Annotated in this window: 51 protein-coding genes; 20 read left to right on the top strand and 31 right to left on the bottom strand. The window is 51.1% G+C overall.

From position 1 onward, the window contains the following. Positions 1-441: 441 nt before the first annotated feature. The 6 genes from BOO20_RS12795 to BOO20_RS11120 all read right to left on the bottom strand — a co-directional run bounded on the left by BOO20_RS12795 (position 442) and on the right by BOO20_RS11120 (position 9,457). Entirely contained in the window at positions 442-696 is a 255-nt protein-coding gene (locus tag BOO20_RS12795; RefSeq protein ID WP_144277168.1) for a hypothetical protein, read from the bottom strand. Positions 697-1,021: 325 nt separating this feature from the next. Continuing rightward, a complete protein-coding gene (locus BOO20_RS11140) occupies positions 1,022-1,819 on the bottom strand; it encodes a cytochrome c biogenesis protein (RefSeq protein ID WP_076792735.1) in 798 nt (265 codons plus the stop codon). Beyond that, a complete protein-coding gene (locus BOO20_RS11135) occupies positions 1,819-3,054 on the bottom strand; it encodes a cytochrome c biogenesis protein ResB (protein WP_076792734.1) in 1,236 nt (411 codons plus the stop codon). The genes BOO20_RS11140 and BOO20_RS11135 overlap by 1 nt, the downstream gene beginning before the upstream one ends. 310 nt (positions 3,055-3,364) lie before the next feature. Next, entirely contained in the window at positions 3,365-4,003 is a 639-nt protein-coding gene (locus BOO20_RS11130; RefSeq protein ID WP_076792732.1) for an alpha/beta hydrolase, read from the bottom strand. A 75-nt stretch (positions 4,004-4,078) separates the two neighbouring features. Next, the gene (gene treS / locus BOO20_RS11125) at positions 4,079-7,381 is read right to left on the bottom strand and encodes a maltose alpha-D-glucosyltransferase (protein ID WP_076792731.1); all 3,303 of its coding nucleotides are present in this window, start codon (positions 7,379-7,381) and stop codon (positions 4,079-4,081) included. Between the two features lie 63 nt (positions 7,382-7,444). Next, positions 7,445-9,457: an alpha-1,4-glucan--maltose-1-phosphate maltosyltransferase gene (locus BOO20_RS11120; RefSeq protein ID WP_076792746.1), complete on the bottom strand. Its 2,013-nt coding sequence runs from the start codon at positions 9,455-9,457 to the stop codon at positions 7,445-7,447. A 384-nt stretch (positions 9,458-9,841) separates the two neighbouring features. On the opposite strand from BOO20_RS11120, the gene prfB reads away from it, so the two are divergent. From prfB to BOO20_RS11105, 3 genes are all read left to right on the top strand, one after another. Then, a protein-coding gene (prfB, locus tag BOO20_RS11115) for a peptide chain release factor 2 (protein ID WP_198935456.1) occupies positions 9,842-10,937 on the top strand; the annotation gives its coding sequence in 2 pieces (ribosomal slippage) (positions 9,842-9,910 and positions 9,912-10,937; 1,095 coding nt in all). A 34-nt stretch (positions 10,938-10,971) separates the two neighbouring features. After that, on the top strand, positions 10,972-11,814 hold the full coding sequence (locus tag BOO20_RS11110) for a metallophosphoesterase (protein ID WP_076792728.1): 843 nt from the start codon (positions 10,972-10,974) through the stop codon (positions 11,812-11,814). A 23-nt stretch (positions 11,815-11,837) separates the two neighbouring features. Further along, positions 11,838-12,683, top strand: a complete 846-nt coding sequence (locus tag BOO20_RS11105) for a M23 family metallopeptidase (RefSeq protein WP_076792726.1) — start codon at positions 11,838-11,840, stop codon at positions 12,681-12,683. Positions 12,684-12,736: 53 nt separating this feature from the next. Here the strand turns inward: BOO20_RS11105 and BOO20_RS11100 are convergent, their stop codons facing one another. Next, positions 12,737-13,561 (bottom strand): FkbM family methyltransferase, encoded by an 825-nt coding sequence (locus tag BOO20_RS11100; protein ID WP_083694668.1) that lies wholly within the window; start codon positions 13,559-13,561, stop codon positions 12,737-12,739. A gap of 654 nt (positions 13,562-14,215) precedes the next feature. On the opposite strand from BOO20_RS11100, the gene BOO20_RS11090 reads away from it, so the two are divergent. From BOO20_RS11090 to BOO20_RS11080, 3 genes are all read left to right on the top strand, one after another. Next, the gene (locus BOO20_RS11090; RefSeq protein ID WP_076792723.1) at positions 14,216-14,512 is read left to right on the top strand and encodes a hypothetical protein; all 297 of its coding nucleotides are present in this window, start codon (positions 14,216-14,218) and stop codon (positions 14,510-14,512) included. Between the two features lie 204 nt (positions 14,513-14,716). Next, a complete protein-coding gene (locus BOO20_RS11085; RefSeq protein WP_076792722.1) occupies positions 14,717-15,760 on the top strand; it encodes a radical SAM protein in 1,044 nt (347 codons plus the stop codon). 60 nt (positions 15,761-15,820) lie between these two features. After that, positions 15,821-16,669 (top strand): deaminase, encoded by an 849-nt coding sequence (locus BOO20_RS11080; RefSeq protein ID WP_076792720.1) that lies wholly within the window; start codon positions 15,821-15,823, stop codon positions 16,667-16,669. 19 nt (positions 16,670-16,688) lie between these two features. Here the strand turns inward: BOO20_RS11080 and hsdR are convergent, their stop codons facing one another. From hsdR to BOO20_RS11030, 11 genes are all read right to left on the bottom strand, one after another. Continuing rightward, entirely contained in the window at positions 16,689-19,007 is a 2,319-nt protein-coding gene (gene hsdR, locus BOO20_RS11075) for an EcoAI/FtnUII family type I restriction enzme subunit R (protein WP_076792719.1), read from the bottom strand. Positions 19,008-19,122: 115 nt separating this feature from the next. Further along, positions 19,123-19,422 carry a type II toxin-antitoxin system RelE/ParE family toxin gene (locus BOO20_RS11070; RefSeq protein WP_076792717.1) on the bottom strand — a complete coding sequence of 100 codons (300 nt, stop codon included), beginning with the start codon at positions 19,420-19,422 and terminating at the stop codon, positions 19,123-19,125. Further along, complete coding sequence (locus BOO20_RS11065) at positions 19,419-19,688, bottom strand: YlcI/YnfO family protein (protein WP_076792715.1); 270 nt, start codon at positions 19,686-19,688, stop codon at positions 19,419-19,421. The genes BOO20_RS11070 and BOO20_RS11065 overlap by 4 nt, the downstream gene beginning before the upstream one ends. 234 nt (positions 19,689-19,922) lie before the next feature. After that, a complete protein-coding gene (locus tag BOO20_RS12995) occupies positions 19,923-20,159 on the bottom strand; it encodes a hypothetical protein (RefSeq protein ID WP_198935455.1) in 237 nt (78 codons plus the stop codon). Positions 20,160-20,180: 21 nt separating this feature from the next. Beyond that, positions 20,181-20,273: a DUF4411 family protein gene (locus BOO20_RS13180; RefSeq protein WP_233120973.1), complete on the bottom strand. Its 93-nt coding sequence runs from the start codon at positions 20,271-20,273 to the stop codon at positions 20,181-20,183. After that, positions 20,260-21,408 (bottom strand): ImmA/IrrE family metallo-endopeptidase, encoded by a 1,149-nt coding sequence (locus tag BOO20_RS11055; protein ID WP_076792713.1) that lies wholly within the window; start codon positions 21,406-21,408, stop codon positions 20,260-20,262. Before BOO20_RS11055 ends, BOO20_RS13180 begins: the two co-directional genes overlap by 14 nt. 251 nt (positions 21,409-21,659) lie before the next feature. Further along, complete coding sequence (locus BOO20_RS11050) at positions 21,660-22,778, bottom strand: restriction endonuclease subunit S (RefSeq protein WP_198935454.1); 1,119 nt, start codon at positions 22,776-22,778, stop codon at positions 21,660-21,662. Beyond that, the gene (locus tag BOO20_RS11045; RefSeq protein WP_076792712.1) at positions 22,775-24,229 is read right to left on the bottom strand and encodes a type I restriction-modification system subunit M; all 1,455 of its coding nucleotides are present in this window, start codon (positions 24,227-24,229) and stop codon (positions 22,775-22,777) included. Before BOO20_RS11045 ends, BOO20_RS11050 begins: the two co-directional genes overlap by 4 nt. A 296-nt stretch (positions 24,230-24,525) precedes the next feature. Next, complete coding sequence (locus BOO20_RS11040) at positions 24,526-25,332, bottom strand: endonuclease (protein WP_076792710.1); 807 nt, start codon at positions 25,330-25,332, stop codon at positions 24,526-24,528. A gap of 18 nt (positions 25,333-25,350) precedes the next feature. Continuing rightward, positions 25,351-26,676, bottom strand: a complete 1,326-nt coding sequence (locus tag BOO20_RS11035) for a DNA methyltransferase (protein WP_083694666.1) — start codon at positions 26,674-26,676, stop codon at positions 25,351-25,353. A 159-nt stretch (positions 26,677-26,835) separates the two neighbouring features. After that, entirely contained in the window at positions 26,836-27,945 is a 1,110-nt protein-coding gene (locus tag BOO20_RS11030) for a UDP-N-acetyl glucosamine 2-epimerase (protein ID WP_076792709.1), read from the bottom strand. Positions 27,946-28,004: 59 nt separating this feature from the next. Here BOO20_RS11030 and BOO20_RS11025 point away from each other — a divergent pair, with 59 nt between their 5' ends. Beyond that, positions 28,005-28,958 carry an OstA-like protein gene (locus BOO20_RS11025; RefSeq protein WP_076792707.1) on the top strand — a complete coding sequence of 318 codons (954 nt, stop codon included), beginning with the start codon at positions 28,005-28,007 and terminating at the stop codon, positions 28,956-28,958. A gap of 33 nt (positions 28,959-28,991) precedes the next feature. Here BOO20_RS11025 and BOO20_RS11020 read toward each other — a convergent pair whose 3' ends face one another. Beyond that, a complete protein-coding gene (locus BOO20_RS11020) occupies positions 28,992-29,249 on the bottom strand; it encodes an FmdB family zinc ribbon protein (protein WP_076792706.1) in 258 nt (85 codons plus the stop codon). A gap of 159 nt (positions 29,250-29,408) precedes the next feature. Here BOO20_RS11020 and recO point away from each other — a divergent pair, with 159 nt between their 5' ends. Together recO and hemL are read left to right on the top strand one after the other, a co-directional pair. Beyond that, positions 29,409-30,194: a DNA repair protein RecO gene (gene recO, locus BOO20_RS11015; RefSeq protein WP_076792740.1), complete on the top strand. Its 786-nt coding sequence runs from the start codon at positions 29,409-29,411 to the stop codon at positions 30,192-30,194. 119 nt (positions 30,195-30,313) lie between these two features. Continuing rightward, positions 30,314-31,609 carry a glutamate-1-semialdehyde 2,1-aminomutase gene (gene hemL / locus BOO20_RS11010; protein WP_006365711.1) on the top strand — a complete coding sequence of 432 codons (1,296 nt, stop codon included), beginning with the start codon at positions 30,314-30,316 and terminating at the stop codon, positions 31,607-31,609. A gap of 99 nt (positions 31,610-31,708) precedes the next feature. Here the strand turns inward: hemL and BOO20_RS11005 are convergent, their stop codons facing one another. The 4 genes from BOO20_RS11005 to BOO20_RS10990 all read right to left on the bottom strand — a co-directional run bounded on the left by BOO20_RS11005 (position 31,709) and on the right by BOO20_RS10990 (position 33,449). Next, positions 31,709-32,044 (bottom strand): DUF190 domain-containing protein, encoded by a 336-nt coding sequence (locus BOO20_RS11005; RefSeq protein ID WP_076792704.1) that lies wholly within the window; start codon positions 32,042-32,044, stop codon positions 31,709-31,711. An 11-nt stretch (positions 32,045-32,055) separates the two neighbouring features. Continuing rightward, positions 32,056-32,439: a fluoride efflux transporter CrcB gene (gene crcB / locus BOO20_RS11000; protein WP_076792703.1), complete on the bottom strand. Its 384-nt coding sequence runs from the start codon at positions 32,437-32,439 to the stop codon at positions 32,056-32,058. Positions 32,440-32,517: 78 nt separating this feature from the next. Next, positions 32,518-32,745 (bottom strand): hypothetical protein, encoded by a 228-nt coding sequence (locus tag BOO20_RS10995; protein ID WP_006365714.1) that lies wholly within the window; start codon positions 32,743-32,745, stop codon positions 32,518-32,520. Between the two features lie 83 nt (positions 32,746-32,828). Continuing rightward, positions 32,829-33,449, bottom strand: a complete 621-nt coding sequence (locus BOO20_RS10990; RefSeq protein WP_076792701.1) for a heme-binding protein — start codon at positions 33,447-33,449, stop codon at positions 32,829-32,831. 190 nt (positions 33,450-33,639) lie between these two features. On the opposite strand from BOO20_RS10990, the gene ruvX reads away from it, so the two are divergent. The 5 genes from ruvX (at position 33,640) to BOO20_RS10965 (ending at position 38,152) form a co-directional block, all read left to right on the top strand. Next, positions 33,640-34,071 carry a Holliday junction resolvase RuvX gene (gene ruvX, locus BOO20_RS10985; RefSeq protein WP_076792699.1) on the top strand — a complete coding sequence of 144 codons (432 nt, stop codon included), beginning with the start codon at positions 33,640-33,642 and terminating at the stop codon, positions 34,069-34,071. A 123-nt stretch (positions 34,072-34,194) separates the two neighbouring features. Then, positions 34,195-34,776, top strand: coding sequence for an orotate phosphoribosyltransferase (pyrE, locus tag BOO20_RS10980; RefSeq protein WP_076792698.1), 582 nt, complete (start codon positions 34,195-34,197; stop codon positions 34,774-34,776). A gap of 4 nt (positions 34,777-34,780) precedes the next feature. After that, a complete protein-coding gene (locus tag BOO20_RS10975) occupies positions 34,781-35,650 on the top strand; it encodes a prephenate dehydrogenase (RefSeq protein ID WP_076792696.1) in 870 nt (289 codons plus the stop codon). Continuing rightward, complete coding sequence (locus BOO20_RS10970; protein WP_076792694.1) at positions 35,647-36,504, top strand: NAD(+)/NADH kinase; 858 nt, start codon at positions 35,647-35,649, stop codon at positions 36,502-36,504. Before BOO20_RS10975 ends, BOO20_RS10970 begins: the two co-directional genes overlap by 4 nt. A 190-nt stretch (positions 36,505-36,694) precedes the next feature. Beyond that, positions 36,695-38,152 carry a hypothetical protein gene (locus BOO20_RS10965; protein WP_076792693.1) on the top strand — a complete coding sequence of 486 codons (1,458 nt, stop codon included), beginning with the start codon at positions 36,695-36,697 and terminating at the stop codon, positions 38,150-38,152. Positions 38,153-38,305: 153 nt separating this feature from the next. On the opposite strand, the gene BOO20_RS10960 is transcribed toward BOO20_RS10965, so the two are convergent. After that, on the bottom strand, positions 38,306-38,869 hold the full coding sequence (locus tag BOO20_RS10960; RefSeq protein WP_006365724.1) for an HAD family hydrolase: 564 nt from the start codon (positions 38,867-38,869) through the stop codon (positions 38,306-38,308). Between the two features lie 36 nt (positions 38,870-38,905). Further along, on the bottom strand, positions 38,906-39,736 hold the full coding sequence (kdsA, locus tag BOO20_RS10955) for a 3-deoxy-8-phosphooctulonate synthase (protein WP_076792691.1): 831 nt from the start codon (positions 39,734-39,736) through the stop codon (positions 38,906-38,908). Between the two features lie 121 nt (positions 39,737-39,857). Between kdsA and BOO20_RS10950 the strand changes: the two genes are divergently transcribed. From BOO20_RS10950 to BOO20_RS10940, 3 genes are read left to right on the top strand one after another with little or no spacing between them, the layout of a single operon-like run. After that, the gene (locus tag BOO20_RS10950) at positions 39,858-41,183 is read left to right on the top strand and encodes an AAA family ATPase (RefSeq protein ID WP_076792689.1); all 1,326 of its coding nucleotides are present in this window, start codon (positions 39,858-39,860) and stop codon (positions 41,181-41,183) included. Positions 41,184-41,238: 55 nt separating this feature from the next. Then, positions 41,239-42,408, top strand: a complete 1,170-nt coding sequence (locus tag BOO20_RS10945; protein WP_083694661.1) for a glycoside hydrolase family 3 N-terminal domain-containing protein — start codon at positions 41,239-41,241, stop codon at positions 42,406-42,408. Next, positions 42,405-42,902, top strand: a complete 498-nt coding sequence (locus tag BOO20_RS10940) for a histidine phosphatase family protein (RefSeq protein WP_076792688.1) — start codon at positions 42,405-42,407, stop codon at positions 42,900-42,902. The genes BOO20_RS10945 and BOO20_RS10940 overlap by 4 nt, the downstream gene beginning before the upstream one ends. Here BOO20_RS10940 and BOO20_RS10935 read toward each other — a convergent pair. From BOO20_RS10935 to lysC, 4 genes are read right to left on the bottom strand one after another with little or no spacing between them, the layout of a single operon-like run. Then, positions 42,899-43,900, bottom strand: a complete 1,002-nt coding sequence (locus BOO20_RS10935) for an NAD(P)H-dependent glycerol-3-phosphate dehydrogenase (protein ID WP_076792686.1) — start codon at positions 43,898-43,900, stop codon at positions 42,899-42,901. The two genes, BOO20_RS10940 and BOO20_RS10935, sit on opposite strands and share 4 nt — an antisense overlap. Positions 43,901-43,915: 15 nt before the next feature. Next, positions 43,916-44,623: a glycerol-3-phosphate 1-O-acyltransferase PlsY gene (plsY, locus tag BOO20_RS10930; RefSeq protein ID WP_006365731.1), complete on the bottom strand. Its 708-nt coding sequence runs from the start codon at positions 44,621-44,623 to the stop codon at positions 43,916-43,918. A 50-nt stretch (positions 44,624-44,673) separates the two neighbouring features. Further along, positions 44,674-45,663, bottom strand: a complete 990-nt coding sequence (gene purM / locus BOO20_RS10925) for a phosphoribosylformylglycinamidine cyclo-ligase (RefSeq protein ID WP_076792684.1) — start codon at positions 45,661-45,663, stop codon at positions 44,674-44,676. 43 nt (positions 45,664-45,706) lie between these two features. Next, complete coding sequence (gene lysC, locus BOO20_RS10920) at positions 45,707-47,122, bottom strand: lysine-sensitive aspartokinase 3 (RefSeq protein ID WP_076792683.1); 1,416 nt, start codon at positions 47,120-47,122, stop codon at positions 45,707-45,709. 285 nt (positions 47,123-47,407) lie between these two features. On the opposite strand from lysC, the gene BOO20_RS10915 reads away from it, so the two are divergent. The 3 genes from BOO20_RS10915 to BOO20_RS10905 all read left to right on the top strand — a co-directional run bounded on the left by BOO20_RS10915 (position 47,408) and on the right by BOO20_RS10905 (position 49,772). Beyond that, positions 47,408-47,839, top strand: coding sequence for a C40 family peptidase (locus tag BOO20_RS10915; RefSeq protein ID WP_233120972.1), 432 nt, complete (start codon positions 47,408-47,410; stop codon positions 47,837-47,839). A 99-nt stretch (positions 47,840-47,938) separates the two neighbouring features. Beyond that, a complete protein-coding gene (gene prmA / locus BOO20_RS10910) occupies positions 47,939-48,820 on the top strand; it encodes a 50S ribosomal protein L11 methyltransferase (protein WP_076792679.1) in 882 nt (293 codons plus the stop codon). Between the two features lie 16 nt (positions 48,821-48,836). Beyond that, on the top strand, positions 48,837-49,772 hold the full coding sequence (locus BOO20_RS10905) for a Ppx/GppA phosphatase family protein (RefSeq protein WP_076792678.1): 936 nt from the start codon (positions 48,837-48,839) through the stop codon (positions 49,770-49,772). Here the strand turns inward: BOO20_RS10905 and BOO20_RS10900 are convergent. Together BOO20_RS10900 and BOO20_RS13175 are read right to left on the bottom strand one after the other, a co-directional pair. Further along, positions 49,747-50,961: a class I SAM-dependent methyltransferase gene (locus BOO20_RS10900; protein WP_076792676.1), complete on the bottom strand. Its 1,215-nt coding sequence runs from the start codon at positions 50,959-50,961 to the stop codon at positions 49,747-49,749. The two genes, BOO20_RS10905 and BOO20_RS10900, sit on opposite strands and share 26 nt — an antisense overlap. After that, positions 50,958-51,146 (bottom strand): hypothetical protein (locus BOO20_RS13175; protein ID WP_233120971.1); only part of this gene is annotated, 189 nt, incomplete at its 5' end. The genes BOO20_RS13175 and BOO20_RS10900, both read right to left, overlap by 4 nt.

Here is a 51,146-nt window from a genome sequence, read left to right as displayed (position 1 = left end):
TCGTGCTTAAATAGTGATACTTATCCGTTAACGTGCGCGCCTTATCCGACTTTTAGGATAATAAAATGGTTTATATTCACATCACTCATCCTGAATATTTTCTTGCCGAACAAACGACAAAAGAGCGTATGAGACAGTTCCACAGTGACAATCCGTCTCATTTTCATGAAATCGTATCGTTTTATAAGACATATACTAAGTATAGATACATAAAAATTTCCGGTTTTATTGACACTTTTTCCCCGAAAATCGCTACAAAAAAAGAGGATAAACGGCTTTACAGGCTATAAACCTTCAACTATTACGAGACCCATTTCGAGATAACATATACCGTAATCCCGCAGCAGGCAATAGTTATGGAGTGTCTCAAAAAGCTCTGTATCGGCTATCAAACGGTTTACTCGGGGTTATCCGGTGAAGCTGAAGCGCAAATAGGGGTGGTTAAAGGAACGCAGGAAAGGGTGTAGGTCGTCCGGACGATGTAGCGGAGGAGTCCTGGAGTGCGGGAAGAGCAGAGGGCATGTCAGGTGTTGCTTTAACCGCCGCCATTCTCTGCTTTTTAAAATACCGAATCGCAGATTCCGAAATAGAGATCGTAACTTTTGTGCTTACTGCTACCTGTTGTTCTGCAAGCGCATTGCTGAACAGGGAGATGAAAAACAGGATAACAATCCCGCATTTTACAGTAAACAGCATCGCACTCTTATTTATAACAAGCCAAAACCGGCTATACCATATGTTCATCAGCAGAAAAAGCAAGCCTGAACCGTACTCCTGCTCTAAGCGTATGATAAATAATTTATTTGATGAATAAAGAACCCCGCCGCAAGCCGCGGGGTATTTTGAAGACAACTCTATCATACTTTACGCCTCAAGAGGCGGGGAATATGACCCATAGAGATTAAAAGCTCCTGATACACAAGCTCATGGAAAAAACCTGATCAGTGGAATCATCACTCTCTTTTTCAGCACTCATCTGCACCGCACCCGAAAAGTTAACGGCGCAGGTAACGTTAAAATATCAGCTTTGCGTATAGGTATGAACGCTGTTCTGTGCCGAAGGCAGATAGTTTACGCCGAACCAGCAGACCAGAAGTATAATAAACGAGAGCGCAAGGTACCACTGGAGTTTTCCGCGATCAATCTTGTATCGGAATGCATGAAGATAACCCAGATAAGCAAGCCAGGAGAGAAACGCCCAGGTCTCTTTTGGATCCCATGTCCAGTAGTGACCCCATGCCTCCTTGGCCCAGAGCGCACCGAATATGAGACCGAAGGTCAGAAGCACAAAGCCAAGCAGAGCCAGATAGTGCGCAGCCGTTTCGCCCGCATCATTTTTTTTGGAGCGCAACTGGAGCGAGACATTGTGCAATGCAGCCACCGAAGATGCAGCAAGCAGCACATAGCCGACAAGATAGACCACAACATGGGGAATAAACCAGGGGCTCTGAAGCGCTGGCATGAGGGTCTTGTCAAACACTTCGGGATGAAGCAGGTTAATAACAAGAAAAAATCCCGCAAGCGCCATACAGTAGTACTTCAGCCAGGAAATTTTCCAGCGGTACTCAACCAGAAAACCTGCAAGCGGAATCAGGGCGGCATACCAGAGCCTGGTTTCACCAAGAGTTCTGAGGGGAGGGCGACCGAGAAAACTCCAGTAGATGGCTATGTACGCCACCATGACCATCGTCCCGCCGAATGCAATCAGAAAAGCCGGAAGCTTCAGGGCTGCGCTTTTACGCGAAAAGAGATCAAGCAGTGAGCCCAAAGCCCAGCAAAAAATGGCCAGAATGGCCGCAGTGTTAAAATCAATTACCATTATGCAACCTCTGAATGTTTAATGCCATTCCAGAAAAAGAGAATATTTCCCGCCATGATCATGAATAAACCAAGATAGACCGCCGGAAGCCATGGGTCACGGATGACTTCAATCAGACTGAGCTGGGACCACTTGCCCATTTTCTCATCATAGCCCATCTGATAGAGCTTCCAGCCACCAAATGATAACGGCTGGTTAACACCGAGCGTTGCGGTTTTCTGCTCACCGTTTTCGCCCTGAATGGATACCGCAGAGTTGAAGGACTTCGGCGATCCGGGAACCATGATGAGCAGAATCCCGCCAAGATCTGCGGCATCAGGCTTCAGCATCGGACTACCGGTGCTGATCCATGCTTCAAAAGGAGCCCCGCCGGAGTTGATCCGCACTTTGGCAAAAGGCATGCCCGCCTTGCGGTCAGCCGCCTGAGGCTCACCGTCACTGCCGCGAAGTCCATAGGGGAGATAATCGACCACCTCAACCTCCACGCCCTTCCATGATGCCGTTACACCCCTGCGAACCTGAATAATTGCCTGTGAGCGCTCAACAAGCAGTTTGTCGTTTTGCGGGTCATAGAGCAGAAGCTGGGGAGGATACTCTTCAAGGGAGAAGTTCTGAAGAAAGATGGAAAAAGGGAGCTGCTGCGGGGTATCGCTGTTCATCGAATAACCGAGGTTATTGGCCTTTCCTATCTCGATCGGGACAACAAAACGCTGAAGATCGGTGCTGCCGAAAATACCGCAGGAGAGTGCCAGCCAGAATCCGGCATGAAAAAGAATAAACTGAAGATTCTTCATACTGAACGGAAAGAGCTTCCAGGAGAGGCCGAGGCCGAGATTGGCAAGAAAAAAGAGCACCGTCAGAAGAAAAGGCCAGCTTGAAAAAATCTGGTTTATCCGCAGCATCGCGGTGAGTGAACCGGCAACAGCCTCTCCCTGAGGCACAATACCTCCGATCAGGGAGAGCACGGCAATTGCAAAAATAAGAGCAAGCCCGAGGGGGATACCGCCCAGCCACTGGACAACAGCGCTGTTCCTGAACGCCAGGCCAGCACCAAGTACCGTAAGAGCAAAAATAACAAGGGCTATGGCGTTAACCGGCAGATGGAGCAGCGGAATACCACCCCCTGCGCCCAGATACTCAACAAAAAAACCCGCAATAATGACCATTGCGGTAACAAGAAATGCCTCCCTGAACTCCCAGGGGGCCTGAAACCACCGACGCCGGACAACAACCATAAGGATACAGCTCTAAATCTTTTTAGGTAACTATCTTGTTTTTCTCAACACTGGAGGCATAGGGTAAAAAATATGCACGAATAAACCGGACAAGCTCAACATATATCCTGGTGCAACGCTGAAACCGTTCAGTGCAGACGATCTCTTTACCCCTCTCTTATCCACCGTTACATGATCATTCAAGGGCAGATTGCAACCGGTTCCTTGCGGGAGAGTGGTGAATGCTGATTGATCGTACGCCAATATAGTATTGAAAACAGATGAGTTCAACAGTTCTCAGAATGAGTAACTGTTTTTTTTACTCCGGCGTTCACTCCGCTGAAAGAAACTCCGATACCCCGGAAAAATACTCCTCCCCTGCTTTGTGGCCTCCACTGAAAAGCATTGCCGAAAAAGGGATCGAAGCATGCTGAAGCCTTGCCTTATCCTGCTCAAACTGCTCCTGTGAGTAGATCCTGTCGCGGTTTCCCCTCGCCAGATGCACCCGCATGGTGCAGCCATGAAGGTCAAGCTCCGGGGGGATGTCGCCACCGAGCAGCATAAGAGCTGACGCCCGGTGCCTGCCTGACAGAGCGGCGCGCCAGGCCATGCCGCCCCCCTGGGAAAAGCCGTGAAAAACGAGCCGGTCCTGCACAGCAAACCGCTCTTTTATACAGTCGATAACCCCGTCAACATAGCGAACATTCTCGGCAATACGCACTTCACGGTTTCTGGCAGTCATCCAGCTTGCTCCCGCACTCCCGTCGGGAAGATAAAAGGAGTGAAGGGCTTCAACTGCGCAGCAGAGCCATCCGGCGGAATCGGGAATGGAAGTGAGCAGCCCAAGCGCATTTTCGGCCCGCTCTCCGTAGCCGTGAAACCCCACAAGAAGTGAAACCGGGCCTGAGGCTGAGGGCGTTTGGAGAAGATATCTTGCGCTGATTGTTGTCTGAAAGGAGTACTCCTGCATAGCACACGCCTGAAAAAACAGTGAAAGAGCCGGGAGAGCCGATATGGCAAGCTCCCGGCCTTCAACACAACGGGGTTAGAGCTCCAGAAGTTTCAAAATACCCTTGAGCGGGATAGCTGCCCATTCAGGGCGGTTGTTCAGCTCATAATTCAGCTCATAGACCGCCTTGTTCATCAGATAGGCTCGCATAAGATGCTCACGCTGTTTTGGATCCTGCGGGACAATATCGCTGCCCCTGGTTTTTTCGAAATAGGTATCGATAAAGTGCTGGCCGACATAGAAGCTCCAACGGTCTGCCCAGGGTTCAAGTGCCAGACGGTCTTCAGGCCGAATTACCGACTGACTCTCCATCAGCACATTGAAAGCCGCATAGTCAAATGAGCGGAGCATTCCTGAAATATCGCGGAAGACCGAACGTTTGATTTTGCGTTCGGAGACAGGACGGGCAGGCTCGCCTTCAAAATCAATAATAACAAAATCCTTGCCGGTAAAGAGCACCTGGCCAAGATGAAAGTCACCGTGAATCCTGATTTTCAGCGTATCAATCTTTTCAAGGCGAATCGGATCAAGCTGCCGGATAATCTCGCTCTGCTTCTGTACCAGCAGTGATGCCAGCTCCTGCTGACCGGGAGGGAGCTTTGGCATGATTTCACGGATCAGGATGATGGAGCGTTTGACCTGCTCGCACATTGCCTGGTAGATCGAACGCTGGTAAAGTGTTGTAAATGCTTCCGGGGTAAATGCAGGATCGCTTTCGAGCGAAGCAAGGGAGAGATGCATTTCGGCGGTCCGCTCTGCAAGCTTTTCAATCATGCCGAGGTAGGCTTCACCAATCAGCTCGTGCATGAGCGAGGGAATCTTTACCGGTTCACCGCTCAGCGCAGGAAGCGGAGGAAGGGTCACTCCGGTATTGATTTTTGAAAGCACTTCATCAAAATAACGCTTGACCTGATCAAGCGAGAGCTGCCATGCATCACCTTCGTTCTGGACAAAGTGCTGCAGGATGCCAAGGGAGTACCGGCTGGTTCGGTTCTGGGTGTAGTTCAGCGAACCAAGATAACATGGCAGATTCTTGAATGCAGTACGATCGCTCAGAGCGCTGCACATCTCAACCTCCGGAGAGAGTCCGCTTTCAATGCGACGGTAGAGCTTGAAACAGAGATCCTTGTGGAACCTGACGGAGGTATTGGTCTGCTCTATACCCATCAGTACCGGCTCCGGTTCACACGTGACTGTGCAGTCAATAAAAGAGTCTGCTTTGGCGGCTTTCATACCGGTAATAAGTCCCGCCTTGCCCTGCCACTTGTCCTTTCCGGTAACGATGTGGAAGAGCTGCGACAAAAACTGGTTGTTAAAGGTTGCATCGCAGAGATATCCCTCTTCACCGCCAACAGTAACCCTTGCAATAACTCGCTTCAGGAAGTTGTCGTCAGAGGCGCTTGCCGACGCAAGCGGCTCAAAACAGACAGGAAGCTGATAGAGGTCATTTTCACCGCTTGAGTACCGGACTTCGGTAACAAGCAACTTGGCCAGCGCCATTCCCTCAACAGGAATGGTATCGACAATACTGATGCGCATGATGTTGCGAACCTTGCCGCCAAACCAGCGGCTCGCGTTATAGAATTGCGGCAGCAGCTCGGTTTCAAGCAGTTCACGGCTCTTTCCGCTGAACAGGCCTGTCCAGCGCGACACCGTTGCAAACGGCTTGTCAAGACATGGACGCCCGACAACTTTTTCGGTATCCTCAACAAGCTTCAGCCAGAAGTAGCCATAGGAGCCGAGAGCCACCATGTAAGGTGTTTTGCGGATTTTCGGAAAGCGGTTGAGACTGAATACCTCCTCGGGAATGAACCCTTCAAAGGCAGAAAGATCAATAGAAACCGCCTGGGCGTTGCGTGAAAGGTTGATGACCGCAAGCATGGTCTCATCCTCAAAACGACGGATAAAGATCAATACCCTGGGGTTGTTGACCTGCAGAAACTCGATGGTACCGCGGCTGAGCGACTTGTAGCGGCGGGCCGTGGCAATAGCGTGACGCATCCACCAGAGCAGGGAGTTGACATTGCTCTCCTGTACCTCAACGTTTACCGCTTCGTAATGGTATTCCGGATCAATAATGACCGGCAGGAGAAGCTGCTGCGGATTGGCTCGCGAGAACCCTGCATTCCGGTCGGAGTTCCACTGCATGGGGGTTCGTACACCGTCACGGTCGCCAAGGTAGAAGTTGTCGCCCATACCGATCTCATCACCGTAGTAGAGCACAGGGGTACCGGGCAGAGAGAGGAGCATGATGTTCATCAGCTCGATCTTGCGGCGGTCGTTGGTCATCAGCGGGGCAAGACGGCGGCGGATGCCGAGATTGATGCGCGCCTTGGGATCATTGGCATAGACGCGGCGCATGTAGTCGCGCTCCTCGTCGGTCACCATCTCAAGGGTCAGTTCATCATGGTTACGCAAAAACGACGCCCACTGGCAGTTCTCGGGAATTTCCGGTGTCTGGTCGAGAATATCGATAATCGAGAAGCGATCCTCCGTAGCCAGAGCCATATACATTCTCGGCATCAGGGGGAAGTGGAAGTTCATGTGACAGAGATCACCCTCGCCCAGATAGGCTGCGGAGTCCTCCGGCCACTGATTGGCTTCGGCAAGCAGCATGCGGTTCGGGTAGTGCTCATCAACATAGGAGCGGAGCTTGCGCAGGTAGTCGTAGGTGCGCGGAAGGTTTTCACAGTTGCTCCCCTCCTCTTCATAGAGATAGGGTACGGCATCGAGACGGAGTCCGTCAACACCCATACCGAGCCAGAAATCAAGCACGTCAAAGAGCGCCTTGTGAACAACAGGGTTCTCAAAGTTCAGATCGGGCTGATGGTGGAAAAAGCGGTGCCAGTAGTACTGTCCGGCAACCGGATCCCATGTCCAGTTTGAGGCCTCAAAGTCCTGAAAAATAATGCGGGTCCCGGAATACTTGTTCGGATCATCGCTCCAGACATAGTAATCTCTCTCCGGAGAGCCTGCCGGTGCTTTTCTTGCACGCTGGAACCACGCATGCTGGTCGGAGGTGTGGTTCACCACCAGCTCGGTAATAACCTTCAGGCCGCGGCTGTGCGCTTCATCAAGAAACTCCCTGAAATCCTCCATCGTACCGTAGTCGGGATTGACCGACATGTAATCAGCAATATCGTAGCCATCATCACGAAGCGGAGAGGGGTAAAACGGAAGCAGCCAGATGGCGGTTACGCCAAGGCTTTCCAGATAACCGAGCTTCTGTCGCAATCCCTGAAAATCTCCAATGCCGTCATTGTTGCTGTCAAAAAAGGTTTTGACATGTGCCTCGTAGATAATTGCGTCCTTGTACCAGAGGAATTCGGGTTGATACATGATGATGGTGTGCTATACAGTGATAATTGATAAAAAAATGTTCTGCTCTAAAAAAAAACGGTGTCAGCCGAGCGTTACCCTGAAAATATGCGCCGGCATGTTCCCTGGGTTCACCTCCACATAGTTCCACTCACCGTTCCAGTCGTAGCTCATACCGCTCAAGAGATCTTCGACTTTGAACGGGTGCTCGTGCGAGAGGCCGAAGCGCTCAAGCGGAAAGCGCAGCCATCCGCCTCGGGTATTTGAGTGATCGAGATTGACTACAACAAGAATGATATTGCTGTTGTCTTCCGTCCGTTTGACATAACCCATAAGATAGTCATCCTCGCGCCCTGCCGAAGCCTCTATCTGCACAAAGGTAATATCAGCGGTCTGCTGCAGGGCTGCATTATCCTTCCGGATCCGGTTGACCCTGGTGATCTCTGCCCGGATATTGCCCGGACGGTCAAGATCCCACTGTTTGATCTCATACTTTTCCGAATCGAGATAATCCTCCTTGCCCTCGGCAACAGGCAGATGCTCACAAAGCTCGTAGGCCGGCCCGTACATCCCGTAGTTGGAGGAGAGGGTTGCGGCAAGCACCATCCGGATAATAAATTTTCTGCGGTCTCCGCTCTGCAGCTCGTCGGGCAGAATATCGGGCGTGTTCGGCCAGAAGTTCGGGCGCATGAAATGCTCCAGCCCGGAGGTTGTCAGCTCGGTGAGATAGCCCTGAAGATCATGCTTGGTATTGCGCCAGGTAAAGTAGCTGTAGGATTGGCTGTATCCTGCTTTGGCAAGCCTTGCCATCAGTTTCGGACGGGTAAAGGCCTCGGCAAGAAATACCGTATCAGGGTGCTCCGCTCTTATTGAGGCAATTGCCCACTCCCAGAAGCCGAAAGCCTTGGTATGGGGATTATCGACACGGAAGATCTTCACGCCATTCTCAATCCAGAAGAGAAAGATGCTTTTCAGCTCAACCCAGAGGTTCTGCCAGTCAGCACTCTCAAAATCGATGGGGAGAATATCCTCATATTTTTTGGGCGGATTTTCAGCAAACTGCACCGTACCGTCAGGACGCCAGCGGAACCAGGTTGGATGATCCTTTACCCAGGGGTGATCGGGCGAACACTGAAAGGCAATATCAAGCGCAACGGAAATGCCGTGCGATTCGGCTTCGGCAACAAACTTCCTGAAATCATCAACAGTGCCGAGTTCCGGATGAACCGCCTTGTGGCCTCCGTCACTGTTGCCGATAGCCCAGCAGCTTCCCGGCTCTCCGGGAGCTGCAACAAGGGCATTGTTCTTTCCCTTGCGCTTGGCATCACCTATCGGATGAATCGGGGGGAGATAGAGTACATCAAACCCCATTCCGGCAATCATCGGGAGCATCCGGCTGCACTCCCTGAAGGTACCGTGCCGTCCCGGCTCTGAAGCCCATGATCGGGGGAAGAGTTCGTACCAGGAGCTGAATCCTGCTTTTTTCTGCTCAACAGTGAGCAGGAGTATTTTTTCGTAGAGCGAAGCACAGCTCTTGTCGGGAGCACGCGCCATAAGCTCTGCAAGCCGGGTGTCAAGCACCGCCTTGACGGACACTGCGGGTTCACCGGAGCGAACGGCAGCTGCATAGCGCTTGAGCTCTTCTGCATCGGCAGCGGTCGATCTCGCCACCCCTGCATCAATCAGAAGTGCGCCGATCCGGAGGTCGAGAGAGACCTCCTGATTGGCTTCTGTTTTTTTAATCAATCCTTTTTGCCACGTAAGGAAATGGTCAACCCACGCCTCAATGGTATACTCATAACTGCCGGGGCTGCCGACGTCGAGGCTCCCTGACCAGCGGTCATTGCCGATCGGGTGCATCGGTGATCGATGCCAGTCAGAGGTGCCGGAGGGCCGTGCACAGAGCTCCGCAGAGATCGTATCGGCTCCATCGACAAAAATATCAGCCTCAACAACAATAAACCCTCCCTCAACAGCTTTTGCCGGGTATTTTCCCCCGTCAAGTTCGGGTGAGAGATTTTCTATGATCACCCTCTGGCGACCGTCAAACTCCTGCTTGACAGCGTTGAGTACAGTCCGGCGGAATGCTTTGCTCATCTTCAGAATTTCTGGTTGGAAACCGGGGGAATCCCGGCCATAAAGCAGTTCTTCAGGAAACTTGACCTTCTCAATAAACAGTACCAAGCGTTCCGATGCTGCCCCCTGTTATTCAACAGAATGGAAAATAGGAAAACTCCCTTACTTTTTTGCGCAGATACTCTGCTAATTTCAAAGAGTATGGTAAATGATGAACCTTGAGGCTGCCTTGATTTCTCAAAAAAAATGTTGTTCCTTTAGGGTAGCCGCAGGATCAAAGGCCAAAAACAATCTTCATGATCGTTTTACCCCGAAGCTTACGGAACACTTCACAGCAACGGCCGGTAAGGTTTGACCGGTTTTCTGAGGGTGATTTATTATACAATCCAACATTACAGAGCCATCATGTTTGAACCACAAAAAGAACGACTGCAGGAGATACACCCCCGCCTGGAACAGTTACGGGGGTATCTTTGACGTCGATCAGCGCAAAGAGAAAGTAGAGGATCTTGAAAAAATAACCGCTGACCCGGCCTTCTGGAATGACCAGAAAGAGGCCCACAAGATATTGAAGGAGCTGAACGAGCATAAAACCTGGACCGAAGGGTACGAGAAGCTCGCAGCAAAAGAGAAGGTATGCCTCGATGAGCTGGAAATTGCATCCGAGCTTGAGGATGAATCATTCTCCGATGAGCTTTCGATCGCCATTGCTGAAATCGAGCAGGAGATTGCGGCCATTGAGTTTAAAAACATGCTTTCAGGCAAGGATGATGCGGGGAATGCGCTCATCACCATTCATGCCGGAGCCGGAGGTACCGAGGCCCAGGACTGGGCGGAAATGCTCTATCGGATGTACATGCGGTGGGCGGAACGCAAAGGGTTTAAAATCTATACCGACGACTATCAGGAGGGGGACGGAGCGGGCATCAAAACGGCTACACTTGAAATCCAGGGCCCCTATGCCTACGGCTACCTGAAAGCCGAAAACGGTGTGCACCGGCTGGTTCGGGTTTCGCCCTACGACTCCAACGCCCGGCGGCACACCTCCTTTGCCAGTGTCTACACCTATCCGGAAGCACCTCCTGATGTTGAGATCGAGGTTCGCAAGGAGGATCTGGAGCTCTCGACCTTCCGCAGCGGCGGCAAGGGCGGCCAGAACGTCAACAAGGTTGAAACCGCCGTGCGCATCAAGCATCTTCCGACCGGAATTGTGGTCGGGTGCCAGGAGGAGCGTTCACAGTTCCAGAACAGGGAGCGCGCCATGAAAATGCTTATGGCACAGCTCTATCAACGGCAGCGGGAGGAAGAGGATGCCAAAAAGCGGGAGATTGAGGGTAAAAAGAAAAAAATCGAGTGGGGAAGCCAGATCCGCAGCTATGTTCTCGATGACCGGCGCATCAAGGATCACCGCACCAACTACGAGCGCTTTGACGTTGAAACCGTGCTTGATGGTGATCTTGATGAGTTTATGGAGCACTACCTCTCTGAATTCAGCGACTGATGAGCATCGACAGTAATGCAAAAAGGAGGCTCTGATGCCCACCTCCGGGAGTGAGCCGCTTGTCCGGTTCGGAGTTGTAACCGACATACACTACGCTGCCGGGAGCAATGCCGGAGAGGCCGAAGAGCTTCGAACGTGGATCAAAAGCAGCAGAAATAATAATGTTGATTTTCTGCTGCAGCTCGGCGATAGCATAAGGGGAAGTGAAGAGCACTGTGAGGATGAGCTAAGTCAGGTTCTGGCCATCATGCAGGATTTTCCGGGCACCATCCGCCATGTTATCGGCAACCACTGCCTTGCCATAGCCGAAAACAGGCTGCTGGCAGCACTCGGAATGAGCAGACCATACTACTCATTTACGGCAAAAGGGTTCCGGTTTATCGTGCTTCATGGTATGGAGGTTTCGGTACTCAACACCCCTGAAACTCCGGAAGACCGGGAGATTCTCGATTTTTACCTTGACCGCCTTGACGTGGATCCCTGGTTACACGACTACTGCGGAGCTATCGGCTTCCGGCAGAAAGCGTGGCTGAAAAACGAGCTTGCTGCCGCTGAACTGGCCGGTGAGCAGGCCATCGCCCTCTGCCACTTTCCGCTCTTTCGGGAAACAACTGACGAGAAGCACGGACTCCTCTGGAACCACAGCGAAATTGCCGCTTTGCTTGCCGCCTCACCAGCGATTAAAGCCTGCATCAGCGGACACTATCATTACGGTGGTTACCTGCAGGAGAACGGCAAACACCTTATTGTGCTTCCCGCCTTTGTAAACCGGAAGGAGCATCCCGAATTCAGCTTTGGTATCGTGGAGCTCTACCGCGAAAGGATGGTGATTTATAATCAGGAAGGAAGCGCACGTTACGACCTTCCCCTTCTCTAATCTTCGAGCTGAACCCGCATACCATGATGAAGCTTTTCACGCTCCTCATGCTCTTCGCAACCGTCACCATTCCTGCAACAGGAAGCGGTGAAGAGCCATTTCAACTGGGTGTTGCCCACAGCGAACGAGAGCAGGGTCAGTTTTTTATGGTCACCGTAACCGGCACTCACACCGTGCCTGAACTCCGCTTTATGGATCGCAGCTTCCGGATGTTCCTCCAGCCGAACGGCTCCTGGAGAGCGCTCCTTCCGGTCGAAAACCTTGCCCAGCCGGGCAGCTGGAAGCTTCTGGTTCGTCAGGGGGTATATGAAAAGAGCCTGACGCTGCGGGTAATACCGAATAACCGGCCGCTCCAGCAGATCACGCTTGACACCACAAAACGAGCACTCAAGGCAACGGAAACTGAATTAACAAAAGTCAAGGCTGCACTGCATACCGAAACACCCGAACAGCTCTTTGCCGGAAGGTTCATGCGCCCCGCAGCAGGAGAGACAAGCAGCCTTTTCGGACTTAAACGCTCCTACAACGGCGGACCGGCCGAGAGCTACCACAAGGGTATTGATATTTCAGCACCAAAGGGAACACAGGTAATAAGCACCGCAAAAGGAAGAGTCGTACTCACCGGACGGGTCGAAGAGGGATTTCAGGTGCACGGCAACACGGTCATCATCGACCACGGCCAGGGAGTTACCTCCATCTATATGCACCTCTCCGCCATTACCGTTACCGAAGGGGCGCTTGTCGAAGCCGGAACCGTGATCGGCAAAGTCGGCCACACCGGCATCTCAACCGCCCCGCACCTGCACTGGGGCACCTACCTCTACGGAACCAGCGTTGACCCGGAGCTTTTTGAGGGCCATTCGCTGTAGATAACCGTATGCTGAAAAAAGTTTAGCGTAATCGAAAGACAGGGTGCATCCCGTCATTCCCGGAGCATAGGATGTTTTGCTGAATTACTGATCGGCAACTCTTTAATCTGAATCTTTTGATGGTCAGGATGGATACAAATCATGTTAACCGCCACTTGATTCGGATAGAGGTTCTCCTGAAACCCGAAATAATTTTCCTGATTAAAATATGGCGCAATATGCCACCAGCAGCGATAACCGAATGACCAGAGCAGCTCGATAAGCTCCTGCGACTTTTCAAGGCGATCGTTCTCAACATAGAGCACCGGTTTTTCTGAAGCAAGCAGCGCGGACATCCCTCTCAGCACCCCGCTCTCCATACCTTCAACATCTATCTTGATAAAATCAGGCTTTGGCAGAAAGGCAGCAAGTTCATCCCCCGTCCGGCACTCAACCTTTTCTCCTCCGCCCGGTGAATCGACCAGACTGACCCCGCCAAAATTCCCCGGACGGTCGTGCGACACCCCTGGAAGGGTGAGCACTCCCTGACCTTCTCCCATCGCATACGGAAGAGCCCGCGCCCAACCCAGACAATTAAGCGCAAAATTTGCTGCGAGATTATTGAACACTTCCGGTTGCGGCTCAAAAGCCACAAGAGAACCGCTCTTCCCCGCCATCTTAGCGAGAGGAACAGCCAGAGCTCCGATATTTGCGCCGATCTCCCATACCGTATCACCCTCCTTTACAAGACCGCTGAAAAGCTGAACCTCATGCTCACAGTATTCACCATACAACTCCAGCGCACGACCGCAATAAAAGCAGTGGAGGTTATAGACAAACACCCCGTGCTTTCCGCTTACAAGGCGTTGATGTCCGGCCAACTGGGAGATGGTTTTCATAAAACGTAAAATTTTAGCTTCAACGCACAGAAAGAGAGTCCATGCTGTCAATATAATTCACGATCACATTCATTGTGCCACAGAAGCTTGTCTACTCTTGAAATGACAGGGCTCTCCGCAGCTTGTCTCCGTTGAAAACATCATGAATAAGGCATACGATCCGGCAACAATCAAGCCATAATACGATGCATCTGAGCATTCAAATAACCTGTCAACGACATACTTCGTGTAAACGGCTACAACACTCCTGCACGCCCGGCGAACTGCGTCCCGAAGCAAAAGTGTGACTGCTGCCAACCTGTTTGGCGAAAAACTCAGGCGAACAGTCAACAGGTCAATTTTCAGGTTAATCAATGAAATTGAAAGCATTCGGCTTCCCCTTACATGGCCCGAAATCAGGGTGAAGGAGCTGCATGCATTACCCTACATATCTCCTGTAGTGCAGAAATCCGTGCTCCATGAAATCAAAGAATTCTTTCCTCTTCGAGTGGCTGCCATTACTTTTTATTTTCTTTTATACGCTATAAAAACATTATTTTTACAACACAAAAACAACAACGAAAGCCGTACCAGCAATACCGGTAACTAAAAAAACGGCCTGCCAAATAGTGTCGTAATCTGTTTTCTCAATAACCGTCAACAATGGAGCCAACTATGCCTGAACAAAAAACAGTAACAATCTACCTGACGAGCTGGCAAAAAAGAATGGTAGCTGATCATGTCAAAGGCCTGACTGCGATCACCAAGGCAGTTATCACCTCTAAAATTGATCCTGGATCATTGGTAAAGTACAGGGTTCCCAATGATCTTGTCTCGAAAAATAAATGGAATTTCTATCTGACCGATGAACAGATTGCTCATCTATCAGACATTCAGGGTATAAAGACCAAATTTTCAGCCTTGAATGTTTCATCGGAATTATTGGCATCCGGAGCAATTGCCTTCCATTAGCTATCATACGGTGAGTTTGGCGGAGAGAATGCACATGATTCGCTCCGCCATGATTAAGCCTCTTTTTTGCCAAAGCAGATTAATCATGCAGATTATTCACTCAGCTTAAAAAGCAGTTTAAACGCTACCTGAACTGGCACCAAACACTATCTCGGCAGAGACACTCTCCTTGCATAAAAACATTCATCAGGAAAAATCATTGTAATGAAGGTAAACACGACACGCCAAGTCTACGAACTAAAGGGCTGTAACTGGGAGTTGACCCTTCGCTGCACAATGAATTGTATGCATTGCTGTTCTCAAGCCGGAAATGCAAGACCAAACGAGCTGAGTCTTGAGGAGTGCTTCACGGTAGCTGACGCGCTGCTCGCCCTCGGTTGCAAGGATCTGACCTTCATCGGTGGAGAGGTTTTTTTATTTAAAGGATGGGATCAGCTCTCTGAATACCTCTCGAACAAAGGGATCAAAATCAATATTGTTACGAATGGCTACAGGATCGGGGAAGCTGAAATCGAACAGATAAAACGAGCCGGGTTGATCAATGTAGGCGTTTCCATCGACGGTATCGAACAAACGCATAATATGATAAGAGGCAGAGTCGATGCGTTTCAGCGCATAGAGCAAACACTTGACCTTTTGAGTAAACATGGGATCAGCATTTGCGCAGTAACCAGCCTCATGCAACTGAACTGTAATGATCTCGAAGATCTCTACCTTTTCCTTCTTGAACATGATGTATCGCTCTGGCAACTGCAATTGATCAATGCCATGGGCAACATGGCTGATCGGCCTGATTTCGTTGTCACTCCTGCACAGGTGCGGCAGGTTATAGATTTCATACGTGACAAAAACCGTGATCAGCAGATGGTCGTGGTCGCGGCAGACAGTATCGGATACTTCGATGACAATGAAACGTATATCCGGGGAACATCATCGCTGATTCCCTGCTGGGGAGGGTGTTCTGCCGGAATTACCGGACTGTTTATCGACAGCGTTGGCAATATAAAGGGTTGTGGTTCGCTCTACTCGGATCATTTCATCGAAGGCAATGTGCGCCAAAAACCTTTGGCAGATATCTGGAATAATGAAAATGCTTTTGCCTACAACAGAAAATTCACTCCCGACATGCTCACCGGAATGTGTGAGGGGTGCGATGTCGGCAGTGAATGCAAGGGTGGATGCCGCTCTTCAAACTTTTTTTCAAGCAACGCCCTCTACGCAAGTACCTACTGCTGCCGTAACCGATAAAGGAAGCTATACAGACTTTACTCCTGGTAATCATCATCAATAATCAAAACTTCTGATGACATGAAAAAGAGCGGTTTTTATCTGCGATATCTCTTCAGTGCTGTGGTGATGATAACACTGGTCGGCGGACCGAAAGCTCAAGCAAGAGGACGCTCCGTAGAGATTGGCAACACAAGTTCAAAGGCTGTATACTGGAAAACCGAAAGAGATTATATCGGTATGCTGGCAGCCTATTCGGTAGTCTACAAAGGCTGGCAGAAAGATAATGCCCGCGGGTACAATATCGGATCTGTTCTCCTGAGCAGCGATTCACTGAACAGCCGTCTGGTCTTTTGGGCCCGGAATTGCAATACCGTAACACACAATGAAACACAGCACGGAGAGGTACGCCTGATGATCGGGTACCTTGCAAAGCTGAATGCCGACCGGCAACACGGAATTAAAGTTCCGGATATCAAAAACCTCAATGGCTGCACAGTCTACACAACACTGGAACCATGTGCCCAGTGCTCTGGCATGATGACACTGCAAAAGGTTCGCAACACTCTGTATGGAGAGAGTGATCCGGGGTTCGGCAAAGCCCTTGAGCGACTGCAACTTGATTCATCCGCCCTGCCAAACGGTTACCCGCCATACCCTCGTCCGGTTATTTCCGAACGGGCCAATATCATCTACTGCGACCAACTGGAAAAGGGATTTTCAGAGTACCAAAAGAAATATGGCCCTGATGCACATATAACCGATTTTCTCAAATCGGAAGAGGCCCGGCTGATTTTTGAAAGCGCCTACAGTGAGCTGAAAGCGTATAAAGCTAAAGTGCCATCAATCAACGACAAGTTTTTGAATGAGGCAAAAAAAATGGTTGAATCAGTGCCAAAGGAGTTTGTCCCTCTTCATCCGGAGATATAACAGCCCTGCGCTCTGTGAATCACGCGGCCTGTGTTCTCTGGTAGAGATGCTTCTGGAAGTTGATGAAGGTTGAGAGAATCTTGTCGGTGCTGCCGAGTATGGCAACGGCATCCGGGAGCGCCTGGTATTTGAGCTGAAGAAGATGCGGCAGCTTCTCCTGATCAAGCTCTCCGACACCGGTTTCAATATATTTGGAGAGAACAAACGCCACGAACTCTCGCTGCCTCTCGTCAAGCGTATCATTGATGCTGCCTTGCGCAGCGGCGACCCTGGCCTCTCTGGTGATCGGTTTTTGGGCGAAGGAGATGTATTCGAGCACATCGAAGAGGTCGCTTTTTTCGGCATCGATAAGCTTCTGGATCGATTCGAGCGTCTCTTTTCCATATCCGGCGTCGGAAAGCTTTTCAAGCAGCGCTCTCCGGGTCTGGGGGTTTGACCACAACACCCTCAACTCCTCTTCGCTTTTGAAATATTCCGGCAGCACGCCAAAGAGCCCCTCAAGAAACTCTTCCACCGAGATCACCCTGCCGTCAGCACTCCAGAACGAGGTTGCAATCATGTGCTGGATTTCACGCTCCTTGCCGTCACTCAACTTTATTTTGAGCTTCTGCCGTGGAGGCGGCGGTATTGGTGGATCAACGGGTGGAAGCGGATCAGGATCCTCTCTTACCACAGCCGGTTCACCTTCCGTAATGGTTGTTTCTGCAATCGGCTCTCCGTCCCATTCAGAATCTCTGAAGTGGTGACAGGCATCAACAAAGTCATAGATGGTGAAATACTCTTTGCCGTCGAAAAGCCGGGTTCCTCTGCCGATGATCTGCTTGAATTCGATGATGGTATTGATCGGACGAAGAAGGACAATGTTACGAATATTGAGCGCATCGACTCCGGTGGAGAGTTTTTGCGATGTGGTCAGAATAGTGGGAATGGTTTTTTCGTTGTCCTGAAAATCACGAAGTGACTGCTCTCCGATTTCGCCGTCATTGGCTGTAACCCGTACACAGTATTTTGGATCAGGAGTGCTCTTGAACTGATTGATCAGATCACGAATCACCGCCGCATGAGCCTGATTGGCACAGAAAACAATGGCTTTTTCCGTCTGGTTGATTTCTGCAAGCAGTATCTGCACCCGTTTGGCTTCCCGCTCCCTGATCTCAATAATACTGTTGAAGTCAGGCTCGGTATAGAGCCGTCCCTCTTCAACTTCGCCTTCGATAACCTGATCATCGGAGGTGTAGATATAATCGTCGAGCGTGGTTTTGATCCGTTTTACACGGAAAGGAGTGAGAAAGCCGTCATTGATCCCCTCTTTGAGCGAATAGATGTAGACCGGCTCTCCGAAGTATTGATAGGTATCAACATTGTCGCGCCGCTTCGGCGTAGCGGTAAGACCGATCTGCACTGCCGGAGAAAAATATTCCAGAATAGCGCGCCAGTTACTCTCGTTGTTAGCTCCGCCTCTGTGGCACTCGTCAATAATGATCAGGTCGAAGTAATCTTTCGGGTATTCGCCAAAGCAGGGAGTATGCTCCGGCCCGGTCATGAAGGTCTGGAAAATGGTAAAGAATACAGAGCCGTTTGTCGGCACCCGGCCGTTTTTACGAATTTCATCCGGCCTGATGCGCACCAGAGCATCCTGAGGAAAAGGGGAAAAGGCATTGAAAGCCTGATTGGCAAGAATGTTCCGGTCGGCAAGAAAGAGAATGCGCGGTCGCCGTTTTCCGTCACGATTGAGATTCCAGCGGCTTTGGAATAGCTTCCAGACAATCTGGAATGCGATAAAGGTCTTTCCGGTTCCTGTGGCAAGTGTTAAAAGGATTCGCTGGCGACCCTCCGCTATGGCAGCAAGTGCCTTGTTGGCGGCAAGCTCCTGATAGTAGCGGACCAACTTGGTTCCGCCAATCTCCTCAAAGGGAACCTTGCTGAAACTCTCCTCCCACGAATTCGGCACCGCAAAGGTTTTCTGCCAAAGCTCGTCCGGCGTAGGAAAGGTTTCAACCAGCCCTTCCGAACCGGTTTGCATGCAGATGCGGTAGATCTCCCTGCCGTTGGCTGCGAACGTTGTGGCAAGCTCAAGCTTTTCAGCATAGTTCTTGGCCTGGGCAACCCCTTCACCAACCTCCTGATCACTACTTTTAGCCTCGATAACCGCCAGTTTCCGGCCTCTGTAAACCAGCACATAATCCGCCGTCAGCGATTTGCCGCGGCTCCCACCGGTCTGAATCTTCCCGGCTGTAATTATATACTCCCTCTGAACTTTCGAACCCTCAACCACACCCCAGCCACTCGCCGTAAGCTTCGGGTCAATGAGTTCCGCTCTGGTTTCAGCTTCGTTCATAGGGTTTTATGTCTCATGAATTCAACATTACATCCTTTATGTCTCATATAAACCAAGATATGAGACATAAAGGACAATATATCTTACGAGTGAGACTCAAAAAACGTCATCTCCCTCAGTAATAATCATCTTCCCGCTGATGCCGCACCGCCAGAATGGTAACGCTCTTCTCATTCTCTATTTCGAACAGCACCACATAGCCACTGGTGCCAAATGAGATGAGCAGTTCACGCAAAAAAGGATTCTCGGCAATTGCCTTCCTGCAACTAAATGGAAATTTCCGCAAAAAGAGCACTCCCTGATTTATGGCCTCCAAAGCCTTTTCAGCAGCAACAAGATCATGTTCAAGCTGAAAGTCATACAGTCGGCACAAATCCTCTTGCGCTTCAGGGGTAAAGCGGACATTATAATTCACCGCTTCTTCTGTTTCGCTTTGAGAAGAGAGTTGTGCAATATACTCAACACCTCATCTGCGGCAATATACTCACCGGTAGCACGGGCATGCTCCCGTGAAGCCAATCCTCTGGCAATAAATTCATTCCGGGCGAGTCGTCTTTCAATGTTGGTACGAAGAGAGCTTTCGATAAAAGCAGAAAGCGTCTCACCTTCCCGCAATACCAGTTCAGCAGAATGGCGAAGTTCAGGCTCCACACGGAGTGATGGTAATGATGCGCTTTTCATGAACAAACGGGTTATCGAAATTGTTTGCAGGCGTTGCAAATGCAATGCAATTTATAATACCGTCAGATACTTTGCAAACAGATATAAAACCATAACAAAAAGCTATCGGAACACCACTTCAGATTGTTTGATGAATTCGATGAAGTTCATACAGGGAACGCCAACCGCATCCATTGCACAGACTGCCGGGATCTTTCGTTTAGCTGCAATATCAGGAGGCCTTTGTTGCCGCCCTTAATCCGAGACCAAACCAACAGTATTGAAGCTTGCAGTGGCTATGATAAAGATGTCGTTTTCACCGACGCCCTTGGAATGATAATTGTCAGAGGAGATGCCGAGAAGAGTCTTGATTTTTAATGCCTCCTGGACAATGGCGTTCGTGATTTCAAGTAACCCGGTATTTGCATCTCTGAGCCATTCCGCACACTCAGGAGCTTTATTGACAACTTCATCGTATGCAACATGTGGCATAACAAGGTGTTTATTTGCAAACTACTCAGCCATCCAATCCCATAAACCGGGAAACTGCCGGATCGGATAGTTGTCCCAGGCATAGATAATGGATGATGCGTCAACGATCAGCATAGTAATGCTCCAGACTATGCAAATCTTTAATCTTGATGCTGTCGAGATAACTGCTTGCCTTGGTCAGTGTGATTTGGTGAGCGTTCAGGGCATCCAGTACTGTCCGCACATAGGTATCACCAAACACGTGCATCGGCTCACGATGTCTGTACTTGCGTGTTCCGCCATCTTTTTGAGTAACAATCACTGTTGCATACCACTCCCTGTAGGCGGAATATGCGCTTTGCGGAAGGCGACCGGCATCAAGCAATCGACGCAGAATCACCTCACAACTCACACCCCATGCATTGCATTGTTTGTCAAGCCATACGTCGAATTGAGCTACATCATCAGGTCGTTCAGCATCATTGATCAGTGCAAGAAAATTATCAGGAACCAGAAGATTCCCCGCGAAGGAGTTTGCATCGCGCTCTCCCCCCTGATGAGAGTTCAGGTCGAAATCGTCATCAATAGAGCTGTTTTTGTGCAGAAGTAAATGACCCAGTTCGTGCATGAGCGTAAATGTTTGCCTGCGCTCAGACTCCTGTTTTTTGACAACAATCACCGGACAGTCCGAATCGTAGAGGGTAAAGCCGATAATCGGATTCTCTTTCGGAATCTGCCACTTTCCGTTAAAGCCATTACTTCGAAAAACCAGAATCCCCTTGGCCTCCAATGCCCTGCGGTAAGAGACAAAATCGTTGCGGTCACCAAGACCCAGCCAATTGCGAACAATGCGAGCCATTTCCGGAAAAGCCTTGCCCTGCAAATACGGTGGAGAGAACCGAACCCGATCCGTTTCATCCATATCTTCAAGCAAGCCGAGGTAGACTTCCCGCTGCTTTTCCACCCGCTCAATAAATTTTTTAAGCGTTGGTGTCACCTCCGGCTTCTGGTTAGTCAGTGTCCTGAACTGTGTGGTATGCACCTCTGCCGCTTCAACCGGACCTTCCTCCAGAAAAAAGAGTACCCCGCGGCCAAAATAGTCCGCCATCTTGCGCAACTGATTGAAGGTCATGCCATCTTCACCGGCAATCACCCGCTCCATGCTGCTTGGCGCTATACCAAGCTTAACGGCAAGATCATCCGGAGTAATGCCATAATCGGCACAACACCAGACTATACGCTCCGGATTGATGGACTGTATACGTTCCATATCTATTGTAACTCATTATACCTTGATGACCTGCCGCAAATGCCCTGCGACCGGTCACCGATAAACAGATGAAATGACAAAGGTTTTTTACCCCGTCAAACAAATAATAAAAAATCAGGGGAGACAAAATCACGAACCAATTACGCAATATAGGGAGTTCCCGGCAAGATGCGAAGCCTGATAACTGAATCACAACCACTCCCGACCACTCGGTCATTTCGAATCCTGCGCAGCGGGGTGAGAAATCTAAACTACAACTCTCCCGAAAAAGCCTTGTTCAGAATGGATTTTTTCAGCGCATCCAGAGCCGAAATTTTTTTCTGATAAATCGATTCGAGCTGCTGGGTTTCCTCCCAAAGTACATCTATCTTAGTCGCAATAATTTTCTGCACAGACTGCTCGTCTGGAAAAAAGACTCGTTCATCATGAACAAAATTGCGGTTTAGAGTCGGAACCCCTGTTCCTGTTGCAAAACGATTTAGATCAAAGTGAGTTAGTAACCAATAAACGAGTTTAGAGTCGTTCCCATGAAACTCCTTGATGAAAAGCACTGTATTCAGAGGCCAGTAGTCATTTTCAATGTAAAACACACGACCAATACTACCACTACGCCCAGTTGCCACCCCTGGACCTTTCACAGGTCCTTCGACATGGGTATCAATAAAACCGCTTGAGCTGACAAGCGGAAATGATCCGGGCACTCTGGATCGAGTAGGTAAATCAAAACCTCTTTGTAGTGCACAAACATCCTCCAATCGCTTCTCAACCCACCCATCACCTCGCTGGGTAAAAACGGAATTCAGATATGAGTCAAAAAGCGCACGGGCGTTTTTGAGGTTCTGTTCTGCGTTTGCTTTGGCTGTAGCAATACCCTCAAATGCTTCATCAAGAATAGCTACGATCCGCTGCTGCTCGGTGGAGGAGGGAATAGGAATTTCGACATCCTTAAGCTTTCCTCCAGACAACTCTTTAAAAGTCGCACCAGACCCAAGTGAATTCAGAAGTTCAACGACACTTAAAAGGTAGTAATAAAGATATTTGTAATAGAGTTGACTTCGAGGTATCAAACCTTTGCAACCCTGATTCGTGGCCATAAGTTCAGTATTGACAACCAAGTGTCCGATAGGTGCTCGTGATGAAAGAATCACTGAGTTAGGTGGCAAAAGCTTCGCAGAACTATCACGAAGTCCTATATCACTAAGCTTGCGTTCAGTGTCACTGACATAAGGACTGAGACGCTTGCCCATCTCGGCTGGTGTAATCCAAAGATGGTTACCATCCCAATTTGCGGGATCACCCGTTTTAGGTGTTCCTCCGTTCATGACATCGCACACATCCCCCAGCTTTTTTATTTCCCAACCCGCTTTCACAGCAATCTCCGAATATTGGCCAGCACCTCGGCACTCTCGGTGTCAAGTGCGGCAATCTCGTTCATGATATCCTCCGGAGTGCGATGAACCACTTCACCGCCGTTGTTGGGGTTCTTCACGGAGAGATCCCTCGTCAGGGGATCAACATCGGCGATGCTCAGGCTCCACGATTGAGCGGAATCGGCTTTGGTTTTCTGCAGTTCGATGAATTCAGCCAGATCGTTGTCGTTGAGCGGGTTGGTCTTGCCCATGTTGCGACCGGGGTCGAGCTGATAGTACCAGATATTCGTTGTCGGCGCGCCTTTTTCAAAAAAGAGCACCACGGTTTTGACGCCCGCGCCCTGAAACGTACCACCGGGGCAGTCAAGCACGGTGTGGAGGCTGCAGCTTTCAAGCAGGTGGCGGCGCAGGCTGACGGAAGCGTTGTCGGTATTGGAGAGAAAGGTGTTTTTGATAACGATGCCCGCTCTGCCTCCGGCCTTGAGAATCTTGATGAAGTGCTGGAGAAAGAGGAATGCAGTCTCTCCCGACTTGATGGGGAAGTTATGCTGCACCTCAGCCCGCTCCTTGCCGCCGAAAGGGGGGTTGGCTATGACGATGTCGTAGCGGTCACGCTCCTGAATGTCGGCAAGGTTTTCGGCAAGCGTATTGGTATGCACAATGTTCGGCGCTTCAACCCCGTGCAGAATCATGTTCATGATGCCGATAATGTAGGCAAGTCCCTTCTTCTCCTTGCCGTAGAAGGTGCTTTTCTGCAACAACTCCATATCGCCGGTTGTCAGGTTTTTTCCTGCCTTCAGATACTCGTATGCTTCGGCAAGAAAGCCTGCCGAGCCGACCGCGCCGTCATAGATCTTCTGACCGATAACCGGGGACACCACTTTGATGATCGCCTTGATAAGTGGCCGGGGGGTGTAGTATTCACCTCCATTGCGACCGGCATTGCCCATGTTTTTGATTTTGCTCTCGTAGAGATGGCTCATCTCATGCTTTTCGGCATTGGAGCGAAAGCGAAGCTCATCTATCCGGTCGATCACTTCACGCAGGTTGTAGCCGCTCTGGATGCGGTTTTTCAGCTCGCTGAAAATCTCACCGATCTTGTACTGAATGGTTGATGAACTTTCGGCAGAGCTCTTGAAGGTTTTCAGATAGGGAAAAAGATGCCGGTCAACAAAATCCTTGAGGTCATCACCGGTCGCCGCATTGTTGTGGTCTATCTTTCCCTCTGCGGTTTTTGGTGCCGCCCAGGACTCCCAGCGATAGTATGGGCTGAGCAGCGGAGTGTATGGTTTGCCGGAAAGCAGTGCCGCAGTCTCCTTGTCTTTTTCAAGGTCGTCAAGGTACTTGAGAAAGAGTATCCATGAGGTCTGCTCTATATAATCAAGCTCACTGCCGCAGCCCGCGTCTTTATGCAGGATGTCATCAATATTTTTAAAGGTCTGCTCGAACAACGGATAGACTCCTTTTACAATCTGGAATGAAAAGAGGAGGTATCTCTATTAATTTGTTCTGCGATGCGACTGCTTCGTTGGGCGGTGCTCGAAATCCTCATGTACTCCTTGTACATTCCGGATTCTCCGCTGCCTCTCACTCAAACCGCTCACGACAATTAATAGAGATACCAAGTAACGCAGAAACGGCACAGCAGTCAATATAACGCCACGTCCGGGGCTCAGCAAATATATGGAGAGGGAATGACTTTACGCCCTGCAGGGGATCACGATCAAACACCGCATCAAAGAGGGAATTAGAGAGGGTTATCTGTTCGGTTGCGATAATTGGTCAGGTCCTCGGTGGTCATTTGTTCGGGAAGAACGAGACGATAATGCCGCTCTTCGCTGATACCGATGCCGTTCTCACTTTCTTCAAATGAAAAAAGTGCAATCAGATTATCATCCATGAACTGTGCGGCAATTGGACGGCAGATAAGGTTAGGGAATTTTGCTGCACAAAGTGCGAAATCCTGCTCAATCTGAATAATACCCAGTTTATCTGATCCGCCTTTCCCCTGAACAGGAAAAACATATTGTGCTCCGCGCCGGTCAACACCAACATATATTTCATCAGTTTCCACCTGCCCTATTTCCGGCACAGTTGTCCGAAGATGATTTTGAAGCGAATAACAGGTAACTCCCGAAAAAATATCAATCAACCGGTTATACCTCAGTTTGGCCAACAGACTTTGTTCATCATTGAGCGCGTACATTCCAATAATTCCCGGAGTGGCGTCAGGAATCTTGGTCTCGGCAAGCAGCGTATTTGGGAATATTCGTGGCATAGCGGTCAGCGAAAACTTGTATTTCGCCTGCCCGGCCGGACGAATTACCCACTCAAGACCTTCCGGGGCTAATCTGCGAATTGATTCCGGCAGTGCAACCCGGTATCTGAAACTATAGATAATATCACCCAAATTCTTTGGCAAGGCGATGCCAAGCTCGACTGCCGTAGCAGCTAAATCTTCTCGCTGAAAGAAAATATCCTTTTCACCCTGTCGGAAAGTTTTCGCGAAAACTTTTTCAATGAGTTTTGAGTATCGATTCGGGTTTTTTACCATTTTCTGCACTCCTTGTTATCAGCCATTCCATTGCAAAACAACAACCTCTTCCCTCATCTGTTGTCGTGTTGCCGTAGCGAGGCGGGTACGGAAAAGGTCAATGCTGACAACCCTGTACCCAAGAGATTCAGCAATACCGGCAAGCAACTGACCGGTTCGTATCATGACCTGAAGGTAAGACGCCTGATCACCAACCACATAACCAAGAAAGGCTCCCTGCCGGAGATAGGGCCTTAATTCAGCTAAATGACGAGCCATACCTCCAAAATAGAGCTTTGTTACCTTGCCATACAACCGCTCAAATCCGGAGGTTTTTCCGAGGGTAACTCTGCGATGTTCAATCTCGGTTGCAATAGCCTGTATCTCTTCGTGGTCGTCAACCCACCGGTCATCATCATCACCTTTGTAGACATTTCGGGTATTGGAACGCAGCAATCCCTTTTTCAAGGCTCTGAGCTCCTCTTTGTTGTGAATGAACCCAAGCAAAACACTTTCAAGCCGTGTTGTTCGAGTATAGTCTTTTTCATTTGGATAGGGAGGGGAAGTAAAAACAGCATCAATACTTTCCGGCAGCAAAAGCTGTGCGAGTTGTCGCGAGTCTGCATGATGAATAACTGCTTGCGCGTTGCAGGGTGTGCATCCCTGAATATCACAAGCCATACGTTCGACTTCCGATAGCCAGCTTTCCACAACCGGCGCATCTGTTTTTTTTATACGTTGAACGCCAACTTCGGGGCCAAAATGGAGGTTGCTTATCGAAAAGACCAGGGATTTTGCAAGGGCCAGCATTTCATGACGATGAAATTCAGAGTGCGCTTCCTCCCCAAGCGCTTCAATCAAGAGCAGCGATTTATGCAACGGTAATGGACTGATAGAATTGGCAAGCAACAGCGACATAGATTCATCCGGCAGTGTTCTGAGCGCATTGCCATTTTGAGAAGTGATTGCTCCGTTTACACTTTGTGCGATCTGACGAGCATGTTCTTTCAGTTTTGAGGGATCAATATTCCAGTCTGACTTGACATCGCTGGCAAAATAAGCCACTGGATTTGCTTCAATGCCAACACTGTTTATACCACAAAGTTTTGCTTCGACTATGGTAGTACCTGTGCCGCAAAAGGGATCAAGCACCGTAGCTCCATCGTTCAATCCAAAGCGCTCCAGGTATTGGCGAACAAGATGCGGGGGAAAGGAGAGTACGAAACGGTACCAGTCATGAAAGCCTCTATCACGATGTGATATCTTGTTTGCAGTGCTGTTAACCAATGTACCATTCGGTATGGCGAAATCAGGAAAGAGCGCTGTCTGCCGGGAAAATTGATCTGTTTTGATGAGCACACTCATATAACCACAATTTCCTTGTCGATTTCAGATTTCAGCTCCAAAATGATTGACCGATCCAACCAACGACCAATGCAAAGAATAGATCGGCTCAACGATAATCCATGTAAAAAATACGAATAAAAAACGACTCCACTTCAGAAATCAATAAATGTTCTCACCTCACAGCAGCCGGTCGAGGACGGCGACGATGCGGGGGGCGGAGGCGCCGTCCCATTTTTCGGGGATTTTGGAGCGGCTCGTTATATGCTGGTGAGAACCGGGGTGGAGAATGTCGTGAATGCGGTTTTTGATATCCTCCTCATCAAGACCGACAAGCACGTTGGTGCCGATCTCGATGGTGGATGGGCGCGCTGAAGTATCCATCATGGTAAGACAGGGGACATTCATCACCGTTGCTTCGGCCTGAAGCTCTTCAGTGTCGGTAAGCAGAAGCATCGAGTCGCGAAGCAGGGTAAGGAGGCCGGCATGGGATGGCGGCTCAATCAGCTTCAGATTCTCTATAGCGATGAATTCCGCATCAAGCAGATGCTCTTTAAGCAGGGCGTCAAATCCGGCAATACGCGGCATGACCACCGTTATGTTGGAGGCAAGTTCCGTCAGCACCCGAAGCAGCATTCCGATATGCTCTTTACCGGCGGAAAAAACGCCCTCTCCGATGAGCATCAGTGCATATTTCTTCGGTTTTATCCCTTTAACCGGAACAGTGCTCTCCTTGTTTGCCTGCTCCATAAGGCGAACAAGGGAGTCGATTGAAAGGTTGCCGGAATAGAAAACCTTTTCATCGGCAACGCCCTCATTGATGAGATTGTACTCACCGCTGTGTTCGCTGACAAAGTGGAACTCGGCCATGGCGTCAATAACAACCCGGTTGACCTCTTCGGCATCAGAGCGTTCATAGCTTCGCAATCCCGCATCAACTGCGGCTGCCTGCATGCCAAGCTTGGCTGCGGTCACCGCAGCACCGAGAGCTACATTATCGCTGCCGCAGACCAGCACGAGATCGGGTTTTTCACTGAGAAGAATGGCCTCCATTCCGGTCATAACGGAGGCAAGCTGATGAACCGCAGAACCTTCGGGCAGGTAAATGGTCCGGACGTCGTCACCGATCCCAAAACATGACGCCAGGTCGCTGCTGAGCGGCCTGGCACCTTTTGCAGAAACAAGAAGGGCTACCGGCTGGTAGGCTCCGTTTTTTTTCAGGGCATCATAGAGCGGTGCAAGCGAGAGTATGCCGGGCCTGCTTCCGGCGGCAAGGAGTAATTTTTTCACAGTAAAAACAAAGCTTTGTTACATTAGAGAGCAAGGCACAACATAACCATCAGATCTCCATGCGAAAATTTATTCCGGTCAGCATATTGTTCGCCTGCATCATGCTTGCGCAAACAGTAGTGCTTCCGGTTCTGCACCATAATACACTCAGGGCGGAAAAAAAGAAAATTATTCTCGAGCATGCCGATACCATTGAGGGCGGAGAGAGTAAAGGGGGCAGCTTCCGTTCGGTCATTGGCAATGTACGCTTCCTGCACGACAACATAACCCTCAAATGCGACCGGGCCACCAATTACGAAGCAGAAAACAGGATCGTTCTTACCGGCAACGTCTACATTACCGACAACGCTTACGAGATTTACAGCGACAGCGGTGTCTACTGGCCTGACAGAGAGACCGGCGAACTGAGCGGCAACGTCCGGAGCCGGATGCTCAACAGCTCACTTGCAGCAAAAGCCCGTAAAGCAGTCGTCAACAAAGGCACCAGCCAGATCTGGCTTTACGATGACGCCATAGCCTGGCATGATCGCAAGCAGATCAGTGGCGACATTATCCTATTGCATCTCAAGGAGGCAACGTCAAGTGCAAAGCGTCGTCATATTGATGAGATGCAGGTGCAGGGAGGTGCCTTTTTTGCATCCCTTGACACCATCTCCCTTTCTCCACAGGTTTATGACCAGCTTGGAAGCAGAAAAATGGTTATCCGGCTGAACGACAACTCAAAAATAACCGGCATAACCGCCACCACCGAAGCCGAAAGTCTCTATCATCTCTATGACGAAACGCGCAAACCCTACGGAATCCACTACTCAAGCGGCAATGTGATACGGATGCTCTTCACTGACGGCATACTGAAGCAGGTCCGGGTAATCGGCAATGTTGAAGGGAAGCAATACCCCGAGCGGCTCCGGGGTGACAAAAGCATCAACCTCTCAAAGTTTGTCTGGCGGGAGAGTGAAAATCCGTTTACATCAGGAAAAGAGAAAAGCCTTCCGGGGAAGGCTTTTCAATAATCTGATCTTCAGGGAATAAGGCGGCCATGAAGGCTATTTTGCCAATGGGCAGGAGCCGGATGAACAGGAGCCGGTCGAGCAGGGTGATGGAGCCGGAACTGGCTTGCTGGCGTTATAGTCGGTTTTGTAAAAGCCGGAACCCTTAAGCACAAATCCGCCATCGGCGGTGATAACGCGCTCAAAGGTCTCCTTTTCGCATTTCGGGCAGATGGTCAGCGAGGCATCACTCATTTTCTGGACTATTTCAAGTTCATTGCCGCAACTTGAACAGCGATATTGATAGGTTGGCATAAGGTAATTTCACTCCTTGATTTATTCGTGTTCTGACTATTATGAGATAGGTAAGTCCCCGTTTTTTTCGGGGTAGATCCATGTAAAAAAGTGCTTCCGCCCTGTTCAGGCAGGGCTAATGTATATACTGATAATTGCGAAAATAAAAAAGCTGAAGCCGTGATCGTCAAAACCAGAGCCGTGATTCTTCGGGAGGTCAAATACCGCGACCAGTCGAAGATCTGCGCCCTCTATACCCGCGAATTCGGTAAAATTTCCGTCATCATCAAAGGGGCACGCAATCCTAAAAACAAGCTATCGGGGCTCTTCAGTGCCGGAAATGTGGTTGACGTGGTGCTCTATAAAAAACAGAGCCGGGATATTCAGCTTGTCAGTGATGGTAACCTTGTTTTAAGTCCGATGGTTCCCGATCCGGATATGGAGCGCTTTGCCGTACTCTACCAGATTATTGATCTTATCCGCACAGGCACGGAGAGCGACGAGAAAAACCTCCCACTCTTCACCCTGCTTGCCGGAACCCTCCAGCAGCTCTACCGTAGCGGTGTCAATTTCCGTCAGCTCCATGCATGGTTCCTGCTCCGGCTTGTCTCCCTGATGGGATTTCAGCCCTTGTTGAGTAACTGTGTCTTCAGCGGTGAGGATCTGACGACGGCAATCAGGGAGATGAAGCTGACGGAGCTCTATTTTGTCATGAACCCCGGCGGGCTTGCCCTGCCTGCAGCCGCCATCCAGAGCAGCTTAAAAAAGCGGCTGATTCCGGTCCGTCTGGCCATGCAGCTCAATGAGCTTGCCTCTGCCCGCCATCCCGCAGGTGACACCTTCATCTCTTCACCGGAAGATATCGATACCCTCTGCTCGCTGCTGCAGGAGTATTGCGCGCTGCATATGGAGCACTCCCGGGCGCGCAAAAACATCTCAATCGTTGAACAAATCCTGGTTAAATAGTGCATCCCGAGCCGGTATCCGTGGTTTTGGGGTTTTATATCTGCCGGACTATTTCTATCTTAAGAGTCATTTTATTACTCTCATAACCTCTTGTTCAATCCTAAACAGATCTGTCCAACATGCCTCAACTAACCAAATCAGCTGAACTCTTTGAAAAAGCAAAGAAGTTTATTCCCGGCGGCGTAAACTCTCCGGTACGGGCATTCAAATCCGTTGGCGGAACACCGATCTACATGGCTAAAGGCTCAGGCGCATACCTGACCGATGTTGACGGTAACACCTATCTTGACTATGTCGGATCGTGGGGCCCCTTCATTCTCGGCAGCATGCACCCGAGAATCACCGCCGCACTTGAATATACCCTGAAAAACATCGGCACCAGCTTCGGCACACCGATCGAGATGGAGATTGAAATTGCCGAACTGCTCTGCAAGATCGTTCCTTCACTTGAAATGGTTCGCATGGTCAACAGCGGAACCGAGGCAACCATGTCGGCCGTACGCCTTGCAAGAGGCTACACCGGACGCGATAAAATCATCAAATTTGAAGGGTGTTACCACGGTCACGGCGACAGCTTCCTCATCAAGGCAGGTTCAGGTGCCCTTACGCTCGGCGCTCCCGACAGCCCCGGTGTCACCAAAGGCACAGCGCAGGATACCCTCAATGCAACCTACAACGATATCGAGTCGGTAAAACTGCTCGTTAACGAGAACAAGGGCAATATTGCCGCCATCATCATTGAGCCTGTGGCTGGCAACACCGGTGTTATTCCGGCAAAACCCGGCTTTCTTGCTGATCTTCGCACGCTCTGCGACCAGGAAGGAATCGTACTGATTTTCGACGAAGTGATGTGCGGCTTCCGTGTAGCACTCGGCGGTGCTCAAAGCCTCTACGGCGTTACGCCTGATCTCACCACCATGGGCAAGATCATCGGCGGAGGCCTTCCTGTCGGCGCATTCGGCGGCAAGCGCAAGCTGATGGAGCGTATTGCTCCCCTCGGCGACGTCTATCAGGCAGGTACCCTTTCAGGCAACCCGCTGGCACTGACCGCAGGTCTTGAAACCCTGAAAATTCTTATGGAAGAGAATCCCTATCCGGAACTCGAAAGAAAGGCGCAGATCATTGAAGCCGGCTTCAGCGACAACCTGAAGAAACTCGGTCTGAACTATGTGCAGAACCGTGTAGGATCAATGTCCTGCCTCTTCTTTACCGAAACACCGGTAGTCAGCTATGCAAGTGCCATCACGGCCGACACCAAAAAGCACGGAAAGTACTTCCACTCCCTGCTTGATCAGGGCATCTACACCGCGCCTTCACAGTTTGAGGCGATGTTCATCAGTTCGGTTCACACCGACGCCGATCTGGAAAAGACCATCAAGGCAAACTACAATGCGCTTGTCGAGTCCCAGAAGTAACCCGTTCCGTCAACAGAAAGAACAAAAAAAGGGAGGCCTCACGGCTTCCCTTTTTTTGTTACAGGCAATTCGGTCTCTCCCGGCAGTTATTGCTCCTCGTTATTCAATAATCCCGGATTGCACCTGCTCGCGGGTAACCATGACCCTTCCTGAGGCATCGCGCACCATCTGTTCGACCTTCGGCAGAAAGCTCTCTATCATTTCCGGAAAGTCAACTATTTCGATAACCATAGGCAGGTTGGTACCGAACTCCATGATTTTGGAGGTCTTGATAAGCATGTCGTGACCGTAGGAGAGCACGCCTTTCAAAGCCGTTGCTCCGGCAAGACCATGCAGACGGGCTTCGCGCACAATCTCTTCATAGAGCGGATTGTGACCGAAACGAACCTGTTCACCGACAAAGATGCGCAGCAGTTCTGAATTGTGAAATTCCATAATTGACTCCTTTATGACCAGATTTTTGCAAAAAGCATTCCCGAGTAAAGTGCAATGAGACCTCCGGCGATGCTGCCGAAAAGGTAGAGCCCGGCGAAGAAGAGCTGACCATCCTTCATCAGCGATGCATGCTCATACATATAGGCGGAAAAGGTGGTAAAGCCTCCGCAGAAGCCTGTCACCATAAAGAGCCGTGCTTCAGGAGAGACCAGGGTGGTCGAAACTGCAAGCTCGCTCAACAATCCGATAAGAAAACTGCCGAGCATGTTGACCGCAAAGGTTGAAAAGGGAAAGCCCGGAGCAAGCGGAAGAAAGAGCAGCGCCACCCCGTAGCGGGCCACAGAGCCGAGAAACCCGCCCGCACCAACCAGTGCAACTGCTCCAAAATGCTTCATCACGCTTCTATTTGATTCCGACCACCGCCCAACACAGCAATCAACGCTCGCAGCAGATTTTTAACGGGGTCCATAATTTTAGCGGTCATCGCCTGTCTGCCTCCCCTCAATCCTCTTGTGCGCACAACACATCTCATCAAGAATGCCGAGCAGGGTATTGAAAATACCGAGAGCGATGATCGTCGGTGCCCAGAGTCCGATAAATATAGCAATCAGCTCATGGTTAACCCCTGTGCCGAAAATAAAGATGTAAATCGAGAGCAGTATCGAAAGCGTTGCAGTCAGAAAATAGTAGAGCGGCTTCATACTGATGGTTTGATTAAGTGAGCGGTAGTTTATAAAAGGTAATAATAATCAGACGAGGAAAAAACCTCAAGGCGGCATCGGCCTTACTCAACATCAATCTGCACCTCGTTGCGGCGAAGGAACGGAATGGCCCATGGAGGATCGTAGCTTGCCGCCCTGGGAGAAGAGAGTGACCGGAACCCTCTCTTCCCGAGCCATACCGTCAGCTTTTCGGCATAGCTCCGGAGATTGCTTTCGGAATGGAGTCCTGAATAACTGATGACCGCAACCTTTTTTGCTCCGACCTTACGAAAGGTTACGGACGGGTCAAGAGGCTCGGGTAGTGAAGCAAGGGTTGATCCTTCAGGCATCACAAACGACATCACCCAGGAGTTCCCCTGCTTCTGCTGCAGCACCGGAGCGGTCATGGAGAGTTTCTCCGAAGCAGGCTCCTGAAACACGGGAGCAGTCATGGAAAGCTTCTGTTTTGAGCGGTTCTTGCCGAAAATATAGCCCGCAAGCCGGCTGAAGGCCTGACCGCTCGACTGGCCGTACCCTCCATCAACAACCGTTTCAGCCAGAACCATCCCGCCATACTGCCTGATTTCGATCTCCCCCTCTTTCTCCAGCACCGTAAACGGTGGCTCGGCTGATTCCCGCTTGCCCAGTACCGAACAGCCTGCAAGCAGCAGACTTGTCATCAGCAACAGTGACCATGCACCCATAAGAACCTCCCTTCTGTTGAATTGTTGAACAAAACGATCTTATAAATGGAACACACGCAAGAGCAAAAAGGTTTAGCTGTCAGGAGTATGCCTGATCATAAGCGGGTACGCCCGCTATGATAAAAATAGCCGGTATAGTTATATCTTTGATTGATACGTCACCATTATGCAATCCTACTCCACTCTGCTCATGAGCTTTACACTTAAAAAAAGAGTGATCGCCATCGATTACGGCACCAAGCGAATCGGTGTGGCAAAAAGCGACCCGCTCCAGCTCTTCGCCCAGCCTGTCGGCACCGTCGATCGGGCCGGACTTTCCGGAATGCTTGAAGAGATGCTCCGCAGTGACGAGATCGGCAGGGTAATCATCGGTTATCCACTGAGTGGAAACGGCGAAACAAACGCCATGACCGGCGTTATTGACCGCTTTATAGAAGAGCTGCTCGTGGAGTTCCCCCAACTGATAATTGAACGGGTCGATGAACACCACTCATCAAAAGATGCCCGCAAGATCCTTGCAGCTTCCGGTAAATCAAGAAAAGTGCGACAGGAAAAGGGGAGAATCGACAGTGCCGCCGCATGTGTACTGCTTACCGAGTATCTGGAGTCCCGCAACCGGTAGAGATTCTGCTCCAATCCTGACGAAAGGATCGGAAAAGCAGGAGTTTTTCATTTAGCTTTTCGGCACTGCTTCTTTATCTTTAGGGCATAGAACTCTTGTCGACACTCTTACCCATAACCATTCATGAGTACATCTGAACTGCTTGACACCTTCAAATCAACCGGGGCTCTGCTTGACGGTCATTTCAGGCTGACTTCAGGACGGCACAGCAATACCTATTTTCAGTGCGCAAAGGTATTGCAGCACCCACAACACCTCGAAGCGGTTTGCAGCCTGATCGCCGGGAATTTCAGCGGCAAGGGAGTCGAAACCGTCATATCCCCGGCTATTGGAGGAATCGTGGTCGGAACAGAGGTGGGGCGCCAGCTCGGAGTAAAAACCATTTTCGCTGAACGCAAGGATGGCGTGATGACCATTCGACGCGGATTCACGCTCGGGCCGGATGAACGGGTGGTGGTGATTGAGGATGTTATCACCACAGGAGGGTCGGTCGCCGAGGTGATCGCGCTTGTCAAGGCGGCCGGAGCAACACTGGTCGGAGTCGGATCGGTGGTTGACCGCAGCAATGGCCGCGTAAGGCTTGCTGACGAACAGTTTTCAGTGCTTTCAATGGAAGTGATCAGCTTCACCCCTGAGGAGTGCCCTCTCTGCAGACAGAATGTGCCGATTGATGCCCCCGGAAGCCGGGCAAACAAGCAAAACTAACGGCATGACCGAGCAGCCACCTATCAGAACTATCTCGTTTATCGGTCTCGGGTTGATCGGCATGTCGCTCTTGCGGGCAATAAAGCTTTCGCCGCTTTCCCGTGAGAGTAAAATCTTTTTTCAGGGATTTGACCCATGCTTCACCGATAGTGACCGCACCACGGTTGAAGCACTCGGTCTTGACCGGTTTACCGCAGAGAAGTCGCTACTCTACAGCGCCGACCTGATAATCCTCTCGGCTCCGGTCGAGATCAACATTGCCCTGCTGGAGGAGATCAAACAGCTTGCGCCTCCCTCAACACTGGTCAGCGATGTATCAAGCACAAAGTCGCTGATCGCCCGTAAAGCCAGGGAGCTTGAGCTGAACTTTATCGGTATGCACCCGATGGCCGGCAAGGAGCAGCAGGGATATCGTGAAAGCCACGAGGAGTTGCTGCATGGCCGACGCGTGATCCTTTGTGACGACAAGGGTGTACTCGAAGAGCCGAAAGGGAGATTCCTCATTGCACTGCTTGAGTCGGCAGGATGCACAACACTCTCGATGAACGCCGAAGAACATGATCTCGTGGTTGCAAAAACAAGCCATCTGCCCCAACTGCTATCGACCCTCCTTATGAATCACTGCGGCGATTCGATCAGCAAAACCGGACCGGGCTTTGCGACCCTTGCCCGGCTTGCAGGAAGTCCATGGCAGATCTGGCGGGACATTATTGCAACCAACTGTGACAACATTGCTGCGGAGCTTGACCGGTTTGCCGTCGAACTTACGGCCCTGTCAGAGGAAGTACGCTCTCTCAACCTTGAACAGCTTGAATCGCGCTTCGATGAAGCCAACCGGCTTTATCAAACCCTTAAAGAGATGAACCGCTCATGAAATTTGCGATTGTTGTCAATGTTTCAAGGGAGAACGCACTTGATCTCGCCAGAGAGCTTGCCCTCTGGCTCGATAAACGGGATGTCGAGTATGTTTTCGAAACCCTTTCAGCCGAAAAGCTGCATATAGCACGATCAGCGCCGATTGAGGAGCTGAACCGGCAGTGCGATGCATTCATCTCGCTGGGAGGTGATGGCACACTGCTCTTCGCATCCCACTACGCCATGACCAAACCGGTTATCGGCGTCAATGTCGGCTATCTCGGTTTTTTAACGGAGTTCACCCAGGCTGAAATGTTTTCGGCAATAGAAAAGGTTCTGAACAACACCTATACGATCCATAACCGCTCACAGCTTGAAGCCTCTCTTTCAATCGACGGGAATGTACAACAGTTACGGGCTTTGAATGATGTGGTGATTGAAAAGGGAGCCTATCCCCGCATTCCGACCTTTGTCATAAAGCTGGACGGGGAGCTGCTCAGCTCCTACCGCGCTGATGGCATCATCATTGCCACCTCAACCGGCTCAACAGCTTACTCCATGTCTGCCGGTGGACCGATCATCGCCCCGAAATCGAGTGTCTTTGTCATCACACCGATCTGCCCGCACATGCTGACCGTCCGGCCGATTGTTATCAGTGACGAAAAGATAATCGAAGTCTCTGTTGATGCTCCTGACGGGGAGTTTCCGCTCAACTGCGACGGCCATCTGGTCAGAATGCTTGACCCCCGCAAAGTGGTCACGATAAGAAAATCGCCGGAACCGGTCCATCTCGTCGCCAATGAAAAACGGGATTACTGCGAGATCCTGCGGACCAAACTGCTCTGGGGACGCGAGCATAATTTCGGCCTCTGAGCGGGCACTTCTCACCTTCAATCCATTCGGGGCAACAGATCTTTATGCGGGTACCTTTATTTATTGTCGTGAGCGGTTTGAGTGCGAGACGGACGGAGCGCAGAAACCGGAGTGTACACGCAGTCCATGAGGATTTCGAGCACCACCCAACGAAGCAATCGAATCGCAGAACAAATAAATAGAGGCACCCATGGGAATCAATATCAGTGCCGGCACTCTCCACCAGTTCCTCGGCATTCCTGCTGAAACTCCGCTCAGCATTGAGGGGATGTGCCGCAAAATCAGGCCGGTCATCTACCCCGCACCTTTGCTCCCGGTTCGCCTTGAACAGTTCTGCCTTGCACTGGTTTCGGCTATGAACTCACTGGAGATCACCGTACTCTCTGAAGAGGAGGCCTCGGGCAGTGACGGCCGGTTCCTCCCCGGTACGGTTGTCTTTGCTCCGGGCTCTTTTACCGACGATATGCTCGCAATCAACCGGGTTTCAACGCTCTACAACAATATCATTGTCGGCATCTACGACGAACCGCCGCCGCTCACCACCGAGGCCCTCCCGCAGGAGCGACTTGACGCAATAGTCGGCAGGCTTGCCCGCGACATGGTGCATATCCTGATCTTTGTCACCGACCGTTCATGGACCATCTGCACCATGAACGGGGGTGTCGTAACCTTCAACACCCCGCTTCCTGCGGTGGAGGATGTCCGCTGCACGCTGGTGCCGAAACTTACGGCTCAGGTTGTTCCTCCAAGGCCGGAGGATCTTGATATGAAACCTGGCGCTCTCCAGACCGATACGCCGCTGTTTCGGACTGTGGGCAAGGATTTTGCAGAGTGCAGCAGACTGTGGCGCGATAACCACTGCCTGCTCACCCACACCTCCACCGCCGGGCTTGCATACCGAAGCGATTTTTACAAGCGGATCGTTGCCCGCTATCTCGACCAGCGCAGCGGTATGAGCTACGGATTCTTTGCCCGGCAGCTCCCTGTTGCGGTGCAGCCGGCAATCCTCTGCAGTGATGAAACAGGTAGTGAGGAGCGTGAAATGGAGCACGAGGGCACGGTGCGGATCGTGGCCGCAGGTAAAACCTTCCTTGTGCCGGTTCCGGAGGTGAGCGTTATCACAACCCGATCCGGATGCCGGAAGCATCATCTTGACCCTCAGCATGATCTGGTGGAAATCGGTATAAGCGGAGGCAGAGCATGGCTGAAGACCCCTGCTGGTGTTTCACCTTCGGGAGGTGCCAAGCCGTCGTTCGACACCTTGACTATTCTGGCCCACGCACTGGGAAATGCCATAACAGCAAGCATCCTCATGAGACTCAGGCCGGATGAGCTCTTCCCCGCTCATCTTGGCCGCTACGGGGCATCCATGACCCACTGGCATGACTACCCGGATATGGAGATGCTTCCGGAAGGGTACTATCTGCATGGTGCGGAGAATCCTCCTGTCTCCTGCTCTACGCCGCAATCAGCAGCCTACAGTCTGCTGGGGAAGATAGAGGCCCTTGAGCAGGCACTTGAAAAGGGAGCAGAGTACCGGGGAGATGTGCACATTGAACCAAATCACGGCACCAATATAGTCGGACTGCTCACTCTGGCGGAAACCGCCGCGATCCTCAACCCGGAAGCAGTTGCCGAAATCCGGTAAGATCGCTCCCGCCGCCCGTTGTCATTTCGACCATTCCACATTTTTATCTCACCCTCCCCATGTCATCCCGACTGAAAGGATAGATCTCTTCTTCCGGATCTGTTCCAATCAGATTCCTCTCTTCGTTCGGAATGACAACCGCCATCCAGCCACTCAGCTCTCCGTTTCACTCTCCTCCTGAGGCTGCTCGGTGTAGATCCACTTTCCCTGCTGGGCGAGAATCAGTTCGATAATTTCCCGCAAACACCCATTACCGCCTTCATAACCGGCAATGTAGCCGACACGGTTTCTGAGATAATCAGCCCCGTCAATCGGTGTAACGGGCAGGCCGGCTTTTGCAAGTACGGCAATATCGCCGATATCGTCACCGATGTATGCACACTCCTCGTCAGTGAGCCCGTGAGCATCACGGAAACTCTCGTAGGCCTTCAAAAGATCCCCGGAATTGAGCGAGAGATCGCTTACACCAAGATTTTCGAGCAGGGGCCGATACGCTTCGGCATCCCGCCCGGAGATGACGGCAATCATCAACCCCTGTTTCAATCCCTCCCTGATAGCCACGGCATCTCTTACCGAAATCGAGCAGAGCTCACCTCCCCGGCTGTCAAAGGTGATCCTTCCGCCGTTGAGGACTCCGTCAACCGGAAAAACAACTGCCCGGACAATTTTGAGTGCCTGCTCTATACGTGTTGATGGATCGGCCTGTGAAGGCTGCATCCCGAAATATTGAAAACCGGCCACAGGTATAGTGGTTTAGAGTGAATGAAGCGACTGCACACACCGGTAAAGATGGAGCAGTTGTTTGACAATAGTTCCGAATTCATCAAGAGCAACCTGTGTGGCTGCATCCGACAGTGCATTCGATGGATCGGGATGAACCTCGAAGAAGAGACCGTTCACCCCCGCTGCGACCGCCGCCCGTGCAAGAGGCATCATATACTGGCGCTCTCCGCCCGAAACACCATTGCCCGCGCCTGGAAGCTGAAGGCTGTGCGTTGCGTCATAGATAACAGGGTATCCTGATTCAGCCATTTTGGCCAGACCACGGAAATCAACTACAAGATTGTGATAGCCGAAACTTGATCCCCGTTCGGTCAGCATGACCCTCTGGTTACCCGTCCCGGCCACCTTGGCAGCGGCAAGTGCCATATCTTCCGGGGCCATAAACTGCCCCTTCTTGATGTTGACGGCAAGCCCGCTCTCTCCGGCAGCAACAAGAAGTTCGGTCTGACGGCAGAGAAAGGCCGGTATCTGCAGCACATCAACATAGCGGGAGGCAAGCGCTACATCCCTGGTTTCATGTACATCGGTCACTACCGGCATCCGGTAGGTAGTGCGGATTTCGTCAAGTATTTCAAGCGCCTCTACATCACCGATACCGGAGAAAGAGGAGCCGGAAGTGCGGTTTGCCTTGCGGTAGGAGCCCTTGAAAATAAAACCTACCCCTTCCGCTCTGCTGATGCGCTGAAGCTCTTCGGCTGTTTTTACCGCCATTGCCCTGTTTTCGATCAGACAGGGTCCGGCAATAATGAGCGGAGCTGAGGTATCCGGAATGGAGAGTGAACCGATCGAGAACTTTTGCACGTTGTTACCCGTTATACTTTTATGGCTTAAAGCTCTATGCCTCTTGTGACTTTGATAATTTAAGCCTTAAATTTACAACAATATTTCTTATTCACAGTCCGTAATCAAATACCGGAAAACTATGGGCATCGCTGATACAAAACAACGACTGGAGGAGATTGAAAAACAGCTCGCAAACCTTATCGAGGAGCAGACCGTCATCAAGGCCCGGTGGGATAGCGAAAAAGAGCTGATACAGTCCTCCCGCACCCTTAAATCGCAGATAGAAGAGCTCCGGGTTCAGGCCGAGGAGTTTGAGCGTCAGGGCGATTATGGCAAGGTTGCAGAGATACGCTATGGAAAAATCGCACAGATTGAACACGATCTTGAAGAGAACCGCCTGAAAATTGAAGAGAAGAAGGCCGGAGGCGACCTGATCATGAAAGAGGAGATTGATGCGGAGGATATAGCCGATATTGTCTCCAAATGGACAGGAATACCGGTCAGCAAGATGCTGCAGGGTGAGCGCCAGAAGCTGCTCCTGATTGAACAGGAGCTGCATAAACGGGTGATCGGGCAGGAGGATGCCGTCACGGCGGTCAGTGAGGCGGTAAAACGCTCCAGGGCGGGGATGGGGGACGAGAAGCGCCCTATCGGCTCCTTTATCTTTCTCGGGCCGACCGGTGTCGGCAAAACCGAGCTTGCCCGTGCTCTTGCCGACTATCTCTTTGATGATGAGGACTCCATGATACGCATCGACATGAGCGAATATATGGAGTCCCACACCGTAAGCCGGCTGGTCGGAGCACCTCCCGGCTATGTGGGTTATGAGGAGGGCGGGCAGCTTACCGAAGCAGTACGGCGCAAACCATTTTCCGTTGTGCTGCTTGACGAGATAGAGAAATCGCACCCGGACGTCTTCAACATCCTCCTGCAGATACTTGACGATGGACGCCTGACCGACAGCAAGGGACATACGGTGAACTTCAAGAACACCATCATCATCATGACCAGTAATATCGGCGCACAGATGATCCAGGCCGAGATGGGAAAACTCGATGGTGTAAACCGTGAGGCTCTGCTTTCGGGCCTCCAGGAGAAGCTCTTCCAGCTGCTGAAACAGCAGGTGAAACCGGAGTTTCTCAACCGTATTGACGAGATCATCCTCTTCACGCCGCTCACACGCGAAGAGCTGAAAAAAATTGTGCACATACAGTTCGACCGTATCAAAGAGACCGCAATGCGCCAGCGCATCAAACTGACCATCACCGATGGTGCCCTTGAATGGATTGCCAATGCGGGATTTGACCCGGCATTCGGCGCCCGGCCTCTCAAACGGGTGATGCAGCGCAAGATCACCAACAGGGTTTCGGAACTTATTCTCTCCGGAGCGGTAGAGGAGGGTGATGAGGTTGCCGTTGATCTCGCCGGAGGAGAGCTGACCATCACCGGTAAAAAAGCAGGATAAAAAGATACATTGAGTTGCCGGGGCCTTACTTGCATGGTGAAGCAGGCCCCGTAAGATGAACAAAAAACCCGTTAACGCCCTTGCTGCAACACCGACATTCATGAAAAAAATCTTTCTGACGGTTGCAGCGCTCTTCCTGCTGCTTACCTCCTCCTTTACGGCATTCGCTTCCGAAAGACCGGACAGCCTTGCCATAAAAATCGGCCAGATGGTGATGATCGGCTTCAGGGGGCTCTCGGTGGCAGAATCTCCCGACATTGCTGAAGATATCCTTGAACGCCGGATCGGCGGTATTGTACTCTTTGACTATGACGTTCCACTGCACGCACCATCCAGAAACATCAGCAGCCCTGAACAGCTCTCGCTCCTGACGCTTGAACTGCAAAAGCTCTCAGCCATCCCCCTCCTGATCGGTATTGACCAGGAGGGAGGAAGGGTCAACCGCCTCAAGGCGAAGTTCGGATTTCCCCCGAGCGTTTCGGCTGAGCATCTCGGAACCCTCAACAATCCCGACAGCACAACCACCGCTGCCGCCCTGACGGCCCGGACATTGCAGGCAATGCATATCGGGCTGAATTTTGCCCCGGTAGCTGATCTGAATGTTAATCCGGACAATCCGGTTATCGGAAAGCTCGGGCGAAGCTTTTCGGGGGATCCAGAAATTGCCGTCCCGAATATCCGGCTGACGGTCAAAACCTTCAACCGCGAGGGTATCATTGCCACCCTGAAGCATTTTCCTGGGCACGGCAGTTCAACGACCGATACGCACAAGGATTTTACCGATATAACGAACAGCTGGTCCGAAAAAGAGCTTGAGCCCTACCGCGCCATGATTGCGTCCGGTTACCGCGACGCAATCATGACCGCACATGTGTTCAACGCAAAACTTGATCCGATTTATCCGGCAACGCTTTCAAAATCAACCATCACCGCTCTTCTCCGCAAAAAGCTCGGATTCAGGGGTGTGGTTATCAGCGACGATATGCAGATGAAGGCCATCGCAGACCGTTACGGGCTTGAAGAGGCCATCCGGCTGGCCATTGATGCCGGTGTGGACGTTCTGCTCTTCGGCAACAACACCTCATGGGACCCTGCAATTGCCACGAAGGCAACGGAAATTATCCGATCCCTTGTAGAGAAAAGAGTGGTAACACCCAGACGTATCGACCTGTCGTACCGGAGAGTCATAGAGCTTAAAAAACAGTACCTCAAACCCCGCACATGAAAACCATCTGCCTTGTCCGTCATGCAAAATCAAACTGGGCGGATGCTCAGACAGGCGATTTTGACCGGTCTCTGAACAGTCGGGGAGAGCACACCGCTTCACTCATGGCCGCAATGCTGAAGGCAATGGGAGTAGCCGCCGATCTTGTCATCTCCAGTCCGGCAAACAGGGCTATCTCTACAGCAGAGCTCTTCTGTGAAATCCTTGATTACCCGAAGGAGAAGATCGTCAGGCGAATGGAGATCTACGAGGGAAGGGCCGACCAGATTCTTGCCATCATACAGGAGATGGCCGAAAGTATCGAAACAGCCGTGATCTTCGGGCACAATCCGACCATTACGGAGTTTGCAAACCTGCTTTCAGCTGCTCACATGGAGAGTATGGAGACCTGCGGCATGGTAAGGATCGATCTGGAGATCGCGATGTGGAAGGATGCGGCTTACGGCAAGGGGAAAAAGGTCTGGTATGAGTACCCGAAGCGTAAAACCGATTAATCCCGTTCCGATTTGGGATCACGGGTCATGAGCTCAAAAATCGCCTGCCGGGCAGGCTTGCGTTCAAAGAGCATCTCATAGACCGCCTGGGTAATAGGCATTTCAACTCCGAGTCTGCTGCTGAGCTCATAAACCGCTCTTGAGCTGTGCACACCCTCTGCAACCATATTCATCTGGCTGATAATATCATCAAGTGTGCGACCCCGGCCTATCTCTTCGCCGACATAACGGTTTCTGCTGTGGCGTGATAGGCAGGTAACAACGAGATCGCCGATTCCCGAAAGTCCGGAGAGGGTGACTGGATCCCCTCCAAGCCGTATGCAGAGCCTTGAGATTTCGGCAAGACCTCTCGTGATAATGGCCGCCTTTGCGTTATCTCCATACCCGATGCCATCGGAGATACCGGCAGCAATCGCAATGATGTTCTTGACTGAACCGGCGGTTTCAACCCCTATGATATCGTTATTGACATAGACGCGGAACATGTTGGTACGAAAGATCTCCTGCACAATCTCTGCCGTCCGGAGCGACGGTGAGGAGGCAACCACGGTCGTGGGCTGCTCTTTTGCTACCTCTTCGGCATGGCTTGGTCCATAGAGCGCTGCAACCTGTTCGGGCTTCAGAGAGGAGAGCACTTCAAGCAGTACTTCCGACATCCGCTTACCCGTTCCAACCTCGATACCCTTGGCAACATTGACCAGAATTTTACCGTCGAGTGACGTCGTACAAAAACCGGTAACCGTCTCCCGCAACGCCTGGGATGGTACGGCCGTAACGATCACTTCGGCCCAGGAGATCAGTTCAGGAAGGAGATCGGCAACATCAAGTGAGTCCGGAAAAGCCACGCCCTTCAGATAGCGTTGATTTTCACGCTCCGCCCTGAGCTTTGCCGAGAATTCCGGCCGGTGCGCCCAGAGGCGGACAGGATAACCTTTCGAAGCAAGAAGTACGGCAAGTGTGGTGCCCCAGCTTCCGGCACCAAGTACAGCAATATTCATCGGATAATCAGGCCGTTATGCACGCCTGCCGAATGTCAGACGGTTCTCCGTACCGGAAAGCAGCCTTCTGATATTGGCCCTGTGCGTGTAAAGAATGGCAAGCGCGACAATAAGACCGAAAATCATAAGGTGATAGTCGAGGCTGTCATGGAAGGAGAGTGGGGATCCGAAAAGCCTGATATAGTAGTCAAGGCCGCCGCCAAGCTCAAAAATATACTTGCGGATGGCAATGATAAGCGGAAAGGCAAGTGCCGCAAGAATGGAGGCTACCGAGACATACCTTGAAACGTAGACGGTCAGCAGAAAAATAGCGACAACGATCAGCATGCTTACCGGTGCAATGCCGATCAGCATCCCTGCGGCAGTGCTGACACCCTTGCCACCCTTGAAACCGGCAAAAACCGTAAAGACATGGCCAATAACTGCGCACATCCCGGCCAGAAGCCTGAGCGCAACTTCGTTCATATCGGGAAAATTACCGATCGGGTGCTCCCGGAAAAAAGCAACAACAGAAACTGCGGCAATAACGCCCTTGACAATATCAATGAGCGTAACCGTCAGACCGGCCTTCCAGCCGAGTACACGAAAGGCATTGGTACCCCCGGCATTTCCGCTGCCGAAGTCCCTGACATCGATACCCTTGAGCATCTTTCCCGCCATAATGCTGGTAGGGATGGATCCGATGAGATAGCTCACCGCTAAAATGGCAAGTAAAGTCACCATAAACGTTACTGATTATTGCTGTGTGACAAAAAATAACGCAAAAAATCCCGTCAGGTTCTGGAGACCTGCCCTATAATGTACGAATTTTCCCCCTGAGATTGCAAGACGGCCCGCACATCATCAACCGCATTTTTTTCAACAATCATGACCAGTCCGGCACCGAGATTGAAGGTTCTGCGCATATCCTCCTCGGGAACATGGCCCTCTTTACGGATAATATCAAAAATCACCGGTTCCGGCCATGCGTTCCACTCGACATCAAGCTTCAGACTTTCAGGCACAATACGCATGGTATTACCAAGAAGACCTCCACCGGTAATATGTGACAGCCCCTTGAGTGCGGGTGAACCGAAAAACGGCTCAATCGCCCGGAGATAGGAGCGGTGACCTTTCAGCAGCTCCTCTCCCGCAGAACCGTCAAGACCTGAAAATGTCTGGTGCATCCTTCCGTCAAGCACTTTGCGGGCAAGTGAATAGCCGTTGGTGTGCAGACCGTTGGATGGAAGGGCAAGCAGCACATCACCGGCAGTGATTGACGCACCGTTGATGATTTTTTCATGATCAACAACTCCGACAATAGAGCCTGCGAGATCAAAATCCTCCTCACTGTAGACTCCCGGCATCTCGGCGGTTTCACCGCCGATAAGTGCGCATCCATTCTCCCGGCAGGCCTTGACCATACCGGTAACAACGGCGGCGGCAAGCTCAGGCGTCAGCTTTCCGCAGGCATAGTAGTCGAGAAAAAAGAGCGGTTTTGCTCCACAGACCAGAATATCATTGACACAGTGATTGACAAGGCATGAGCCGACCGTGTCATAGATACCGAGCTCAATGGCAATTTTCAGTTTTGTACCGACCCCGTCAATGCTGCTGACCAGCACCGGTTTTTTATACAGGGAGAAATCGGGCTGAAAAAAACCTCCGAACGCGCCGATATCGGTAATGACCCCGGGAGTAAATGTCTGGCGTACCTGGGGTTTGATCAAACGGACGAACTCTTCACCCGCACTGATATCGACTCCGGCTTTTTTATAATCCATCTGCTACCTCTTTAAATTTTATACATTTAATATCGAGAACGCTTTACGGCGTTCCTGCCGGGGTTTCAAAAATACCGGCATCCTCAGGGCCGGAGAAAAACTCCCTGTGGAGGTTTCTGACCGCCGTAACCACCTCGGACTCCTGAACAACAAACCCGACATTGATCTCTGATGCTCCCTGGGAGATCATCCTGAGATTGACATCTTTCAGCGCATTGAATATCCTGCCGGCGACGCCGCGGGAGAGGCGAAGATTATCGCCAACCACACTGACCGTGGCCACATTGTGCTCGATATCAACTTCGCCGAAGCTGTTCAGATGCTGGATCAGCTCCTCACTGAAACTTTTTTCATCAACGGTGAGCGATACCGAAACCTCACTGGTGGAGATCATCTCCACCGATACACCGAAACGGGCGAAAGCACCGAACAACTCATTCATAAAGCCGTGACGACCGAACATCCGGTTTGAACGCATGTTGATGATACACTGTCCCTTTTTAACCGCAATGGACTTGACAAGACCATCGTAGCTTTTGCCTGAAAGCCGTTCAGGATCATTGGTAATAAGCGTTCCCTTGGCATCCGGATGCCAGGAGTTGAGCACATAGACCGGAATATTTTTCTGCACAGCGGGCGCGATGGTATCGGGATGCAGCACCTTGGCTCCGAGATAGGCAAGCTCCGCGGCTTCGGAAAAGGTCATGACCCGGATGCTCCGTGCTTCGGGCACAAGACGCGGATCGCAGGTCATGACTCCGTCAACATCGGTCCATATCTGTATGGCGTTGTCATTGAGCCAGGATCCGAGCAGGGCGGCTGAAAAGTCGGAACCGCCCCTGCCGAGTGTCGTTGTCCTGCCGTCTTTTGTCGATCCAATATAGCCCTGGGTAATGACCGTGGTGCCCTTTTCAAGGAGCGGTGCGATCATGAGCGAGACATTTGCTTTGCAGAGATCATTGAGCGGGCGGGCAAAACCAAAATTATCATCGGTAATCATCACCTTGCGGACATCGACCCATTCAGCGTTTAATCCCTGATCTTTCATTGCTGCGGCAAACACCGTGGTCGAAAAGAGTTCACCGAAAGAGCAGAACATGTCCCTGGAGCGCTCGGTCAGTTCACCGACTATATCTACACCCTTGACCAGCATTTCAAGGCGGGCGGAAAACTGTTCAACAGAGTCGGCAAGCTCTTTTTTCAACTCATCACTCTTGATCAGCTCGTCAATCAGATTGAGGTGAAAGCTGCGAACCTCTCCGGCAAGACGCTTTGCCTCTTCGAGATCGCTTCGTCCGGCAGCATCGGCAATCTGCACCAGTTTATTGGTTATACCGCTGCATGCACTGAGCACAACAAGAGGCGCCGCCTTCCCTGCTTCCCTGGCAACCAGTGAAATTGCCTGCTGCATCGCACCGGCAGTTCCAACCGAGGTACCTCCGAATTTCATCACCGCCATAACAATTCAAACAAATAGGTTAATCGTGAAAATTTCACTTACATTTCCTCTATGCTTCACGGGAAAGCATCCGCTGTTCCCGAAAAAGAACAACCTTGATAAACTCGACCGGTTACAATGGATTCACGCTCCACATGGCTCAAGTCGTGCCAAAGGCTGCTGCTCCTGGGAACCTTGTCCAGCCTGCTCTTCAGTGCTGTCGGTTGCCAGATCCTTCTGAGAGGGTCAGGAGAGAGTCGGGAGAGCAAATATAGTTTAAAAAAGAGAAAATCGTATATCTCGTGTATGCGGGAAGGAAGAGGCTCACCCGAGATCTGCCGCCTGCCGTTAAAGGTGCCGGAACGATCAATCGACCGGCTCTTTTCATCCCTTGACGACGCCATGGGCACAGCGTATCGTTCAGGAGGATCGACTCCTGACGGATTCGATTGTTCCGGCCTGGTGAGCTATCTCTACAAACAGAACTTCAGGATGCTGCTCCCCAGAACTGCCGGAGAGCAGGCCTTGCTCGGCCCCCTGGTGGAGAAAAAAGAGCTTCGTCCGGGTGATCTTCTGTTTTTCAGTATCGGAGGAGGACGCATCGACCATGTAGGAATCAGTATAGGCAAAAACAGCTTTGCGCATGCAGCAAGGCGCGGCGTCATGGTCAGCAGCCTCACCGAAAGCTACTACCTTCGTCACTATGTCTGTGCAGCCCGGATTATAACGCCGGACTGAGTCTCCTCCACACCTTCACGCGAAACCCTCTTTGCATGGTGAAAATCTCTTATATTGCTCCTCATCATTTCACTCTTTCAAACCACTCCGGCTCTCTTTATGCCCAACACAGGAATACAGAACTATATCGAACTGGCTTTTATAGTAAACCCCTCCCTGCATGAACTCTATATCGGCCTGCTGGCCGCTGAAGGCATAGCGTATTTTCAGGAGGAGGACGAACGGCTTCTGGCCTATCTGCCGGAAGAGGAGTGGACCGATGAGAAAGAGCAGGCAATGATCGCTTTTCTGCAAGAGCGTCTGGGAACTGCTCCTGCCTATACGGCCACCTTTATGGCTGACCGGAACTGGAATGCCGAGTGGGAAGCCAACCTGCAGCCTATCGAGATATCCGACCGCTTTCTGATTGTCCAGAAAAACAAGGATATCAACCCTAAACCCGGTCAGATTGTCATTGAGATCAATCCGAAAATGTCATTCGGAACCGGTTACCATGCCACAACCCGCCTGATGCTTCGTCAGATGGAGCAGCTTGATTTGCAGGACAAGAAAATGATGGATATCGGTACCGGCACCGGAGTACTTGCCATTGCAGCCCGCAAGCTCGGCAACAACCTGACGATCCTTGCGTTCGACAACAGTGCATGGGCGGCGGAAAACGCGATAGAGAATATTGAACAAAACGCTGCTCCGGATATAAAAATCGAGCTTCTTGATGCAGAAGAGGATCTTATCGTGAACCTTCGTGAGGGCTATGACCTGATTCTGGCAAATATCAATAAAAACGTAATTGACCGGATTCTGCCCGCCATAAGAAAGTACTCACCGGAAGCTACGGTCCTGCTCTCCGGTATTCTGGTCTATGACGAACCGTGGCTGAAAAAGCTGCTGAAACGGCTCGGTTATGAGATTGTGCAAACCATCTATGAAGATGAATGGCTCTCAAGCCTTGTGCGCCCACTCTCCCGTTCAACGCTTTAAACTCCCCTGCAGACCAATGAAACGGGTTTCATGCATTGATATCGGCACCAATACAGCCCTCCTGCTTATTGCCGATCTCGTACCGGAAAGCGGCAGCATCATTCCGGTCTGCCACCGACAAACCATTGTACGGCTTGGCAAAAATGTTGACGCAGAAAAGGTCATTGACCGGGATGCTCAGCTTCGGCTGATCTCCTGCCTGAAGGAGTACCGTCAGCTCAGCGATGAACATGGATGCCGTTGCATCATTGCAGCAGGAACAAGCGCCCTGAGAGATGCCGCCAACCGGACGGAGGTGATCCGAGCGGTTAAAGAAGAGACCGGAATTGCAATCAGATGCATCTCCGGTGAGGAGGAGGCTAAACTCACCTTTTTCGGCGCAGTAGCCGGTATGAGCCGGATTCCGGAACCCTTCTCGGTGATCGACATCGGAGGCGGCAGCACGGAGATTTCCATGGGCTCGCTTGAGGGTATAACGGAGAGCGTAAGCCTCGACATCGGATCGGTCAGGCTCACCGAGCGGTTTTTCACCATGCTCCCCCCTCCGGAAAGCGAGTTTGAGCAGGCAGAAGCAGAGATCAGCAACATGCTCACAAAGCGTATCCTCCCCTTTTTTGCTTCACGGGAACAGGTTTTCGGAGTAGCCGGAACCGTGACCACCATTGCCCAGGTCTCTCAGGGAATGAACCACTTTGATGCGCTGAAGGTACACAACTACCCGCTCAGCTACGTCGAGGTTCATGAACTGCTCGAACAGCTCAGGAAAAAAACCAATGAGGAGATCATTGCGCTTGGCATCCCTGAGGGGAGATCTGACGTCATTACCATGGGCACCCTGATCCTGCATCAGTTCATGCGCCTGCTCGGCATCGGCGAAATACGGGTCAGCATTCAGGGGCTGCGTTTCGGCCTTGCGCAGGAGGAGCTTATCCGGCTTCAGCAAAAAATTTGAGGGCGTAGATGACAACAGGCTCTCGCTCTGCGTTCCGGGTAAAAAAGAGGAAAGCCCTCTCGCTCTCCCTGATACTGAACCTTTTTCGCAGCTCCTCCACAGAGAGGGGGAAATCACGCCGCTGAATACTTGCTCCCGTTATATGGTGCCGATCCAGAAATGCCCTGAAGGTTTTCGGTTTCCAGGGGACAGCGTCCAGAACCCGGAAGAGCCTGCCGGGAAAATCCGCAATCAGTTGTTCCCCTGTCAGATAATCGACCGATCCATTCAGAAACTCAAGAGCGTAATTCCGGACAAGCACCGCTGAAAGTCGCGCCTTGATGATTGCCGGGTCCGGCTCGTAGAGAAACACCTTCAGCGAAGAGGCAATGGCCCGGTCGGCATCCGGATCTCCGCAAACCTCAACGACAGCATCCGACCCGGTTGAAAGAGCAACCGCCCTGATCGTCACAGGGCGATCTCTTGCCCCCCGGTCAAGCAGCAACAGCGACTCCTTGCATTCACGGTCAACCGAAACCACCACAATTTCCGAGAGTGCCGGCAAAATCGCTTTCAGGGTGCTCAGCTCAAGCGCCGGAGAGGCCTTGATGCAGACCTTCGCCCCCTTGCGGAGCAGCAGGTCATGGTTGAGAACAACATCGGGACTTGCCGACTCAAGGGTGACAGAACGCCGCCCCTCTTCACGCCGCGCCGGATCGACATAAATCCACTCAAAGCTGTTATCAGGAAAACCTGCAAGCATGGTGAGGCTGTCAGCATGGTGCACCTGAACATTGCCGATTCCGCACTGCTTCAGATTATGCTCCATCATGGCACAAAGCAGCGGATCGCGCTCACAGTAGAGCACCTCTTCAATATTACGGGAGAGAAAGATCGAGTCAATACCAAGACCGCCAGAGAGGTCGATCAACCGCTTTCCTGAAAGCATTGAGGCCTTGAACGCAGCCGCCCGCTCTCCCGAAGCCTGCTCCAGCGAGAGCGGAGTGTAAAGCAGATTATAGGTTGAAAGGGAGGGTAACTTTTTGGCCGCTTTCCGGCGGCAACCGATCTGTTCCGCTATTGCCCTGACCGGCAAATCCTTCCGGCCATGAAACTGCATGGCAAACTGAGCCGGATCATCGCCGCTGTGCAGCGCAATCAGCGCCTGAACATCAGGCTCACGCAGGCGATAGAGCTCTTCTAAGGTCATGGGAAGGATTTTCTTGAAAGGACCAAAAAGACTTCAGCGACAACAAGTACCAATAAAAAAAGAAATCCAGTTCCAGCAAACAGTGATTTACTTTTCATCTCTTCGTCGTTGAAGTCCTTGCTGTCCTTTAACCTCAATAATTCATGACGCCCAAAATTGGGGGTATTGCATTCCAAAAATAAGTT

The organism is Chlorobium sp. KB01, assembly GCF_001975465.1.
GTDB lineage: Bacteria > Bacteroidota > Chlorobiia > Chlorobiales > Chlorobiaceae > Chlorobium.
This window is presented reverse-complemented; position numbering and strand designations above follow the sequence as displayed.

What these genes read in the sequence shown, in the direction of transcription:
- BOO20_RS10950 (WP_076792689.1), top strand. Translation starts at nt 39,858, where the DNA reads ATGGGCATCGCTGATACAAAACAACGACTGGAGGAGATTGAAAAACAG.
- purM (WP_076792684.1), bottom strand. Translation starts at nt 45,663, where the DNA reads ATGGATTATAAAAAAGCCGGAGTCGATATCAGTGCGGGTGAAGAGTTC.
- ruvX (WP_076792699.1), top strand. Translation starts at nt 33,640, where the DNA reads ATGAGCTTTACACTTAAAAAAAGAGTGATCGCCATCGATTACGGCACC.
- BOO20_RS11055 (WP_076792713.1), bottom strand. Translation starts at nt 21,408, where the DNA reads ATGGAACGTATACAGTCCATCAATCCGGAGCGTATAGTCTGGTGTTGT.
- BOO20_RS10995 (WP_006365714.1), bottom strand. Translation starts at nt 32,745, where the DNA reads ATGAAGCCGCTCTACTATTTTCTGACTGCAACGCTTTCGATACTGCTC.
- BOO20_RS11085 (WP_076792722.1), top strand. Translation starts at nt 14,717, where the DNA reads ATGAAGGTAAACACGACACGCCAAGTCTACGAACTAAAGGGCTGTAAC.
- BOO20_RS11005 (WP_076792704.1), bottom strand. Translation starts at nt 32,044, where the DNA reads ATGGAATTTCACAATTCAGAACTGCTGCGCATCTTTGTCGGTGAACAG.
- BOO20_RS10945 (WP_083694661.1), top strand. Translation starts at nt 41,239, where the DNA reads ATGAACAAAAAACCCGTTAACGCCCTTGCTGCAACACCGACATTCATG.
- BOO20_RS13180 (WP_233120973.1), bottom strand. Translation starts at nt 20,273, where the DNA reads ATGCTGATCGTTGACGCATCATCCATTATCTATGCCTGGGACAACTAT.
- BOO20_RS10915 (WP_233120972.1), top strand. Translation starts at nt 47,408, where the DNA reads ATGCGGGAAGGAAGAGGCTCACCCGAGATCTGCCGCCTGCCGTTAAAG.
- BOO20_RS12995 (WP_198935455.1), bottom strand. Translation starts at nt 20,159, where the DNA reads ATGCCACATGTTGCATACGATGAAGTTGTCAATAAAGCTCCTGAGTGT.
- BOO20_RS11130 (WP_076792732.1), bottom strand. Translation starts at nt 4,003, where the DNA reads ATGCAGGAGTACTCCTTTCAGACAACAATCAGCGCAAGATATCTTCTC.
- BOO20_RS11090 (WP_076792723.1), top strand. Translation starts at nt 14,216, where the DNA reads ATGCCTGAACAAAAAACAGTAACAATCTACCTGACGAGCTGGCAAAAA.
- hsdR (WP_076792719.1), bottom strand. Translation starts at nt 19,007, where the DNA reads ATGAACGAAGCTGAAACCAGAGCGGAACTCATTGACCCGAAGCTTACG.
- BOO20_RS10935 (WP_076792686.1), bottom strand. Translation starts at nt 43,900, where the DNA reads ATGAATATTGCTGTACTTGGTGCCGGAAGCTGGGGCACCACACTTGCC.
- BOO20_RS11025 (WP_076792707.1), top strand. Translation starts at nt 28,005, where the DNA reads ATGCGAAAATTTATTCCGGTCAGCATATTGTTCGCCTGCATCATGCTT.
- BOO20_RS11040 (WP_076792710.1), bottom strand. Translation starts at nt 25,332, where the DNA reads ATGGTAAAAAACCCGAATCGATACTCAAAACTCATTGAAAAAGTTTTC.
- BOO20_RS10965 (WP_076792693.1), top strand. Translation starts at nt 36,695, where the DNA reads ATGGGAATCAATATCAGTGCCGGCACTCTCCACCAGTTCCTCGGCATT.
- hemL (WP_006365711.1), top strand. Translation starts at nt 30,314, where the DNA reads ATGCCTCAACTAACCAAATCAGCTGAACTCTTTGAAAAAGCAAAGAAG.
- crcB (WP_076792703.1), bottom strand. Translation starts at nt 32,439, where the DNA reads ATGAAGCATTTTGGAGCAGTTGCACTGGTTGGTGCGGGCGGGTTTCTC.
- BOO20_RS10975 (WP_076792696.1), top strand. Translation starts at nt 34,781, where the DNA reads ATGACCGAGCAGCCACCTATCAGAACTATCTCGTTTATCGGTCTCGGG.
- BOO20_RS11080 (WP_076792720.1), top strand. Translation starts at nt 15,821, where the DNA reads ATGAAAAAGAGCGGTTTTTATCTGCGATATCTCTTCAGTGCTGTGGTG.
- BOO20_RS11140 (WP_076792735.1), bottom strand. Translation starts at nt 1,819, where the DNA reads ATGGTAATTGATTTTAACACTGCGGCCATTCTGGCCATTTTTTGCTGG.
- lysC (WP_076792683.1), bottom strand. Translation starts at nt 47,122, where the DNA reads ATGGCGGTGATGAAATTCGGAGGTACCTCGGTTGGAACTGCCGGTGCG.
- BOO20_RS11120 (WP_076792746.1), bottom strand. Translation starts at nt 9,457, where the DNA reads ATGAGCAAAGCATTCCGCCGGACTGTACTCAACGCTGTCAAGCAGGAG.
- prmA (WP_076792679.1), top strand. Translation starts at nt 47,939, where the DNA reads ATGCCCAACACAGGAATACAGAACTATATCGAACTGGCTTTTATAGTA.
- BOO20_RS12795 (WP_144277168.1), bottom strand. Translation starts at nt 696, where the DNA reads ATGCTGTTTACTGTAAAATGCGGGATTGTTATCCTGTTTTTCATCTCC.
- BOO20_RS10900 (WP_076792676.1), bottom strand. Translation starts at nt 50,961, where the DNA reads ATGACCTTAGAAGAGCTCTATCGCCTGCGTGAGCCTGATGTTCAGGCG.
- BOO20_RS11105 (WP_076792726.1), top strand. Translation starts at nt 11,838, where the DNA reads ATGATGAAGCTTTTCACGCTCCTCATGCTCTTCGCAACCGTCACCATT.
- BOO20_RS10905 (WP_076792678.1), top strand. Translation starts at nt 48,837, where the DNA reads ATGAAACGGGTTTCATGCATTGATATCGGCACCAATACAGCCCTCCTG.
- BOO20_RS10960 (WP_006365724.1), bottom strand. Translation starts at nt 38,869, where the DNA reads ATGCAGCCTTCACAGGCCGATCCATCAACACGTATAGAGCAGGCACTC.
- treS (WP_076792731.1), bottom strand. Translation starts at nt 7,381, where the DNA reads ATGTATCAACCCGAATTCCTCTGGTACAAGGACGCAATTATCTACGAG.
- pyrE (WP_076792698.1), top strand. Translation starts at nt 34,195, where the DNA reads ATGAGTACATCTGAACTGCTTGACACCTTCAAATCAACCGGGGCTCTG.
- BOO20_RS11110 (WP_076792728.1), top strand. Translation starts at nt 10,972, where the DNA reads ATGCCCACCTCCGGGAGTGAGCCGCTTGTCCGGTTCGGAGTTGTAACC.
- BOO20_RS10990 (WP_076792701.1), bottom strand. Translation starts at nt 33,449, where the DNA reads ATGGGTGCATGGTCACTGTTGCTGATGACAAGTCTGCTGCTTGCAGGC.
- BOO20_RS11020 (WP_076792706.1), bottom strand. Translation starts at nt 29,249, where the DNA reads ATGCCAACCTATCAATATCGCTGTTCAAGTTGCGGCAATGAACTTGAA.
- BOO20_RS11065 (WP_076792715.1), bottom strand. Translation starts at nt 19,688, where the DNA reads ATGAAAAGCGCATCATTACCATCACTCCGTGTGGAGCCTGAACTTCGC.
- BOO20_RS11135 (WP_076792734.1), bottom strand. Translation starts at nt 3,054, where the DNA reads ATGGTTGTTGTCCGGCGTCGGTGGTTTCAGGCCCCCTGGGAGTTCAGG.
- BOO20_RS10940 (WP_076792688.1), top strand. Translation starts at nt 42,405, where the DNA reads ATGAAAACCATCTGCCTTGTCCGTCATGCAAAATCAAACTGGGCGGAT.
- plsY (WP_006365731.1), bottom strand. Translation starts at nt 44,623, where the DNA reads ATGGTGACTTTACTTGCCATTTTAGCGGTGAGCTATCTCATCGGATCC.
- BOO20_RS11100 (WP_083694668.1), bottom strand. Translation starts at nt 13,561, where the DNA reads ATGAAAACCATCTCCCAGTTGGCCGGACATCAACGCCTTGTAAGCGGA.
- BOO20_RS11035 (WP_083694666.1), bottom strand. Translation starts at nt 26,676, where the DNA reads ATGAGTGTGCTCATCAAAACAGATCAATTTTCCCGGCAGACAGCGCTC.
- BOO20_RS10970 (WP_076792694.1), top strand. Translation starts at nt 35,647, where the DNA reads ATGAAATTTGCGATTGTTGTCAATGTTTCAAGGGAGAACGCACTTGAT.